The organism is Pseudarthrobacter xylosi (genome assembly GCF_055412765.1).
The window spans coordinates 1-56,347 of record NZ_JBVAYT010000003.1 but is presented as its reverse complement, the minus strand read 5'-3'; the positions used below and the strand labels follow the sequence as shown (position 1 = coordinate 56,347).

Below are 56,347 nucleotides of genomic sequence, written 5' to 3'. Positions count from 1 at the left end.
GGCTGCGGCGCATCCGGAAACCGGGTCCTTTTCCACGTACGCCGATAAGGCGCTGGGGCGCTGGGCGGGTTTCAGCATCGGCTGGCTTTATGCCTGGTTCTGGATCATCGTCCTCGGAATCGAGGCGACTGCCGGCGCTGCCATCATGCATCGCTGGGTGCCCGGCGTCGACCAATGGGTGTGGGCGCTGCTCCTCATGGTGCTTCTGACTCTGACCAACCTTGGCTCCGTGAAGTCCTACGGTGAGTTTGAGTTTTGGTTTGCGTCCATCAAAGTAGCAGCCATCGTGCTTTTCCTGCTGTTCGGTATCGCTGCCATCCTCGGGCTTGTCCCGGGTGTTCCTGCCCCGGGAGTCAGCAACCTGCTCGAGAACGGCGGGTTCTTCCCGAACGGTCCGGGCGCCGTGCTGGCCGGCATCCTGGTGGTGGTGTTCTCCTTCTTCGGCGCCGAGATCGCCACGATCGCCGCCGGCGAGTCTGAGAATCCCGTTGACGCGGTCAAGAAAGCCGTGAAGTCCACCGTATGGCGCATCCTGATCTTCTACATCGGCTCCATCGCCATCGTTGTAACGCTGCTGCCCTGGAACTCGGCCAACGTAGCCAAGAGCCCGTATGTGGCCGTCATTGAGCTGTTCGGAATCCCCGGCGCGGGAACCATCATGGACATCGTTGTGCTGACGTCGGTCCTGTCCTGCCTGAATTCCGGCCTGTACACGGCGAGCCGCATGCTGTTCTCCCTCTCGCAGCGAGGCGACGCCCCGAAGTCCTGGACCAAGATCTCCAAGCGCGGCGTTCCGGCTGCCGCCGTGTTGTCATCCACCGTGGTCGGCTTCGTCACGGTAGGACTGAACTATGTTGCCCCGGACTCGGTCTTCCTTTTCCTGGTCAACACCTCCGGCGCCATCGCACTCTTCGTGTGGCTGGTCATCGCCGCCTCCCAGCTGATCCTGCGCCGCCGCATGGGCGCAGCCGCCAAGGACCTCGCCATGAAGATGTGGCTCTTCCCGTACCTGACCTGGGTCGCAATCGCCAGCATCGTCGCCCTACTCATCGGCATGCTGATCCTGGACGCAACCCGCGAATCGCTGCTGCTCTCCATGGCACTCGCCGCCGTCGTCGTCGGCATTGGCGTGTGGCGATACCGGAAGAACCTCAGGCCGCACAACGCCAACCACGTCAGCGATCCCGACGACGCGTCCGTCCTCACCCGCGCCCAGTAGCCATGCAGGACGGCACCCCTGCGGTGCTGTCCCGCGGGTCGCACCGGCACACCGGAATTGCCGGACGACGGCGGCAGCCGCAACGTCAGGGATCTCGCCACTGCCATCGGCTGAGCCGCCGGAAAGAAACCGGAAAACCCGTGCCGCTACCAGCGCGGGTGGATGGCCTCGCGGAAGTAGTGGTCGTAGATCCAGCGCACGCCCTCGTCGAAACTACCGTCGAGGGAAACACCGGCTGCGGCAGCATTCGCGACGGACTGCTCCACGTTGCGTGCGCCGGGAATCACGGAGGTGACGCCATCCTGGGCGGCGATCCAGGCGATCGCCGCCTGCGCGGTGCCAACCCCGTCCGGGACCAGCTGCTCGAACTCCGCCACGGCTTTCAGCCCCACACCGTAGTCCACACCGGAGAAGGTCTCGCCGACGTCGAACGACCCGCCGGCGCGGTTGTAGTTGCGGTGGTCATTGTCCGCGAAGGTCGTGTCCTTGGTGTACTTGCCAGTGAGCAGGCCGGAAGCCAACGGAACGCGGGCAATGATGCCCACGCCTGCCGCCTTCGCCGCGGGCAGGACCTCATCCAGGGGCTTGAGCCGGAACGCATTGAGGATGATCTGGACGGACGCGGTGCCTTCGTGCCGGATTGCTTCGAGCGCTTCGTCCGTGCGTTCCACGCTGACGCCGTAGTTGCGGATGGCGCCGTCGGAGACCAAGGTGTCAAGCGCGTCATAGACCTCGGCGTTGCTGTAAACGGACGTGGGCGGGCAGTGCAGCTGGACGAGGTCCAGCCGGTCCGTGCCCAGGTTCTTGCGTGACCGGTCCACCCACTGGCGGAAGTTGGCCAGGGTGTAGTTCCCGGGCTGCTGGTCCATGCGGCGGCCCATTTTGGTGGCCACTGTGATATCCAGCCCGGGGTTGTCTTTGAGGAACGTGCCGATGGCCTGTTCGCTTTTGCCGTCGCCGTAAACATCTGCCGTATCAAAGAGCGTGACGCCGGCCTCCGCGGAGGCCGCCAGAATGCTTTGGGCCTGCGTCGGGTCCACGTGGCCCCAGTCGGCGCCGAGCTGCCAGGTGCCGAGCCCCACGATCGAGACGTTCCGTCCGGTCTTGCCTAATACGCGCTGTTCCATCCCCCGACTATATAAGGGCCGCACTCCAGAATCCGAGGCTGGCGACCGCCGGGCACATCTCGGAGCACCCGGCCGTGGCCCTTCTTGGCCGGGGCGGACCAACCGGCACTTTCGTGTTTCGCACCACATCCCCACCCATCTGCACCGGTGGCAGGTCCGAAGTACAGGTATCCCCGTTCCGGGGCACCAACATCACATGCGTGTGTATGAGGAGATCTTTTCAATGAATAAGACACTTCGCTTTATGGCAGTCCCCACCCTTGCTTTGGCCGCCCTTGCCCTCTCCGGTTCTCCCGCGATGGCCCATAACGGCACTGACCACTACCAGTCCACGCTTGGCCAGATCAACGGCAGCGCCGGCTCCGGCACCATCACTCTTGACGTCACGGGCAACGAGGCACATGTTGTCCTCAAGGTTTCGGGCATGCCCGCCACGTTTATGGACGCGCCGTACCCCCACGTCCAGCACATCCACGGCGGAGCCCAGGGCACCTGCCCGGCACCTTCGGCCGACAAGGACGGAGACGCGGTAATCTCCACCACCGAAGGCGCCCCGTCCTACGGCGCAATTGTCACCACGCTGTCCACCAGCGGCGATACCAGCCCGGCAGCAGGTCTTGACCTCAAGGTCGGCGGCCAGGGCGCCGCTTACACCGTTGACCGCACGTTCGAGCTGAACGCAGAGACCAAGGCCGCTCTGGCCGCCGGTACCGCTGTTGTTGTGGTTCACGGCCTCGACCCCACCACCCTCAGCGCCGCAGGCCAGGCCGCGAAGAGCGATCTTGCCCCCACCCTGCCGCTCGCGGCGACTTCCCCCGCACTGTGCGGGACGCTGGCGGCCGGCATGGACATGCCGGTGGGCGGCGCTGACACCGGCGTCACCCAGGAAACAGGTAACGACGCCGGAGCCCTCGCGCTGGGCGGTGGCCTGGTCCTCGTCGCCCTCGCCGGCGGAGCCTTTGCAGTCCGCCGCCGCAACGCCAACGCAGCGGCCTAAGCCCAGGCTGACCGGATCAATACTGTGACAACCAAGAACCCCGGCCGCCGCGGGGGCCTCACTGCCTCCGCGGCTGCCGGGGTTCTGCTCCTGCTGGCCCTGGCCGGCTGCGCCGCCGGAACATCGGGAACTCCCGATGCCGGCGCCATGCCTTCCGCCGCTGCCTCACCTTCGATGGCAGCCAGCCCGCCGTCGGCCCCGTCCCCACCCGCCGCGCCGTCACCAGCTGCCCCGGCGGCGGCCGCCCAACAGCTTCCGGTGTTGGGCGCTTCAGTTCCGGTCACCCTGAGCATTCCCGCGATCGGTGTCAGGACCGATCTGCTCCACCTGGGCCTGCGGGAGAACGGCTCCCTGGAGGTCCCGCAGGACACCGGCAGCGGCTCACCAGCCAGCTGGTACAACGGCTCTCCCACCCCCGGGGAACGCGGCCCCGCCGTGATGCTGGGCCACGTAAATGCACTCGGCGGCGCCAAGGGCGTCTTCGCGGATCTCCGTAAACTCACGCCCGGCACCGAGATCAGCGTGTCCCGGACCGACGGCAGTACAGCGGTATTCACCGTTGAACGCGGTGCCCTGTACAGCAAGAACGAGTTTCCCACCCTCGAGGTCTACGGCAACACCCCGGGAGCCGAGCTCCGGATCATCACCTGCGACGGCTACGACCCCGCCACCGGGCTCTTCGACGACAACTACGTCATCTACGCCAAATTCAAAGCCTGACCGCGGAACACCCGCTCCTCCGGGGAACAGGCAAGGACGGACAACATGACACACCGAAACCACGCTCTGGCCGCCTTGGCCATCGCCTCCCTGCTGCTCTCCGGCTGCGCCGCGGCGGCGGGATCGGTGGACGCGGCGTCCGCCCCGCCGTCGGACGTTTCCGCGCCGGCCTCGCCCGGCAGCACGCCGAGCGCAGGACCCTCCGGCGGCCATGCCAGCGGGCACCATGGCGGCGCGAAGGCATCGCCCGGTGCAACCCCGGCCGGACCCAGATACGCCGCCCTGATGGTGTGCGGGGACCAGCCGATGGACAGGCTCAGCTCGATTCTTGACCTGGAGTCGGATCCGCACACCGTCAACGGCTGGGTGGACAGCACCTTCACCTGCACCTACCACCTGCAGGAAGGAGCGCTGGAAATTTCTGTCCAGGAAGCCGCGGACCCCGCATCGGCGCGGAAATATTTTGACGCTATGCAGGCCCTCGCAAAGGACGCAACCCCCATCGAAGGCCTGGCGAACCTGGGCTTCCCGGCCTATGAGACCGCCGATGGCTCGGCCGTATTCCAGAAGGACAGCTTTGTCCTGCACGTCGATGCCTCGGATTTGCCGGACACTCTCGGCCCGGAGAGCATCAGCCGGAACGCCCTGGCCTACCAGCTCTCCACGACCATCCTGGCCTGCTGGGTGGAGCACCCCTGACACATCGAGTCTTTTGGCGGCCTTGCGGGCCGTAATGTCCGGGGCTCCACGAGAGCCACCTGGGTATCAACCGGTCCGTCCAATATCAGCTCCGTCACGTTGTCGGAACCCCACAAAATCTGGCCTCCACCTGGGAATTAGCGTTTGTTCCGAGGCAATATCCGCAGCTATGCCCCCCAAAAAGGACTATTGAAGACGATGCAGCCAGACCCCCAGGCCAACCCCGGCACTATCCTCGAAACGGCAAGGACACAGGTCCTGGAGCAGGGAATCGGACTCTCCGAAAGCCAACTCGTAGAAATCCTCAGGCTGCCGGACCGGGATCTGCCCGCCGCCCTGCAACTCGCCCACGAGGTGCGGCTGCGGCACTGCGGTGAGGACGTGGAGGTGGAAGGCATCATTTCCATCAAGACCGGCGGCTGCCCCGAAGACTGCCATTTCTGCAGCCAGTCCGGCCTGTTCGACTCCCCCGTCCGCGGCGTCTGGCTCGACATCCCCGAACTCGTCAAAGCCGCAAGGGAAACCGCGGCAACCGGGGCCACCGAATTCTGCATCGTCGCCGCCGTCCGCGGCCCGGACATCAAGCTTATGAACCAGATCAAGTTCGCCATCGACCGGATCAACGAAGCAGTGGACATCAACATCGCCTGCTCGCTGGGCATGCTGACCCAGCGCCAGGTGGACCAGCTCGCCGAATGGGGCGTCCACCGTTACAACCACAACCTCGAAACCGCGCGCAGCTACTTCCCCGAGGTCGTCACCACGCACAGCTACGAGGAGCGCCTGGACACCTGCAACATGGTCAAGGCCGCCGGTATGGAACTCTGCTGCGGTGCCCTGATCGGCATGGGCGAAAGCTTGGAACAACGCGCGGAACTCGCAGCCCAGCTCGCGGCCCTGGAACCTCACGAAGTCCCGCTGAACTTCCTCAACCCCCGCCCCGGAACCCCGCTGGAAAACCAAGGCATCATGGACGGCAAGGACGCCCTCCGCGCCATCGCCGCGTTCCGGCTGGCGATGCCCCGCACCGTGCTCCGCTACGCCGGCGGACGGGAGCTCACCCTCGGCGACCTCGGCACCCGCCAAGGCCTTATGGGCGGCATCAACGCCGTCATCGTCGGCAACTACTTAACCACACTCGGCCGACCCGCCGACGCCGACCTGAACCTCTTGGTCGAGCTGAACATGCCCATCAAGGAACTCCAGAAGACACTATGAACCGGGTTACGCTCCCCTGCCTCCCAACCACCGGCGATGCCGCAGGCCCAACCCCGGCTGAGTTCTGCGGGCACTGCGGTGAGCCGTCCGACGGCGGTGCGGCGCCGCCGTCGGACGTTCATCTCCGTTGCGGCGAACGGCTCGCAATGGAGCCGCCGCGGTACTGCGCCGCCTGCCGTCGGCGGATGAAAGTCCAGGTGACGCCGCTGGGCTGGACCGCCGAATGCTCCCGCCACGGAGTGCTCGCACCATGAGTGGCGCGGGAGCGACGCCGTCACCAACCGCCGCGCGTAGGCGTATGTCCCTTTCGGGCATCGTCGGGCATTGCCATTTCGGCCCGAAGACCCAGAAGCCGGATCGGACGGCCCGCTTCGATTCCGGCTGCGAGGTCCAAGGCCCGCGCGAGGATTTCGTTCCGATCGAATGTCTCGGGAATCTTCCTCGCGTGGGTCCTCGTGACGAACGGTGCGTACCGGACCTTCAGGGTCAGCCCCACGACGGGCCGCCCTTCGGCCACAACATCTTCAAGGACACGCGCTGTCAGCTCCTTCACGGCGTCGTCCACCTGGGCGGGTTCGGTCAGGTCCCGCTGGAAGGTGGTCTCCCGGCTATGCCCGCGGGCCACCCACGGAGTGTCGTCCACAACGCTGGCGCCGTCCCCGCGTCCGAGCTCGGCATACCAAGGACCCATCCTGGGGCCGAACTCCGGGACCAGGTCCTGGGGGTCGGACGCGGCGAGCTGGGCAACGCTGTTGATGCCGAGCTTGGCCAGCCGGCCCGCCACTTTGGTTCCGACGCCCCACAGCTCCTTGGTGGGCCGACCGCCCATAACCTCGAGCCAGTTCCCGGCAGTAAGACGGAAGACGCCGGCCGGCTTGCCGAAACCGGTGGCGACCTTGGCCCGTACCAACGTGTCCCCGATGCCCACGCTGCAATGCAGCCGCGTTCGCTCCAGGACAGCGGCCTGCACCTCCCGGGCGTAGGCCTCCGGATCCTCCGTCTCAATGCCTACAAAGGCTTCATCCCAACCCAGCACCTGCACCGTGGCGCCGGGCTGCGCGTGCAGGGTAGCCATCACCGTCTCGGACGCCGCGAGATAAGCCTCCTGATCGACAGGCAGGATCACAGCGTCGGGCACCTTCCGGGCGGCAACGCGTAAAGGCATTCCGGATCCCACACCGTACGCCCTGGCTTCGTAGGATGCGGTCGAGACCACAGCCCGTTCCGTGGGGTCGCCCCGACCGCCCACAATGATCGGCAGGCCCGCAAGCTCCGGCCGCCGGAGCACTTCGACGGCCGCGATGAACTGATCGAGATCGACGTGCAGCACCCATCGGATTCGGCTCACGCCACCAGTCTGCCCTAAACATCCCGGGCAAGCATCCGCTCTCCACCGGGCGCGGAGGTCAGCTGATCAGTACTCGCCCTTAATGACGAAGTAGGAACCGCGGATAACGCCGGCCAGCTTTGATTTCTGCCGGGCAAACTTGAAACGTGATGCCAGTTCCTCCGGAATCTCCATGCCTTCGGCCAGTTTGAATCCGACCGCTCGTTTCCCGCCGTCCTCGATGCTGTACATGACGTTAATCGACAGCCCCGACTCGTAGAACACGTAATCCATCCGCAACCCGTTGACGTCGAAGGTGGATGCTTCGAGCGGGCGGGAGCCGATCACAATGTCGCGCTCGTCCTTGAGAATGCGGCTCACGCGGTCGACCACCTCCGGAACCTCGCCTGCAGGACTGACAGTGAAGACGTGGTCGTACTTATTGCGGTAGTAGCGCCCTTCGTTGGCGCGTAACCCGGCGAGGGCATCGGCGACCGGAGACGATTCCAGTCCAACAATGGAAACGTTCTTGAAGTCCACAACGTACGGCATGCGCCCTCCTGATTAGATGTATGGGACCACGATAACGTGACGACACGCTCCGCCCACTGCCCGTCCTCCTCCCCTGGCCCGCAACAACCGGACGACAGATCCCTGGACGGCGTTCAAATACCGCCATCAGAAATCCGTTCGCATCGCTACGACCTCGCGCGGTCGGTAGAAGAGCGCTAGCCTGACGCACATGGCCAAGGCAGCTTCGCCCGCACGCGCGTGGATCGGGACGATCGTCTTCCTTTTCCTTGCGCCCGGCGTCGTCGCGGGCCTCATCCCGTGGCTGATCTCCGGCTGGCGGTGGTATGAGTGGGGCGGCACGGCTTGGGTCGTCGAGCCAATCGCCTGGACGGCCATCGCTCTTGGGGTGGCGTTCCTCCTGCACGCCTTCACGCTGTTCGCCCTGCACCGCGGAACGCCCGCTCCAATCGCTCCGACCCAGGCTCTCGTTGTGACGGGGGCCTACCGGTTCGTGCGCAATCCGATGTATCTCTCGGTGCTCACCATCATCCTCGGCCAAGCGCTGCTGTTCAGCAGCTGGTGGCTCGTGCTCTACGCCGCGATCACTCTCGCCGCGGTCCTCGCGTTCGTGAAGGGTTATGAGGAACCAACCCTTACCAGCACCTACGGCGAGCAGTACCTCAACTACCGGCGCAACGTCCCGGGGTGGTGGCCGCGCCTCACGCCGTGGCGTGGCCGCCGGCAGCGACAGGGCTGAACCGGCCGGGCGGCGAACCCGAGCTGGTATCTAAGTCAGCTGGTACTCGGGAATGCAGTTGCATAGGAAGTCCAATCAACTGCCGACGGCGTCCCCGGGCTATCTACTCCACGGACTCTTCAAGCAATTCGTGCCTATGGTGAAGCAAGAACTCATATCTTTGGTGCAGACCGATCCACGGTGATGCAGCCAGTTCGTCGATGTCGACGACGTGCCGCGGTGAAGGCGCTTCTTCTGGGCAGGAAGTCCGGTCCAGGGAGCTCGATCTGAAACCCCTCCGGGCGGCGTTATCGAAGGGAACTCGCCGTCTGCGCATGGTGCATTCCTCTCATTATGTTGGTCAGGGGCCGGGTGCGTGTCGATGTCGCTGATAGCAGGGTGGAGCATTACGGCCTAGCTAACGGGACCTGCAAGGAGGGGTCTCCTTCTAGAACGCTTTGAGGATGTCTTCTACGCGGGCTTTGGCGTCGCCGAAGAGCATTTGGGAGTTGTCGCGGTAGAAGAGGGGGTTTTGGACTCCGGCGTAGCCGGCGGCCATGGAGCGTTTGAACACGATGACGTTCTCGGCTTCCCAGACGCGAAGGACGGGCATGCCGGCGATGGGGCTTCCCGGGTCTTCGGCGGCGGAGGGGTTGACGGTGTCGTTGGCCCCGATGACGAGGACCACGGAGGTGTCGCCGAGGTCGTCGTTGATTTCGTCCATTTCAAGGACGATGTCGTACGGGACTTTGGCTTCGGCGAGGAGTACGTTCATGTGTCCTGGCAGGCGCCCTGCGACGGGGTGGATGCCGAACCGGACGTTCACGCCGCGTTCGCGCAGCTGGTGCGCGAGTTCCGCGACGGGGTATTGGGCCTGGGCCACAGCCATGCCGTAGCCAGGCGTGATGACCACGGACGAGGCGTTGGTCAGCATTTCGGCGGTGGCCTGGGCGGTGATTTCGCGGTGTTCGCCGTACTCGGCGTCCCCCTTGCTTGCTGGGGCGGCGATGCCGAAGCCGCCGGCGATCACGGAGATGAAGGACCGGTTCATGGCCTTGCACATGATGTAGGACAGGTACGCGCCCGAGGACCCGACGAGGGCGCCGGTGATGATGAGCAGGTCGTTGTTCAGCAGGAACCCGGCCGCGGCGGCGGCCCAGCCGGAGTAGCTGTTGAGCATGGACACGACGACGGGCATGTCGCCGCCGCCGATGGAGGCGACCAGGTGCCAGCCCAGGCCCAGGGCCAGGGCGGTGACGAGGATGAGGAGCCAGAGTTGGGAGTCGTTGACGTACCAGACGGTCAGCGCGACGAACGCGGCCAGGGCGCCGAGGTTGATCGCGTTTTTGCCTGGCAGCATCAAGGGCGTGGACTTCATCCGGGCCGAGAGCTTCAGGAACGCCACGATCGAACCGGTGAAAGTCACCGCGCCGATGAAAACCCCGATGAAGACCTCGGCATGGTGGATGGCTGTCAGATCCGGAGATAGGTCCGGGGCTTCGAGGTGGCCGTTCCAGCCCACGAGGACGGCGGCGAAGCCGACGAAGCTGTGCAGCAGCGCAATCAGCTCGGGCATCCCGGTCATTTCCACCACCCGGGCGCGCCAGAGCCCGATCGCCCCGCCGACCAGAACCGCCGCCACAAGCAGTCCCAGGCCCGTGAGGGCGTGGCCGGTGCCCCAGGCGCCCTGAATTGTCAGCCAGATCGTCGCGGCGAGGGCGATTATCATCCCGGTGATGCCGTAGATGACCCCGGACCGGGCCTTTTCGTGTTTGCTCAGCCCGGCGAGGCTGAGGATGAACAGCAGCGCCGCGACGATGTAGGCCGCCCCCGCGATGGACTCTGCGGTCAACGGACCGGAGACGGTGTCAGACACGGTAAGGCTCCTTGAGACGATTCGGGCTGTTGCTTCGGTAATGGCGCTCATGAACGTGCCTTCCCGGCCGAGAACATCGCGAGCATCCGACGGGTGACGGCGAAGCCGCCGAAGATGTTGATGCTGGCCAGCAGGACCGCGACGGCGGCGAGGACCTGCATCACGATGTTGTCGGAGGTGACCTGCAGCAGGGCACCGACGACGATGATTCCGGAGATCGCGTTGGTGACGGACATCAGCGGGGTGTGCAGGGCGTGGTGGACCTTGCCGATGACATAGAACCCGACCACGATCGAGAGCATCAGCACCGTGAAGTGCTGCGGCAACGGCGCCGGAGCCACCGCGTTGATCCCAAACAGCACAGCGATACCCGCGGCGAAGAGCCCGGCCTTACCGGCAGGGCTCAGGCCCTGCTTCTTCTTCGGCGCAGTGCTCTCGGCGGCCGTGGTTTGGGTCATGGCCGCGGGTGCGGCGGAGACCTGGACCGGGGGCGGCGGCCAGGTCTTCTCCCCGTCCCGCACCACCGTCACCGACCGCTGCACGACGTCATCGAAATCGATCCTGAGCTGTCCGTCCTTGTCTTTGGTGAGGAGCTTGAGGAGGTTCAGCATGTTCGTGCCGTACAGCTGGGACGCCTGCGCCGGCAACCGGGCCGGCAGATCCGTGTAACCCAGGATGACGACGCCGTTGTCGGTGACTATGCGTTCCCCGGCGACCGAGCCTTCGACATTCCCGCCCTGCCCGGCGGCCATGTCAACGATCACGCTGCCGGACTTCATGCCGGCCACGTCTTCGGCGGTGAGCAGCTTCGGTGCCGGACGCCCGGGGATCAGCGCGGTGGTGATGATGATGTCGACATCGGCTGCTTGCTCGGTGTAGATCTCGGCCGCGCGGGCGTTGTAGGCCTCACTCGTGGCTTTGGCGTACCCGTCGGAGGACTTCATCTCCTCGGCGACCTCGACTTTGAGGTAGGTCCCGCCGATGGACTTCACCTGGTCAGCGACCTCCGGCCGGGGATCCGTTGCACGCACGATTGCGCCGAGGCTGGACGCGGCACCGATCGCCGCCAACCCGGCGACGCCGGCGCCGGCGACCAGGACCTTCGCCGGCGGGACCTTGCCCGCAGCGGTCACCTGCCCCGTGAAAAACCGGCCGAACTCGTGCGCGGCCTCAATGACAGCCCGGTACCCGGCAATGTTCGCCATCGAACTGAGCACATCCATCGACTGCGCCCGCGAAATCCGCGGCACCGCATCCAACGCCAACGCCGTGATCGGCCGCGCCGCCAAAGCCTCCACCAAATCCGGGCGCAGGCCCGGGCTCAACGACCCGATCAGCGTTGCGCCGTCGGCCAAACGGCCGATCTCCTCCTCGGTGGGCGGATTGATCCGCAGCACCACCTCGGACCCCCACGCCTCATCGGCACCCACGATCAGAGCACCGGCCTCAGCGTAGTCTTCGTCCCTGAAGGAAGCAGACTCCCCCGCACCCTTCTCGACCACAACGTCGTAGCCCAAATCCAACAACTGTTTGACGGTGACAGGCGTCGCCGCCACCCTCGTCTCTCGGCCTAACTCGGCCACGATCCCAATACGCGTCATTTGTTGCTCTCTTTCATCATGAATATGCCCGGGACGGGGAATCCGCCGCCCGGGCGTAAGGACTGTGTTCTATCCCCAGGGAGCTGCAGACATCGACCGTCGAGCATCTCGGGCTACAGGGCCGCGGTCCCGGAGGTCCAGTCTCGCGGCCCTGCGATATCTGGCGCTGACACGAGTGCAGTAATTCTCAGCACCGAGACTCCGCATACGGCGCTACCTAACGGGACATCACCAGAACCACAGTCAGGCCACCACACGTTGCCGGTACTGCGTCGCTGCAGTTCCGGCCGACTGTCCCGATGCGGTAAATCTATCCTTGGTCACTACTTTTCAGTACTTCCAAGGGGCTTTCCAGAGAAAATCATGGAAAGAAGTTCATTTCTTCGCGTATTCTCAAGAAATTAGCAATTCGCCGTTCAGAAAAGACCGTGGTCTATCTGCCTACGCACTATCCCTTATCGGTGCGATAGGCGCCATCAAAGGAAAATGTCCTCAGGGCTTTACGGCATTACAGTGCTCAGTTCCCTGAAATCATTCTGGGATGGTTTCGAATCGAGAACCCGTTGTGAAGCGGTTGTCATTGTCCTAAGTAGTCACCACGACAGACTCCGGTGAGGCTGCCGGTGCGTGGGAGTACTCGTGCCCGCCATCAACTTCTACGCGCTGTCGATTATTCTGCTCACAGACCCTGTGCAGCGGGTCTATGATCGACGATCAGCTGCTGCGCGTCAGGCGCCAGCCGCGCAGTCATCGTAAGGCTGATCGGACCGGCCGGGAGGGCAACCATCCTGTTAGGAGTGCTGGCTACAACCGCTGGCCCCGCGAAGACCCGACGATACGGTCACCGGACTCCTCAGGCAATCACGTTGAGCGTGAGTTCCACGGCGCCGAGGAAGAGTGCCAGAACCGACGTGCCAAGCCCAGCCACCAGAAGCAGGCCGGGGTGGGCGAGACCCACCACAACTCGCCGGAGTTGGGGCGAATGCCGCAGGAATTTCTTGGGCAGCCGCGAATCTTGCGGGTTCTGGCGCCAGCCGCGGAGACGGCGCAGGAACCACGCACAGCGCACAATAAGCGCCATCCACAACACCGAGACGACCAGGGGGACCGCCGCCAGGAGCAGGTTGAACCCCAACGACGTCACGGCACGCTCCGAGTTCCCGGCCAGTGCCTGCACAGTTGTGGAAATCGAGGCACTGGCCACCACGGAGAGGCCCCACACCATAAACGCGGCCGTCAACGCGAGGAACCGGACAAAGAAGTGCGCGAGCACCGATTCCTTCTGGGGCTTGAGGTACCGGCGCGGGGTCGCATGGAGCACGGCCACAGTGCAGGCCAGTGTGGGCAGGGCAGCCATTCCCACGAGCACATACCAGGTCCAGCCGGCCAGGTCCACGAATTCGTCTGCGATGATCAGCAACGCCCAGAAACCCGTCCACGCCCAGCCTGCGTGCAGCGGATTCCGGATAAGCCAGGCGGGCAGGCGCTGAGGCAGCGGGATGGCCGGCGCGATAGAGGGCCGGGAAGCAGGATTCCGGACCGTCCTATTTGCTGGCGCAACACCATCCGGACCGACGCCGGCTGGGCCGTCCGGCAGGGAACCTGCCTTGGCGTCCGGCGGGTTTTGTTCACCGCTAGCCATGCTCATGGGCTCACTGTAGCAATGCGGGGGGCGGGGCCCGCCGTCGTCGGAGCGCTGAGCTAGGCTGAATGCGAAGATTCTCGTTGGTCCGCATCCGGGAGGGAAATGAGCTTCGACAGTGGAGGCTTGGGGCAGTGAGCTGTGCAATCGAACCGGGGCGTTCAGTAATCAGACGGGCCTTGCTGTGCATCGCCGGTGTCTTAAGCATTGTGCTCGGGTTGAGCATTCGCACGCTAAGTGATGCGGCGTGGACAGGCCCTGCCGGTGATGGCCTGTACGCAGTCCTGATCTATATTCTCGTGGCCATCCTGATTCCCTCGAAGTCCAAGACCCTTGTTGCCGCCGCAGCCGTTACAGTGTGCGCGATGATCGAACTGTTCCAGCTCACTGGACTGCCTGCGGAACTCGCAGAATCCTGGCCGCCCCTTCGGCTGGTCCTCGGAACCACGTTTGGCACCGCGGATTTGTTGGCCTACGCCGGCGGTGCTGCCCTGGCCTACGCGGTGGATCAGACCACGGGCACAGTCATGAACCGAACTCGCCATGACTAGGTGCGGCATACTACTCCTCGCCGGGGGCAACCACCCGACGAAGGTCCTGGCTGCCATCCGACGCCTGTACCCAGAGAATGATAACGAAGCGCAAGCGCCTGAAATCATGGCTATGGGCGCTAATGGAGAGCACGTGAGCCCACGCCGTGAGTTGTTGCTGTCGATCAGCAACCGGCTCTGGCTTCATTGCCAACTGCGGATAGGCTTCAACACCCATGACCAATGCTTTACTTTCACAGCTAACTGACAGGTGCCACGACGTCCTCAAGCATTGACCTGTCGAAAAAACGGACCTCGCCAGTTGCCTCGAAGAACACCGGAACCACAGATGTGCTCGGGTCCTTGGACGTTTCGTAGATGTCAGGTCCGCTTCCATGCTTCCGGGCGATTGTTCCAACCAGCCCGGTACCGCGAACGCGGACGGTTCGATATTTGTAGCTCATGTTGACCCCTTCGTCGACTAGGGCAACCCTACTCCTGAGACGCATTCGCAGGACACGTCCGAGCAATCGAAGCACAGGGTTCGCCAAATTCAGGGCCTGCCTCGTACCAAGGCTCGTGCTCGCGCTCATTGTTGGCGGACCTGAGCGCGTTCATTAGGTAGCGACGGGCTAAGGGCAACCACTCCCCCAGCACCGTCCCGGTGCGATGGCCCCAGACGTGCCTCACTATGAACGACTACGAAAACGACATCAGCCCACAGCAGGACCGGTCAAGGCCAGGCCCGCGGTGTCGGGCCAGATACACCGTTAATTCCGCAGTCCCGGCCGCAGGACGTCGCTTTCAGGCGTCCGCGGGCTGGCTTGCTTCGGCAACCTTTGCGGTGTCGACGAATTGTTCGAAGCGTACGATGAGTCCGCCTCGGACGATGAAATGGTGGGCCACCCGGACGTTAATCGGGTTCCCGGTTGCCCGGTGCCGGTCCCCGCGAGAGGGAACCCGGCCAATTCAGTCCACTCAACATCAGGTGCCATCGTGGCGCGCAGCGCGTCGAGATCACCGGCCGCTGATGCCAGATACTGCCGGCGGGCGACGTCGCGGGGTGCAGCTGAGGGGCAGGGGTCGGTTGTTTCGTTCAACCCCATGTCATTTCCCCCTTGGCGACCTTGGGTCCGATGTGCGCGGCGATCAGCATCCCGGAGTTGGGATAGCGCGGTGAGGGCGGCAGTGACGGCCGCGGCATCGGCTGAGCGGGCGAGTATCCGTTCGAATTCCTGGAGGTAGGACCGCGTGTAGTCGATGCCCGTGGAATCGTTGGGCATTCCGGGCAGCCGGTGTCCCGCGACCACCAGCTCTGGGCTCCGGGCCCGCATCTGGTCTAGGAGTTCAATCCATGCCGAGCGCTGTTCGGGGGTGGGGTGTCTGCGGTCCAGACGTGTTTTTCCTTGAAGACCAGGACTCCGCCGATGACTGCATTCTGATCCGCATTGAAGAGGTAGTGCCTGTCAGGCAGCAGGTCAGAGCCGCCGCAAAGCTCAAAGCGGTACCCATCGACTTCGATTGTGCCTGCCGTCAGTGGCGCGATTGCATCCAGGCGACTCGCTCACTCAGCCCAACAATAGCTGACTCGTCAGCTATTTCGAATGGTTCTGCCCAATTCGTTCACGGCATTATTGGCAGTTCCTGCGCGGCATTCTTGCTGATCCGTTTGACGGCCTCCGAGAACACCTCCGCTTCCGTGGGTGAGAGCAGGTCAAGCAGGTACCGTTCGATATTCTGCACGTGGCGGCTACTGGCCCTGAGGAGCACGCCTTCGCCATGCGCCGAGAGGCGGATGAGCTGGACACGGGCATCGGAAACGGAGTTCTCCCGTTCAATCAGGCCCAGTGCTGACGCGCGCTGCACCAACCGCGTGGCCCCGCCCGACGTCAACACCCGCGCCTGGGCGATGTCACGGACCGGGATTCCCTTGCCGCCCGCCCGCCCTGCCAGGAGAAGCAGCTCAAAGATCGAATGGCTAATGCCGAACTCTTGCTCCAGGTCGCGGCCAAGAAGAAATTCCAGCCGGTTCGCCGCGCCCAGAAGTCGCCCGAAGACCAGAACACGATGATCATTGGCAGCCTCTTGGCCGGAGCTGAATGCCTTCATACTGTTCACTGTCCAACAGTATCGGCCACACAAACAATCGGACGCCGCAACTCAACAGGAGTTGAGCCGCCCGCTTGGCCCTGGTCAATTCCCTGTTCGTGCGCGGGTTCTTTCAGGTGGCGGCGCAAGCTCTTTGAAGTCTTCGGCCAATTCCCTAGCCTAGGAGAAAGCTCCGGTAAGCACTCCACAACGAATTTGCACTCGCAAGTTCTATGCTTTGTACAACCGTTCACCGGATAAGCGGAGGCAAGACATTCTGGGCAGCGGCCGCGTTCCTGCGGCCCCCAGTCGCTTACCTGTTGCGATGAATAGATCCAGGAGCACTCGTGACCGACAACATTGGATACGCGGTTTTTCCCGGCGCATCCGTCATTTCACAGGAAGACATGACCGCGATCCGCGAACGCCACCGCCTAGTCTTCCCCGAATGAGCGTCCCAATGATCTCAAAAAACGATGCAGCCTATCGGCTCCGCATCGCCAGACCCAGTGACGCCCGAATCTGGAGAGCGTCCCAACGCCAATTCCAGGCCCCGGTCAGGTCCTGGTCAAAGTAACGGCTTCCAGTGTCTGCCGACAGGATGTAATGCATTGCTCCGGCATCGTGTGTCGCCCCAGCGTGGGAATTTTGGGGCACGAAATAGCCGGCACCATCGCGGCAATAGGCAATAGGCAATAGGCAATAGGCACTGGGTTTGCGGGAGGCGGATCCGCCGTCGTCCGTGCCCGCGGTTAGGTGCGCACCAAAACCGACGCGCCAGCGGACGTGGATGCCCGCGACGACGGTACATTCGGCTACTCCTTCAGCCGACTATGCCGGACGGCCGCCGAATCCGGGCCGCACGCCGTACGCGGTTTGAAGAGGTCATGCCGGGACCCCGGCCGAAAGGTTAAGCTTGCACGGCACGAAGGTTCGCCGCATAAAGGTTCCACAATTCGATGCATGATTAAAGAGGAAACAGCCATGAAAAGCATGACCTGCAAGCAACTCGGTGGCCCCTGCGAGCTCACGTTCCGGGGCAACTCAGCGGACGAGATCATCAACGCACAGGACAAGCACCTCAAGGAAGCCGTCCAGGCCGGTGATTCAGCTCATCTAGAGGCCCGTGACGCGATGAAGGGTCGCTGGAAGAATCCGATCAAGGGTATGGGTTGGTACCGCGACACGAAGAAGGCTTTCGCCGTTCTTCCCGAGGAATGAGCCGCCAATTCCAAGCCCAGTAGGTCCCGTCAGAACGCGGGGACAACGATGGGATTCTGGCCCACCGGGATCAGGCTCTCCAAAGTCGACTTTGAGAGCCCTGACCGCTCGGCCACCTTCGCACCTGACCAGTGCGTGGCGTTCTTCGGCGTCGATTCCAGCGTTACAACCACGACATCCTCAACCTGATCACTGGCGATGCTCGCAGGACGGCCGGGTCAGGAATCATCAACCAACCCGTCCAGCCGGCCCTCCAGAGAACGGCGCCGCCACTTAGCCACACTATGGGGTTCGACCCCGCCCCGGAAGCCCACGTCCACGTTACTCAGACCGTCGGGATTGCCCAGCACGATCTTCGAACGCGTGGCCAGCGCCTGGGCCGGCTTGGCCCTCCGCGCCCACCGTGCCCACCGGGACAGCGTTTCCCGCTCTTCATCCGACAACTTCCAACGGAGCCATCGGCCACCCAACACTCGCCATACCCCAAATCACACTTACGAACCGAATTTCAGGCGCAGGACACTAGGCCTCGAGGTCGTAACTTTGGGTGCCGCCCAGTAGCCTTGCCACTAGCTGGCTCCCGTACCCAGCTTCCGGTCGTTGCCTCGTGAATAGGATGCGGTACAAGATAGGCGCGGCAACATGGTCGAGAATTTCGTCAACCGCCGGGGTCGTCTCGCTCGAAAATCGAGCCAAGATCTGGACTACGGCGTCCGCGGCATACCTCGCGCAAACGCCAGTGTTGTCACCGCTGGCATCGCCCGCCAGTACGTCCGCCACATATGACCTGCCAGGGCCCGAACCCATCTCTTCGAGAAAATGTTCTGCCCACAGGGACAGATCTCCGGCCAAAGAACCGGTCTCAACCGGAGGATCCGTTTCGCGGAAGCGGTCGGCCGCGACATCGGACAGCAGGGCGGCGAGGTCGCCCCAGCGCCTGTAGACGGTGCTCGGGTTTACGCCCGCGTGAGCCGCTATGGCCGGAATGCTGAGGACATCCCGCTCTGTCCTCAGCAGCAGTTCTCTGGTGGAATCATGCACGGCTTGTTGGATGCGGGCACTACGACCGCCGGGGCGGGATCCATCGAGGGGTGTCATGGGAACAGTCTAAAGCAGAAATATTGCTTTAAGTCCGGCAGAGATCTACGCTGCTTAAAGCCAATTATTTGCTTTACAAGAGTAGGATCGATGTCCAACACCGTTTTAGCCCCACCAATGCGGGCCTCACGCCCGCCCCGGATGAGCGGCCGTGCCGCTTTTGCGTTGCAGGCGGCTATCTCCATCGCGTTCCTGGCTGCGTCCAGCGCGCCCACTCCCCTCTATGCGATTTACCAGTCATCCCTGCATCTCTCCGCGCTGTTAATAACGGTCATCTTCGCTGCTTACTCGATCGCATTGCTCCTGGCCCTCCTGGTAGTCGGCGCTCTTTCCGATCACGTAGGCCGACGCACTGTGATCATTGGTGCCCTGGCCGTTCAATTCGCAGCGATGATCCTGTTCATTTTTGCGGATAACGCTGCTGAGCTGATTTCGGCGCGAGCCATCCAGGGGCTGGCCACGGGTGCCGCCACGGCCGCATTGGCCGCGGGGCTGACGGACCTGGCCCCTGCAAAGGCTCCGCTCATCAATAGCGTGTCCCCGATCATCGGTATGGCGGTGGGTGCATTGGGATCGGCGGCTCTCACGACGGTCGTAGCTTTTCCCACGGTTGAAGTCTTCATCATTCTTGCGGCACTCTTCGCGGTGTTGCTCGTAGTGGCTTCTTGGCTCCCCGAGACCGCCCGCAGAAGCCCGGGGGCATGGAAGTCGCTTGCTGTACGGATGACGGTCCCCGGCGCGGCCCGTGGTCCATTGCTTGCCGCCGCGCCAATGCTCGTGGCGATATGGGCTATTGGCGGTTTCGTCCTGTCCTTGGGACCGACCCTGGTGCGGGCTGAAACGGGATCCAATTCCCCCATGGTCGGTGGCTGGTTCGTGTTCGCCCTGACCATTTCCGGAGCCGTTGCCGTCATGCTGCTCCGTTCGTCCGCGCCCCTGAAGCTATTCACCCTCGGTGCCGGCGCGCTTGCCGCTGGCGTCGGAGTTCTCCTGGTCGGCGTTCTCAGCCACCAAGCCGCTTTATTGTTCGTCGGAGCGGCAATTGCTGGAGTGGGTTTCGGTGGCGGGTTCCAAGGAGCCTTGCGCACCATCATGCCCGCAGCCGCCCCCAATGAGCGCGCTGCTCTTCTCGCCACCGTCTACGTCATCAGTTACCTCGCCACGAGCGTTCCGGCCATTGCCGCCGGCGTTCTGTCTTCGTTCTGGGGCATCAATACGACGGCTATCGCTATAGGCAGCGCCGTGATCGTTCTGGCTCTCATCGCCTTGGCGTCAGTGCTCTCCACGTCCCGGACTGCGACGACCCCGCCACCGTCCACCGCCTCCCACGGACCTCTCTGAAACAGAAGGCCCCGGTCCCCTCACACCTCTTGCTGTTACACGCCCGTCCGGGATAAAGGACATCACTCCCCGTCCCACACACCATTCGATCCGACGCAGTTCTGGGAGTCGGTCGGCCGTGCCCCCGCGGGCTGCATGCCCGGCCTTGGCCAGCCAGCATCCGACCCCGCACTGACAGATGTGGCGATCCGACAGCCCCATAGTTCGTGCGTTCACCGCCGGGCTTCGGGAACATCCCGTCACGCGGTCATGTCGGAACCGCGGACGGATGGCATGGAGAGGTGACAGCGCGAGGTCGCGGAGCACAATCCGAAAGGAGCAAGGCAGCTATGAACTCCCAGCCACTGGCGCGCTCGCCACTCCAGCCAGCGCTACTGCCCTCGACGGCACCCTCGCCGCCGCCTCGACAGGCTTCCGCGCCCAGTCTCCCCCGCAGGTCATGTCAGAATCGTCGACGCAGAACATAGATGAGTGTCATCAGAAGCGGACGAACGGCGGAAATGCAGGGTGAACCACCGCGCGTGGGCATCGTGTGGACGATGTCCAAACGCATTTGGCCAGACAATCGGCCACATTTCCAAGATGGAGCGAAAATAGCGAAAGGATCTCAAGAAATCTCGTCCAGGTCATGTCATCAGCGCAACCGCGAGACATGAATGAGTGACAGACCAACTACAGCCGCCACATCAACCGGAAAAGGAGACACAATGCCCCAACATCCCGGCGAAGAGAGTGCCCACTCGCCAGGGTTCTGAACCCGCCACCCACAGAAGTTCATGGGCGCGCGGCCCCAAACACACTCCGCGGCCGGTCTCAGAGGTGCCTGGAAACCCGTACCGGTCAACGACCTGCACGTGTCCTCAATCTCAAGTAACTCCGTCACCCATCCTCAAGGCGCGTCAACAGCTCAGTATCATGGCTCGCCACGAAATCCAGACCCACGCCGCGCTTCGTCCCTGCTCCTGGTTTCAGCCGTCGAATCCCGGCATCCACAGTTGCGGCATCGACGCGACCAGCTGACTCCAGATGTTGCAGGTGGTCAGTTCACATGTCCACCAAGGAGCGCCATGTCCTCGTCGTGATGGTCTCTTATGAGTGATCGGGCATGAGGCGTTGCGTGTCGGCCACGTCGCAGTCGGGCCACGAGGGTGGCTGCGAGTAGCGCCGTGGTCAATTCCAGTCCGATGACGGCGAGCAGGCTCCAAGCCTGGTCCTCCGCGATGCCGGTGACGGCAGGGCCCGGCCCGTGTGCGTGGCCACCGGCTCCGCCGCCTACCAGCAGCATCCCATGCACAAAAACCATGAACAACGCGCAGGCCATGATCCGATGAAGCGCGCCCACAGGGCTGTTCCGCCAGACGTGTCGGACGCACGGCAGGCAGACGCCAGCGAGGACCACCATGAAAGCACTCAACCACGCGCCGTGTTGGTTTTGGACAGCGAGCCACAGATGCACGGCGCTAGAGGCCGCGACCACTCCCGCGCATAGCCGGGGATGGAGCACCGGCCTGCCGGGGCGGACGCGTCCGAGGGCAAGGGGCATGGCACTTGCCTAGCCGTGGCAGTGGCTGCCGGAGCCGCCGTCGTCGTGGCAAGAGCTAGCGGATTCTGCAGCAGAAGGGATATCCAGGACCGGGCTGCGGTCAAAGAAGCCTTCGGGGCGGAGTTTGAAGCCCACCGTATCTACGGGCATGATCGGCCAGTCCTCCACGCGCGGGAAGTGCGTGAGCCCGAAGGTGTGCCAGAGGACGATGTCCTGTCCGTCGATGTTGCGGTCCTGCGCCACGTAGGCGGGCAGGCCGGCACCGCCGGAGTGCTGGTTGACGAAGTCGCCGGTCGGGTAAAGCTCATCCTCCGCGTACCGGGTGACCCACAAGTCCTTGGTGGCAAAGGCGGCGCGGCGGGCTATGGACGATGCAGGGTCCGCCAGCAGTGTGGGCTGGTTTTCGGAGTGGAGCTTGTAGCCTACTGGCTCGCCGAGCCGGTTGCGGGATTCGGGGTTGGAGATGATCCAGGTTCTTCCGCTGCGGGCGTCGGCCTCACGGACGCCATCGGACTCCTTTGTGAGCACGGTGCGTTTGCGGGAGAAGGCGTTGCCGCGTTCGTTGCCCTCGCCCATGGGCTGGCGGACCACGTCCTCTTCTTCGACCCTGTTGGTGAAACCGTCGACGGCCATGTCCAGCCGTGCGCTGAAGAGGTGCTGGTGGAAGGGGGCGCCAAGGCCGGGGGCGATTTGGGATATGTTGTCGGAGCCGCCTTCCGGGAAGGCGCTGGTGAAGACGACTCCGGTGGCCTTGGCTTCGAATTCGATGGTGCCGTCCAGGTAGAGGTACCAGTAGAAGCCGTAGTCGTAGTTGCCGATGGTGGTGAAGAAGGAGATCACCAGGCGGCGGTTCCGGCGGGTGTAGTTGATGCCTGTCCAGAGGTCGCTGTGCTTGGCCAGGATCCCCCAGTCCTCCTCATGCATGCAGATACCGTTTCGGATCTCGCGGGGGTTCCCGAACGCGTCGGAAATAACGGGGCTCAGGTAGGTGATGTCGCCCAGGCAATCGCAGCCGAGTTCCAGGGAGTTGGCGTACTGCCCCACCAAGTATTCGCCGGTGTCGAAGTAGTTCTGCCAGGACCGGATCGGGGACGGGTCGCCGTACGGAACCACCATTTCGGCGATGGAGGCCCGGTTGATGATGGGCCGCTTGCGGTCACCGTCCTGGAAGGCGAGGTTGTGCAGCACCACGCCTTCGCGGACGTCGAACCCGACGTCCACGCTCCACTTTTCCCATTCCACATGGTTCCCGCCGGTAACGGTGAAACTTGGACCCTCTGGCTGGGTGATACTGATCGGCTTCTGCGTGGTGCGCAAGGGCCCGGTGAGCTCAGGATCGGTGTAGTTGCCATGCTCAGTCGGGATGGGCATGACTCCGAGATCAATGACCTGGGTGACTTCCTTGTTGACCACGTCAACGTAGGCAACGAGACCGTCCACCGGGTGCGCCCAGGCACTGTCCTCCGGAAAATCCTGGACGAACGCCAGGCCGCGCAGGATCCGGCGTCCCTTTTCCTCGTCATATTCAAAGACACCCGCGGACAGCGGCGCCACCCGTACTTTACTGACCTCCAGGTTCCTTGCCTTCAGGGCGGCCAGCCAGCGTTCGTCGGTGGCCAAAAGCGCTTCAACCAGTTCGAACTCCTCTTCCAGCACGGGAAGTTCGCCGGTCACGGAAGTGTCCAGTTCGACGGCCGAAACCACCTCACCCCGGTCAACGGCGACCACCACGTCCACCGGCACACCACCGGAAATGTCATGGATGAAGGCCCGGAAGCGGCGGTCGGCCCCCACCGGCTGGACTGCAGACGCCGCTTTGCCCTGCGCGGTGCGGGGCGGGTCTACCTGGCCAAGGTAGGCGATGCGTTTGCCAGCACCGAGCAGGCCGGCAGAACGAAGGATGGCCTGGAGCTCGGTGATCTCGGAGCCCGTGGCCAAACGGAAGGGGTTAGTTGTATCGAGCGATGCAAGCGTCATGGGGAGCCTCTGTCCGGGACCGGTGCCGGTCGATGGGGTTTATTTTCTATAGATGTAGAATAAACCGAACGTAAGATGGATCACAAGAGTTCGTTGAAATATTTCCCGGGGAGCGGCATCGTGCCAAAGATTGTTGACCATGATGAGCGGCGCCTGGAACTGGTGGATGCAACCTGGCGCATTATCGCCCGGCACGGCATGGAAGGTGCCACCATGAGGGAGATCGCCAGCGAAGCCGGCTTTGCCAACGGCGCACTTAAGCCCTACTTCCCTACCAAGGAAACCCTTCTGGAATTCGCGTTTGGGCATGTGTTCAACCGGACCAACCGGCGCGTGGCCGTTGGGGTGGCGAACAAATCAGGCCTCGCCGCCCTGCGCGCGTTCTGCCTGGAGGTGCTCCCCCTCGATGAGGAGCGGGTGAACGAGGCACGGATCGTGATCCCCTTCTGGCAGAAGGCGCTCGGTGATCCGCAGAAAGCCGGCATCCACCAGCGGTCCATGGACCAATGGCTTGCTGTCATCAGGCAATACCTCGCAGAGGCGCGGGACGCCGGAGAAATCACCACCGCCGTCGGCGACGCAATTCTGGCGAGCCAGCTCCTGAACATGCTGCTCGGCGCCCAGATCCTGGCGGCACTTTCCGCGGACGGCAAGACCGATCCAGGCCTTACAGACCAGCTCGAGGGATTTTTGGCCTTGCTGACCATCTAGCCCCCTAAGCGGTCAGAGGCCAGCGCGCTTACCGAGGCGTGCGGATGTTTTTCGCCACGTGTTGAAAAAAGGCTTTCATCGGAGCTAACCTGGTTGGAGTGTGTTTCAGGACACAGTCGCTTTCCAAAAGCAGCGTATTCGGGGGAACCAACGTCTCGTGGCCATCCGGCATTAGGGAACATTTATGCGATCAGCTACAGCCGGTCCCGCCAGCCAGGACCTCACCTCGAGCGTGGCCATGACCTTCGACCACTGGAAACACCTCGTGGCCGAGTCATTTGTGCCGCTGGCAGCCCAGACAGTGGACGTGGACGGCTTCCGCGGACAGATGCGATCGCGCGTCCTGGACCGCATGTCCATCGTCGAAGTCACCGCCACCTCCCACGAGGTCCACCGCACCCCTGCCCTGATTGCCCAACCCGGCGAACGCTACTTCAAACTCAACCTCCAGCTGGAGGGCACCGGGCTCCTGGTCCAGGACAACCGCGAGGCCCTCCTTCAGCCAGGAGACCTCGCCATCTATGACACAAACCGGCCCTACACCCTGGCTTTCGAGGCGAACACACGTGTGATGGTGGTGATGTTCCCTTGCGATGCCCTCTCGCTGCCCACAGACTACGTGGGCCAGCTCTCGGCGGTGCGGATGGCAGGCAGCACCGGCCTCAGCGGTATCGTGGGACAGTTTATCGGCCAGCTCGCCGATAACCTTGAGGTCCTCAGCGGTCCGAGCGGCTCACGCCTGGCCGCAAACGCACTGGATCTGGTGTCGACCATGCTGCACGCCGAAATGGCCATCGCCCCGGACCGGATGAAACCGCAGGCACTTCTTGCTGTGGCAGTGCGCGAGTACATTGAGGCAAACCTCGCCGATCCGCTGCTGTCCCCTGCGACCATCGCCGCTGCGCACTTCATCTCCACACGCCACCTACACAACATCTTCCACGAGTCGGGCTCCACTGTTGCGAGCTGGATCAGGAGCCAAAGACTCGAGGGCGCCCGCCGGGAGCTCCGCGACCCGCTCCACGCCGGTCAATCCGTGGGAGCCGTGGCCGCACGCTGGGGCTTCCTCGACGCTGCCCATTTCAGCCGGACCTTCCGGGATGCGTTCGGCCAGTCACCCAGCGACTGGCGGCGCGGCGCCTGACTTGGCAGCGGCCGTGCATCCATATACCGGTGTCCACCGGTCTGGTCAACGATCATGGCCGGCGGATGATCCTGACGCTTGGCACCCTGTCACCGACAGGGAACACAACTAACCCGGCGCAGAGTTCATCCACGCCGGGCTAGTTGCCAGTTCTTTTATCAGTCGCAGCCAGCAGGCTGCACGCTAGGGGTTATGCCCCAGGCTGGCCACTCGCTGCCGCCGTTCAATCCGCAATTCCACCAGCACGCCGGCCGCGAACATGACCGGGACTGCCGCCATCAACGCTCCCGCCGTCTCGGCACTGCCGCCGATCAGCGACGTGAAGTTGCTCGCCACCAGGTACAGCACCCAGGCCAGCAGCAGTGCTGCCAGTGCGGGCGCAAGAAGCGTCTGCCAGAGCTGGCCTTCCACTCGTTCCCGACGGAAGAATCCGATGACGGCCACAGAGCAGAGGATGTACAGCACCAGAAGGGCCGCAACAGCGAGCCCGCTGAACCATGAAAACAGTGTCAGGACAGGATCGAGGGCCAACAGGGCAAAGGGGACCACCAATACGACGGCGGTGGCGCTCTGGATCCAGGCGGCGACCGCCGGTGCCCGGTGGCGGTTGGTCCGGGCCACGATGGCGGGCAGGGAACCCTGCAGCGCCAGGGAGTGCAGGTACCGGTTGATGCCGTTATGGAACGCGATGATGCCGGCCAGCAGGGAGGTCACCAGCAGGATTCCGGTGGTGATCCCTGCCCAGGGACCGAAGAGTTCCTCGATGGGTCCCAGGACGAAAGTGGTGGCATCCCCTGACTCAAGGGCTGCGCCGGCCGCGCCCATGACCTGGGTGGGGCCGTAGTAGCTGACCAGCATCCAGGAGATAAATGAGAAGAAGATGGCGATGACGCCCACAGACAGGTAGGTGGCCCGAGCCACGGTCCGGTGGGCGTCCTTGGCCTCAGCTGAATAGATTGCGGTGGATTCGAAGCCGAACATGGAGGCCACAGCGAACATGATAGCCACGCCGGGGGCGCCGCTGGCGATGGCTTCCGGGGAGAAGGACGCTGCGATGCTCAGGCCCTCCGGCCCGCCGCCGCGGAACAATACCGTGAACCCGAACAGCAGCAGAATCGCCACTTCGAACCCAACCAGAAGGGCCAGGACCCGGGCGCCGAGCTCAATGTTCAGCGAACCGAGCACCTGCACGCCTGCCATGGTGACCAGAGCCAGCAGCCACCACGGGATGCTGACTCCGGCGGAGGCCAGCAGGCCGGAGAAGGCGGCACCGTACAGTCCATACATCGCGGCTTGGACGGTGCTATAGGCCAGCAGCGCCAACCACGCTGCGCCCGCACCGGTCTTTCTTCCAAAAGCCGCTGTGACGTAGGCGTAAAAGGCGCCGTTCGCTTGGATCTTCCGGCTCATGGCCACAAATCCCACGGCGAAGATCACAATGACCACCCCGACAACGAGGTAGGCACCCGGGGCGCCGGCACCGTTGCCGAGTGCGGCCGCCAAGGGGGAAGCACCAGCGATTCCCGTCAGTGGCGCCTGGGCGGAAAGAACAAAGAAAAGGATTCCCATCACGCCGATGCTGCCGGCGCGTAGGGCAGTTGAATGCTCGTTCGGGGGCTTGGTTTCAGTGGCCTGAGATGCAGAATTCGAAATACTCATTGGATCCTTCTTAACGGTCATGAGCGCTGGGAATGGGTGCGCGTCGTCGGTGGGGCACCCTGGGGAGCTATGGTTTCCAGCATGGCAGTGAGTTGCTGTTGCCCTTTGTCCTGCAGCGATCAGTTATTGTGCCTGAGCGCAGGCGTATTTCAGAACGGGTGCTTATCAGCGCTGATCCATTAGCAGGGTCACGGCGTTGCCTGCGGCTTCCATTCCGCTCTCAATAGCCCCGTCAATGAATCCGCCCCAGCCGTTTGCTATATCCGAGCTGGCAAACAGGATGCGCCCGTGCGCCGCCTGCATCGCAGGTAGATGGCTCGACAAAAAGCCGGTCCGGTGCATGGGCCAGGTTTCCCCGGAAAGAGGGTCATCGACCCAGTTATGGCTGGCTACCGCGAGCACTTCCACCCCGGGCACCAAGCGCCTGAGTTGCGTCTGGACCGCGGCCGGATCCTCTACGTCGATCATTGACACGTCCGGTCCAAAACCGACGGCGATGGTGTCGCCGTCGAGCGTGTATTCGACCTGGAAGAAGTTCAGGGGCCAGTCAGCTCCACCCAGTGCCACAAAGGGTACGTGTTCCCCGCGCAGCCTGAACCAAACCTTTGCCCCTCGCGCGATCTGCCCCTGGCGGGCTCCTTCGGCCTTGGCCGAAGGGAGCTCTGGCGTGAAAGTCACGGCTTCCATGGCATGCAGCGGAACAGTCACAACGACGGCCCTGGAACGGACAGTCCGCCCGTCGACGCTAAGGACTTCGACGGAGGCTGTGGTGTCCGAGATCGCTGCCACCTTGAAGCCGTGCTCGACACTGGCCTTGCAGTCAGCAAGCATTGCGGCCGCAAGGGCCGCGGTGCCGCCGACGATCTTGTAGGTAGCGCAGGCTTCGAAGTTGACTGCCCAGTCGCCGTTAGTGAGGGCAACCCAGCGAAGCGCCTGTGTGAATGCGGCGTTTTCCAGGGAGCCATTGAAGTTCAGCGTCCAGAAGGATTCGAGGATGTCCCGGGGTGCGCCGGCGGGAAACTGTTCCCGGATCCGGTCCCGGACGGATACGTCATCGATGGCCTTGAAATCGTCGTGGGCCAGGGGCTTGAAGGGTTCTGGAAAGTACTTGCGTGAATCCTGGACGAACTCGCGGTTGGTCTGGCCGATCAGGGAGAGCAACTCGTCCGGGCCGCCTTCATGACGGCTGCCGTCCGCCCACCAGAACGCCTGTTCCGGCTCCGGGCTGGGGGTAGTGTCCAGGCCGTAGCGCTTCAGCTCGGCCCACACGTAGGGCTGGGTCCAATGAACCCAGGTACCGCCGATCTCCAGGTCCCGCCCCAGCCGGTGGTCCAGCCACGTGCGCCCGCCGATCCGGTCCCTGGCTTCCACGATATGGACGGCGAGTCCCTGCCGGCTAAGTTCCCGGGCTGCGGTGATCCCGGCAAAACCGGCCCCCACCACTACGACGTCGTACGGTTCGTTTTCCAGTTTCTGCTCCATTGCACATCCCTCCGTTATGAGTACACGAAGAATTCGACCGTGGGCGCCAGAACCGCCCATCTGGTGCGGGCGCCCCTATTGAGGGAAGCGGCTCCGCCGGGCGTCAGATCGTAGACGTCTCCACCCTCCACTTCGATTTGAAGGTGCCCTTCAACGATTGCGATGGTCTCATCGGCGTGAATTACCAGGTCAAACGGCTCGGGTGCTTCCTCCGGTGTGACGTGCCAGTACCCGCAGGCCAGCGCCGGACGGTCGCCCTCCCCCAGCCTGCGGACCCACTGGACCTGGCCCAGTTCGAACGGTTCGTTCTTGAAAGGGTCCAGGGCTGATGAGGTGGTGAAGGAAGCGGCTTCTGACATGTTGACTCCAGAGGTAAGGCCTTCGGCTGGGCCGGGCAGATTGGGCGGGTGGGTTAGTGCCGCGGCCTTTGGGGTCCTGAACGGTGACCTGCATCACTAACTGGCTCAAATCTAAGCAGTTGCTTAGTTTAAGTCAATACCTCGCCGCGTTTCAGTGAGCGCAGTCGTTAGACTCGGCGTATGACGTCTCCACGAGCTCTTGCCCCACCGTCGAAATACGGGACGGGAAAGGAAGCCCTGCTCCGCGCCGTCGTCGCCGTGGTGGCAGCAAAAGGATTACGTGGCCTCACATACCGTTCGGTGGCGGAAGCCGCGGGGGTGAACAACACGTTGGTGGCCCATCACTTCGGCTCCCGGGACGCGTTGGTCGCGGCGGCCATGGACTGGGCTGCTGAGCAATCCATTAGTGCATCCAAGCTCCGTGAGGCTGCGGGGCTGGGCGAGTCCTTCACGGAGTCACTTCTGGAGTTGCTGCTGGCGGAGCCGGAGCTGCAGGTCTTTCAGTACGAAATGATTCTCGAAGCGCGCCGCCGGCCGGAGCTCGCAGCAGCTGTCTCTACCCTCTATGAGAACTATGTGAGCGCCCTGGCTGAGGGTCTCCGCGCCTCCGGCCTGACCCGGAACGTGGACGTGGTGGCGCGGACGCTGTTCGCTTCTCTTGACGGGCTGGTTCTCCAGTATTTGGCCGGGGTGGAGCGAGCCGTCATTGCGGCGTCACTGAAGGAGGTTCACGAGGTACTGCTGCTCCGAACCGGCGCCCAGACCTAAACAAAGACGGGGACAATTGTTCGCCTCACCCTTAGTTTGCCCGTTAAAGAGAACTGCCGGCCTGGGCCGAATGCCCAGGCCGGCAGTTACCGGGTTTGGCGGTCCGCGCTACGCGAACGTTGCCTCCCCCTATGGGACGCTGGGAGTTTTTCCGGAATTGTCGGCCCCCAAGGGAACGCCCTTCGTCTCCTTCACGAGGCTGACCCCAATGAACGAGATGGCGCAAAGAGCCAGGATGTAGATTCCGATCGAGCCCGACCATCCCGTCTCCTTGAACAGTGCCTCGGCGATGAGGGGTGCGAAGGCTCCGCCCAGGATGGAACCCAGGGCATAGCCGATGCCAATTCCGGAGTGGCGCACACTCGCGGGGAACATTTCCGCGTACATGGCGGGACATGGGCCCGTAGGAAAGTCCAAGCCCGATGGTCAGGACGAAAATGCCGACTCCGTACGCCCAGAAAAGTACGGGTGTCCATGAGGAGGAACATGGGAATCATCCAGGCGAAAATAAGGATGTAGCCAATTTGGAACGTCCGACCCGGCCGATCCTGTCGGATAGGGCTCCACCAAAGAGCGTGAAGATCAGCCATCCGAAGGAGGCCAGAAGGGTGCCAACAACACCGGCGGCATCCATCTTGAGCGTCGTCTGCGCGTAGGACGACCGGAACGCAATGACGAAGTATCCGGCATTGTTGTTGCCGTGAAGATCACGGCCGCCAGAAGGACCCGCTTCTTGTTGGTCCGGAGCAGCTGTGTCAGCTGGGTGGCCGATTCCTGTTTGCCCTCCACCATTTCCTTGAAGACAGAGCTCTCGGCGACTGCGGCCCGGATGAAATAGCCCACCACGATCAGGGCGACTGACAGCAGGAAGACATCGAGAGCCGCAGCAGGGACAGCACCAGCGTCGCAATGATCATGCCCTCAACGTCGTCTCCGCCAGCGCCGCCGGCATTTCCGGGCCACTACTCGCCAACCCGCGGCTCCGCAAACTCTCCTTCACCGGTTCCACTTCGGTGGGCAAGCGACTGATGGCGGACGCGGCGCAGAACGTGTCCGTGGCGCAGGAGTTCTCCCGCAAGTTTGCCGCCGCGATGGGCGCCCTCAATATCGGCCGCGGCACCGAATCGGGCGGCAGCTAAGACCCCTGATCGACGCCAGCACCCGCGACGACGTCCACGCACTCGTCAGCGCCGCCGTCGACGCTGGAGCCACCGCCGTGACCGGAGGCTCACCGGTTGAAGGCGCAGGCTCCTTCTACCAGCCCACCGTGCTGGGCGGCGTGCCCAACTGCCGCGATCCTCCGCCAGGAGATCTTTGGACCCCGTCGCCCCCGTGACCACTTTCACAACCGAGGAAGACGCTATCCGGCTGGCCAACGCCAGCGAATACGGCCTCGCCTCCTACCTCTACAGCCAAGACTTCAACAAACTCCTGCGCGTAGCTGAACAGATCGAATTCGATCATGGTCGGCTTCAACACCGGCCTCATCTCCAACGCAGCCGCTCCCTTTCGGCGGCGTCAAACAGTCCGGGCTCGGCCGCTAAGGCATCGCCGAATACACCACCACCCAAGACATCGACATCGCCGACCCCAACGCCCGCTGACAACACCACAGTTCGAGTGTCAGGACCCTTGCCGTTCTCCGTACGACAAGGGTCCTGCACGAAAAGACAAGATAGCCGGCCGAAATTAACCCAGACTTGGAAGTAATCCGACGGTCCCCCCGGCTGCACGCACCGCCTACTCGAAGTGGAGTACCCCCATGGAATCTTATGACGCGCTTCTGTCGTCCATCACCGCCACGTCCGGCCCGAGCCGGAGCATCCTTGATCCTGCTACGGGTGAGGCGGTGGGCGAGGCCCCCGTACACACGCTCGAATACCTCGAGCAGGTTGTCGCCGCCGCTGTGGCGGCCCAGCCGGCATGGGCCGCGCTTGGCCACGACGCCCGGTCAGCTGCGCTGATGAAGGCAGCCGACGCCGTCGAACGCTCCGCAGAAGAACTCGCCCACCTGCTCTCCCGCGAACAAGGCAAGCCCCTGAACGGGCCCAATGCCCGCTTCGAAGTCGGCGCCTGCGCCGCATGGCTTCGCGCCGCGGCCACCATCCCGCTGGAACCTGAAACCATTGTCGACGACGGGGAAACCCGCGCCGAACTGCACTACAAGCCCATCGGCGTCGTCGCCGCGATCGGTCCCTGGAACTGGCCCATGATGATCGCGGTCTGGCAATTCGCCCCCGCCCTGCGGATGGGCAACGCCGCAGTGGTCAAGCCCTCCGGAAACACCCCGCTAAGCGTCCTTGCCCTGATCAAGGTCATCAACGAAGAACTCCCCGAGGGCATCCTTTCCGCCGTGTCCTGCGGCAGGGAGGTCGGCGCCCGGCTGACCGAGCACCCCGCCATCGGCAAAATCATGTTCACCGGCTCCACTGCCGCCGGCAAGGCCATCATCAAGTCCTCCGCAGACACCGTCAAGCGCCTCACCTTGGAACTCGGCGGTAACGACGCCGGCATCGTCCTGCCCGACGCCGACCCCAAGGCCATCGCCGAGGACCTCTTCTGGGGCGCCTTCATCAACACCGGCCAGACCTGCGCGGCCCTCAAACGCCTCTACGTCCACGAAGAAATCTACGACGCTGTCTGCGAAGAACTCACCAAAGTCGCCGCCACGATGCCCATGGGCAACGGACTGGACGAAAACAACGTCCTGGGACCGCTGCAGAACAAATCCCAGTACGACATCGTGACCACCCTCGTGAACGCGGCCAAGGAATCCGGTGCACGAGTGCTCCTCGGCGGAAACCCCGACACCAGCCAACCCGGCTACTTCTACCCCACCACCCTCGTCGCGGACATCGATAACGACAACCCGCTCGTGGCCGAGGAACAATTCGGTCCCGCCCTGCCCATCATCCGCTACACCACCGTGGACGAAGCAGTCGAGATGGCCAACGGCCTGGACGTCGGACTCGGCGCCTCCGTCTGGTCCTCCAACCTCCCCGCCGCCCGCGAAGTAGCCGCACGCATCCAAGCCGGCACCGTCTGGATCAACAAGCACGGCGTCGTAGACCCCCGCATCCCCTTCGGCGGAGCCAAACAATCCGGCTACGGCCTCGAATTCGGCGTCGAAGGCCTCAAAGCCCTCGGCCTCCCCCAAATCATCAACGGCTAACACCAACATTTGCAGAGGGAGACTGACCCGGGTATGCGTAGGGGGGGGAACACCCCCTACGCATCCCCGGGGCTTTTTCTGCCCAAACAAAAGGGATCAACGCAGTGGCGGCTGACAGAAGGGAACGCGAGGCACGGATCTCGGCGTTCCAAGGCAAGCCTCCGCATGTGTAGATGTGGCTATCACGGGGTCTGCCGGGCGTTACTCCGGCAGACCCCGTGGCTAAGCCTCGTTGCTGACGAGGGTTGAATGCGCTGGCGGAACGCCTGCGAACCCAGCAGACGGAACCTGAGGACGCGCGCTCAGGAGGGGCGCGAAGAACTCTCCCAGCTCAGCTGTCGCGGTCAGCGGCAGGACATTCGCCACGTACTGGTCCGGGCGGACCAGCACCAGCACTCCACTGCGGTCCAGGCCGCGGAGTTCGAAGATGTTGGCCGCAGGATCAGTGGCGTAGACCTTCTCGTAGTCGGTCAGCTTGAACGGGCCCACCTGCGGCTTGAACACGGCCGGAACGGCATTGATGTCCACCTCGGCATGAGGCTGCTGGTAGATCACCTTCACGTCAAACCACGCGTCACGATCGGCGCCCGACGGCGTGGAAGCGAGGGGCGATTCCGGCGAGTTGGCGACCCATTCGGCGAGCCGATCCGCGGCAGACCCTGTTCCAGGCAGCGCCTGATCTGCGAAGACGTAGACGCGCCAGCGGCCATCCGCCGTGGCATGATGGCCGAGCTGTACCGGGTTGGTGTCGCCGACCCGAACCACGGGTGCCGATTTGAACCGCTTGCCAACCGGAAAACCGGTAGCCAGTTCCTGATGATCCGCGTCAGCAACAAGCACCGACGGCGCGTACTGGGTCATGAATCCTGCTGGGAACTCGGCGGTGCTGACGTAGAAGTCCTCCAGCTCCGAAGGATCCTCGAACTCCTCAGGCCTCTTCGCCATCAGAGTGGACCACTCTTTATCGAAGTCAATGAGGTTCTTGGCAATGACCTGGCGCTCCTCCGAGTAGGTGGACAACAGACTTTCCGGGCTGCGGCCCTCAAGCACGTGTCCCAGCTTCCACGCGATGTTGAAGCCGTCCTGCATGGAGACGTTCATGCCTTGCCCGGCCTTGGCGCTGTGCGTGTGGCAGGCGTCGCCAGTGATGAACACCCGTGGCGTGCGCGTGCCGCGCTGGTCGTGCAGGACATCGTCGAACCGGTCGGTAAGCCGGTGACCCACCTCATAGACGCTGTGCCACGCAACGTCGCGCACGTCCAGGGTGTAAGGGTGGAGGATGTCGTTGGCCTTCTGGATAATTTCCTCGATGGTGGTGTTGCGCACAGCGCCCTTGTCGTTAGGATCCACTTCGCCGAGGTCAACATACATGCGGAAGAGATGGCCCCCTTCGCGCGGGATCAGCAGGATGCTGCCACCCGAGCCGGACTGGATAGCGCACTTGGTGCGGATATCCGGGAAATCGGTGACGGCGAGAGCGTCCATGACGCCCCAGGCATGATTGGCGGCGTCACCGGCGAGGGTGCAGCCGATTGCCTGCCGTACTTTGCTGCGGGCCCCGTCCGCGCCGACGACGTACTTTGCCCGGACGATGCGTTCCTGGCCTTCGTTGGGTCCGGACGTATGCAGCAACGTCACCGTGACGGGGTACTCCTCTCCATCCGTGACGCTGAGGGAAAGGAACTCGTAGCCGTAGTCGGGCGACATGCTGGTGGGCGCGTTGGCCATGTATTCGGCGAAGTAGTCGAGCACGCGGGCCTGGTTGACGATGAGGTGCGGGAACTCGCTGATGCCCGCCGGGTCATCCGGGGTACGGGCGGTCCGGATGATGCGTGAGGGGTCCGAGACGTCGGGCTTCCAGAATGCCATTTCGGTGATCGCGTAGGCCTCCGCGATGATCCGCTCGGCGAAGCCAAAGGCCTGGAATGTCTCAACGCTCCGGGCCTGGATGCCATCGGCCTGGCCGATGGCGAGCCTCCCTGGGCGGCGCTCCACGATCCTCGTGGTGACGTTCGGGAACTGGGACAGCTGTGCGGCCGCAATCATGCCGGCAGGTCCCGTGCCAACTATGAGCACGTCTATTTCGTCGGGAAGCTCTGCGGGCCGGTTGATGCCAACACCGGCGGCGGGTGCTACCCGCGGATCACCGGATACATATCCGTGGTGGTGGAACTGCACGGGCTTTCCTCACTTCACTGTGGGTATCGATCACCAAGATTGGTGTTCTATATTCGAATACACGGTTCTATATTAGAATCGGTAGGGGTTGATCCAAGACTGTACGGCAATGTGATCCGAACAACAAGGGGCCCAAACCGCGTTGAACAAAGGGCTTGACGAAGCTTCCTTGATGGGTCATGGTTATCGTATACGATTTCGTACTTTATGAGGAGACAGCTTTGGAGCAGGTCAATGAGGACACCTTGGCCGCGGCCCGCAAGGTCATCGCGGTGCACATTAACTACCCCAGCCGGGCAGCCCAGCGTGGCCGCACGCCGGAGCAGCCCTCCTACTTCCTGAAGCCACCATCCTCATTGGTGCATGGTGCGGCAGAGGCCCCTTCCGTCGTGGAGCGTCCGGCAGGCTGCGCACTCCTCGGCTTTGAGGGCGAGATTGCCCTGATCATCGGCAAGCCAGCCCGACGCGTGGGTATGGAGGACGCCTGGAGCCACGTCGAGTGGGTCACGGCCAGCAACGACCTGGGCGTGTACGACCTCCGCTACGCCGACAAGGGCTCCAACCTCCGGTCCAAGGGCGGCGACGGCTTCACCCCGATCGGCCCTGGCTTGATCCCCGCAGACGCAGTGGACCCCGCCAACCTGCGCATCCGCACCTGGCACAACGGTGACCTGGTCCAGGACGACACCACCGAAGACCTGCTCTTCCCGTTCGCCCGCCTTGTCGCCGACCTGTCCCAGCTGCTGACCCTTGAGGAGGGCGACATCATCCTGACCGGCACCCCGGCGGGCGCCTCCGTCGCCAAGCCCGGCGACGTGCTGGAGGTCGAAGTTGGCACCGTTGACGGAAACCTGTCCACTGGCCGCCTCACCACCACCGTGGAGGAAGGCACGACGCCGTTCGCTGACTTTGGTGCCCGCCCCAAGACCGATGACCTCCAGCGGGAAGAGGCCTACGGTTCCCGCGAAGCCGCCGGGCTTAGCGCGGCGGAAAGCACCGCCGTCGGGCAGGTCCTGACCGTTGAGCTGAAGGCGAAACTGGAAAGCGTCAGCACCGCCACGCTCTCCTCCCAGCTGCGCAAGCGCGGCCTGAACAACGTCAGCATCGACGGCCTCACGTCCACCCGTCCCGAGAAGCGGATCGTGGGCCTGGCCCGGACGCTGCGGTATGTGCCCAACCGGGAGGACCTGTTCAAGACCCATGGCGGCGGTTTCAACGCCCAGAAGAAGGCCATCGATTCCGTGAACGAGGGCGAGATCCTGGTCATGGAAGCCCGCGGCGAAAAGGGCACCGGCACCATCGGGGACATCCTTGCCCTGCGCGCCCAGGTCCGGGGAGCCGCAGCGATCATCACCGACGGCGGCGTCCGGGACTTCACCGCGGTGGCCGCGATGGACATGCCCACCTACTATGCCAACCCGCACCCCGCCGTCCTGGGCCGCCGGCACATCCCGTGGGACACAGACATCACCATCGCCTGCGGCGGCACTACCGTGCAGCCCGGCGACATTATCGTGGCGGACTCGGACGGCATCCTGGTGATTCCGCCGGCGATCGCCGAGGAGCTGGTGAATGACTGCATCCAGCAGGAACAGGAAGAAGTCTTCATCTTTGAGATGGTCAAGCAGGGCAACAGCGTTGATGGCCTTTACCCGATGAATGCCGGGTGGCAGGCCCGGTATGAAGAATGGAAAGCAGGCAAGGCAGATGACTGACACAGCCGTTACCGAGATCTCCGCCGGGACCACTGCCGGCAGCAAGTCCGAACAGGCCTACCAGTCCATCAAAGAACGGATCATACGAGGCGCCTACTCCCCCGGCTACCGGCTGGTCCTGGCCGCCATCGCCAAGGATCTTGGCGTCAGCGTGGTCCCCGTCCGTGAAGCGATCCGCCGCCTCGAGGCCGAAGGACTGGTGACGTTCGAGCGGAACGTCGGCGCCACGGTCTCCGGGATCGATCCCACCGAGTACCTCTACACCATGCAGACCCTGAGCATCGTCGAGGGCGCCGCCACCGCGTTGTCCGCGCCGCTGATCGACTCCGTGGCGATCGCCCGCGCCCGGGCCGTGAACGAGGACATGCGCGAATGCCTCCAGCACTTCGACCCCGTCCGCTTCACGCACCTGAACCAGGACTTTCACAGCATCCTCTTCGAGCACTGCCCCAACCCGCACATCCTGGACCTCGTGCACCGGGGCTGGAACCGGCTCGCCTCGCTGCGGTCCTCGACGTTCCGCTTCGTTCCAGGCCGTGCCCACGAATCGGTGGACGAGCACGAAGCGCTGCTGCGGCTCATCGAAGCCGGCGCCGACGCCGACACCCTCGAAAGAGCCGCCCGGCTCCACCGCTCCGCCACCCTGGACGCCTACCTCGCCCAGGCCAAAAACCTCTGACAACACCAACACGGGGTCACTTAGCGCCCATAAACCCGCCTCGCATGGGCCGTAAGTGACCCCGCGTTGCATAAGTAGTAAGGAAACAGCAATGACGTTCACATCCGTAGAAGCCGGCACTCATTACGTTCCGCAGGACCTCCCCACCCACATCCAGCACTACATCAACGGCCGGTTCGTTGACTCCGTGGGCGGCAAGACGTTCGACGTCCTGGACCCTGTCTCCAACCAGAACTACGCCACCGCCGCCGCCGGCCAGAAAGAGGACATCGACCTCGCCGTCGCCGCCGCCCGCGAAGCCTTCACTAACGGCCCGTGGCCGAAGATGAAGCCGCGCGAACGCGCCCGCGTCCTGAACAGGATTGCCGACGCCGTCGAAGCCCAGGAGGCACGGCTCGCCGAACTCGAAACCTTCGACACCGGCCTGCCCATCACCCAGGCCAAGGGCCAAGCCCTCCGGGCGGCGGAGAACTTCCGCTTCTTCGCGGACCTGATTGTGGCCCAGTTCGACGACGCCATGAAGGTCCCCGGCGCCCAGATCAACTACGTGAACCGCAAGCCGATCGGCGTCGCCGGCCTCATCACCCCGTGGAACACCCCCTTCATGCTGGAGTCCTGGAAGCTCGCCCCCGCGTTGGCCACCGGCAACACCGTGGTCCTCAAGCCGGCCGAGTTCACCCCGCTCTCCGCCTCGCTCTGGGCCCAGATCTTCAAGGACGCCGGCCTCCCCGACGGTGTCTTCAACCTGGTCAACGGCCTCGGCGAGGAAGCCGGCGACGCCTTGGTCAAGCACCCGGACGTACCGCTGATCTCCTTCACCGGCGAGACCACCACCGGGCAGACGATCTTCCGCAACGCCGCGGCCAACCTCAAGGGCCTCTCCATGGAGCTTGGCGGCAAGTCCCCGTGCGTGGTGTTCGCCGATGCAGACCTGGACGCCGCGATCGACTCCGCACTGTTCGGGGTCTTCTCCCTCAACGGCGAACGATGCACCGCCGGCTCCCGCATCCTCGTCGAACGCGCCATCTACGACGAATTCTGCGAAAAGTATGCCGCCCGGGCCAAGAACATCGTGGTGGGGGACCCGCACGACCCCAAGACCGAAGTGGGCGCCCTGGTCCACCCCGAGCACTACGCGAAAGTGGCCTCCTATGTGGAGATCGGCAAGTCCGAAGGCAGGCTCCTCGCCGGCGGCGGCCGCCCCAGCCACCTCCCCGAAGGCAACTACATCGCCCCCACCGTGTTCGCCGACGTCGCACCCGACGCGCGGATCTTCCAGGAGGAGATTTTCGGCCCCGTCGTCGCCATCACCCCCTTCGAGAACGACGACGAGGCCCTCGCCTTGGCGAACAACACCCGCTACGGGCTCGCGGCCTACATCTGGACCCAGAACCTGACCCGCGCCCACAACTTCTCCCAGAACGTCGAAGCCGGCATGGTCTGGCTCAACAGCCACAACGTCCGCGACCTCCGCACCCCGTTCGGCGGCGTCAAAGCCTCCGGCCTCGGCCACGAAGGCGGCTACCGCTCCATCGATTTCTACACCGACCAGCAAGCCGTGCACATCACCCTCGGCACCGTCCACACCCCCAAATTCGGCGCGTAGGCGACGCCGGCACCCAGCCCGGCCTGCCGCCGTCGTACTTCAACCAGACCCCTTTCAAAGAAGAGAGAACACCATGACCAACTTCGTCCCCACCCCCACCGTCCCGGCCCCGGACATCGTCCGCTGCGCCTACATGGAGATCGTGGTCACCGACCTCGCCAAGTCCCGTGAGTTCTACGTGGACCTCCTGGGCCTGCACGTGACCGAGGAAGACGAGAACAACATCTACCTGCGCTCCCTCGAGGAGTTCATCCACCACAACCTGGTACTCCGTAAGGGACCCATCGCCGCCGTCGCCGCCTTCGCCTACCGGGTGAAGTCCCCCGCCGAAGTGGACGCCGCCGAGGCCTACTACAAGGAACTGGGCTGCCGCACCGAACGCCGCACGGAAGGCTTCACCAAAGGCATCGGCGATTCCGTCCGCGTCGAGGACCCGCTGGGCTTCCCCTACGAGTTCTTCTACGACGTAGAGCACGTGGAACGCCTCACCCAGCGCTACGACCTCTACTCCGCCGGCGAGCTGGTCCGTCTGGACCACTTCAACCAGGTCACCCCGGACGTCCCCCGCGGCCGCAAGTACCTCGAGGACCTCGGCTTCCGCGTCTCCGAAGACATCCAGGACTCCGACGGCGTCACGTACGCTGCGTGGATGCACCGCAAACAGACCGTCCACGACACCGCCCTGACCGGCGGCAACGGCCCGCGCATGCACCACGTCGCGTTCGCCACCCACGAGAAGCACAACATCATCCAGATCTGCGACAAGATGGGCGCCCTGCGCATCAGCGACCGGATCGAACGCGGCCCCGGACGGCACGGCGTCTCCAACGCCTTCTACCTCTACATCCTGGACCCCGACGACCACCGCATCGAGATTTACACCCAGGATTACTACACCGGCGACCCCGACAACCCCACCATCACCTGGGACGTCCACGACAACCAGCGCCGCGACTGGTGGGGCAACCCCGTCGTCCCGTCCTGGTACACCGAAGCCTCCCTGGTCCTGGACCTCGACGGAAACCCCCAGCCCGTCATCGAACGCACCGACGCCTCCGAAATGGCCGTCACCGTCGGTGCCGACGGCTTCTCCTACACCCGCAAAGACGCCGACAGCGCAGCGGAAGGCTTCAAACTCGGAGCACAGCTCTAAGCTCCAACCGCAGGGCCGGTCCCACCAAGAGGTAGGACCGGCCCTACCCACCCACCGCAGAGGAACGGAACACGACGAATGCTTGAGCCCGCGACGATTGAGGCCATCGCCGATGAACTCCTGGAGGCCGCCCGGACCCGTACCCCAGTCCCCCGCCTCACGGCCCGCTACCCGGAGATGACGGTGGAGGACTCGTATGCGGTGCAGCAGCTGTGGCGGCGGCGCAACGAGGACGCCGGCCGGAAGCTGGTGGGCCGCAAGATCGGCCTCACCTCCAAGGCCATGCAGGCCGCCACTGGTATCACCGAACCGGACTACGGCGCCATCTTCGATGACATGGTCCTCGAAACCGGCTGCTCGGTGGAGTGGGACCGGTACACCCATCCGCGGGTGGAGGTGGAGCTGGCATTCGTGCTGAAGAAGGACCTGGCCGGACCCGGTTGCACCATCTTCGACGTCCTGAACGCCACGGACTACGTGGTGCCGGCCCTGGAGATCCTGGACTCCCGGATCGAAATGGAGGGCCGGACCATCGTGGACACCATCGCAGATAACGCCGCGATGGGCGCCATGGTGATCGGTGGAAACCCCGTAAAGCCCGACGCCGTGGACCTCCGCTGGGTCTCCGCCATCCTCTACAAGAACCAGACCGTGGAGGAAACCGGTGTGGCCGCCGGCGTCCTGGACCACCCCGCCAACGGCGTGCACTGGCTCGCCAACAAAATCGCCGCCCACGGCGACGGGATGAAGTCCGGGGACATCATCCTTGCCGGCTCCTTCACCCGCCCATTGTGGGTGTACAAAGGCGACACCGTCCACGCCGACTACGGACCCTTGGGAGCCATCACATGCCGCTTCGAGTAGAACCCGGAAATCCTGACTATGCGGACACGTTCCGCGACGCTCTCGCCGCGGCGAGCCGCCCCCTGGCGGGAATGTGGGTCTGCTCCGGCAGCCCGCTGATCGCCGAGCTCTGCGCCGGATCCGGCCTGGACTGGCTCCTCATCGACGCCGAACACAGCCCCAACGGCCTCGAATCCATCCTCGCCCAGCTCCAGGCGGTCAACGGCTACCCGGTCCAGGTCCTGGTCCGGCCGCCGGTCAACGACACCGTGCTGATCAAGCAGTACCTGGACCTCGGCGTTCAAAACCTGCTGATTCCCATGGTGAACTCTGTTGCCGAAGCTGAGGCCGCCGTCGCCGCCACCCGCTACCCGCCCCAGGGTATCCGCGGCGTCGGATCCGCCCTCGCCCGCGCCGCCCGCTGGAACCGCATCCCAGATTACTTGGCCCGGGCGTCGGAGACCATCAGCGTCACGGTGCAGATCGAATCGACGGCGGCCGTAGACGCCGTCGTGGACATCCTGGCCGTGGACGGTGTGGACGCCATCTTCCTCGGGCCCTCCGACCTCGCCGCTTCCATGGGCCTGCTGGGACAGCAGGAACACCCCAAGGTGCGCGCCGCCGTCGAACACTGCCTTGCAGCAGCCCAGGCGGCCGGAAAACCGGCCGGTGTGAACGCCTTCAACCCAGCCACCGCCCACCGCTACCTGGATGGTGGCGTCAACTTCATCCTGGTGGGCGCCGACGTCGCCATCCTCGCCCGCGGCTCCGAAGCCCTCGCCGCCCGGTACATCCAGTCTGCCGACGGCGACGCCCCCACCAGCTACTGACCACTGTTACTAAGGACTCCTCCCATGACAGCTTCATCAGCACTGCCCTCTGTCGGATCATCCGACACCATTTCCCCTGAGCGCGAAGCCGCGCTCCTCGCCTCCGTGCCCACCGGCCTGCTCATTGGCGGTCAGTGGGTGGACGCGTCCGACGGCGGGACGTTCGTCGTTCATGATCCCGCCACTGGGGAGGTGCTCGCCACCCTTGCCTCCGCCACCAGTGAGGATGCCGTTGCCGCCCTCGACGCGGCAGACGAAGTCCAGGCTTCCTGGGCACGAACCGCCCCAAGGGAAAGGGCCGAGATCCTGCGTCGGGCTTTTGACCTGATCACTGAACGCGCCGAGGACTTCGCGCTGCTGATGACCCTGGAAATGGGCAAACCCCTGGCCGAAGCCCGCGGCGAAGTCACCTACGGGGCGGAGTTCCTCCGCTGGTTCTCCGAAGAAACAGTCCGGGACTACGGCCGCTACCTCACCACCCCAGAGGGCAAAAACAAGATCCTCGTCCAGCACAAACCGGTGGGCCCGTGCCTTCTAATCACGCCCTGGAACTTCCCGCTGGCCATGGCCACGCGCAAAGTCGCACCCGCAATCGCCGCGGGCTGCACTATGGTCCTCAAACCCGCTAAACTCACCCCGCTGACCGCCCAGCTGTTCGCGCAGACCATGATGGAAGCCGGCCTGCCCGCCGGTGTCCTGAACGTCGTCTCCTCGTCCAGCGCCTCCGGCATCTCCGGGCCCCTGCTTGCCGATCCCCGGCTCCGCAAAGTCTCCTTCACCGGTTCCACTCCGGTGGGCAAGCGTCTGATCGCCGACGCGGCGCAGAACGTGCTCCGCACCTCGATGGAACTTGGCGGCAACGCGCCGTTCATCGTGTTCGAGGACGCGGACCTGGACAAAGCCGTCGAAGGCGCCATGGCCGCCAAGATGAGGAACATGGGAGAGGCCTGCACCGCCGCCAACCGCTTCCTGGTCCAGGAATCCGTAGCACAGGAGTTCACGAGGAAGTTCGCCACCGCCATGGGCGCCCTGGCCACCGGCCGCGGCACCGAACCCGCCACCCAGGTAGGACCATTGATCGACGCCAGCGCCCGCGACGACGTCCACGCGTTGGTGACCGCCGCCCTCAACGCTGGAGCCACCGCCCTCACCGGAGGCGCCCCCGTCGACGGGCCCGGCTACTTCTACCAGCCCACGGTGCTGGGTGGCGTGCCGAACGACGCCGCGATCCTTGGTCAGGAAATTTTCGGCCCCGTCGCCCCGGTCACCACGTTCACAACCGAGGAAGACGCTATCCGGCTGGCCAACAACAGCGAATACGGCCTCGCCTCCTACGTTTACAGCCGCGACTTCAACCGGCTTCTGCGGGTAGCCGAACAAATCGAATTCGGCATGGTCGGCTTCAACGCCGGCGTCATCTCCAACGCCGCCGCACCCTTCGGCGGAGTCAAGCAGTCCGGCCTCGGCCGCGAAGGCGGCTCCGAAGGCATCGCCGAATACACCACAACCCAATACATCGGCATCGCCGACCCCTACGCACGCTGACCCAGTCAGCCACGTGCCTGGGCATCTGCTTCGAACTGACCGGAGCTTCGGTACGTTATGCCCAAGAACCTTGGGGTTTGTTGGGAATTTGGAAAAGGCAAAGACCCTATCTTGGCGCTGTGGCAGACTAGCTACTCGCCAGCATTAACCGCCATGCTCAGACGGTCGACGCCATGCATAGCATCGGCCGCTCGAACGAGAGCAAGATGGGAAAAGGCCTGAGGGTACTTGCCGGCCATCCGCATTTCTTTGCGTCGTACTCTTCGCTCAGCAGGCCGAGCTCGTTGGTGAACCCTGTGAGTTTGTCCATCAGGGCGGTGGCATCGGCCCGGCGACCTGTACGTGCGTACTGCTCGACCAGCCCGAACGAGCACGCAAGGAATGCGTGCTCGCCCGGATCCAGTCCGTCGACTCCGCTCTCTGTCCGATAGCGCAGCAACAGGTCGCCGTCGGCGAGGAGCTCCTCCTCCAGACGGGAGACTGTCCCAGCATGTGTTCATCGTCGTAGGCGATGGAGCCAACCTGGGGCAGTGCCAATAGGGCAGCGTCAGTCTGCCCGCCACCGTATGTCTGCGTGAATGAGTTAGTTTTCCGGTCGAAGCCCTTATCCATGATCTCTGACCGCAGCTGGTCACGCAGACGCTCCCACGGCTCAACATCTCCGCGTAACCCGTGCTGGCTCACCGCCCGTATGCCGCAGTCGAAGGCCGCCCACATCATGACGCGGGAGTGCGTGAAGTAAGTATTTTGCCTCGCCGCGCATCTCCCAGAGCCGCGCCGGGAAGTGTGCCCTTGTCACCATTCGGTGACATACTGGGAAACGGCAAGGAGGACCCATAACATCTGAATCCAGCATCGACACACCCGCGGCGGCCGGTGCGATCATCCGTGCGCGGCGCCGGGAACGCGGTCTTTCACAACAATCGCTCGCAGAGGCGAGTGGTGTTTCACGGAAGTTCCTGGTTGACCTCGAGGCAGGCCACGCACGGGCCGAACTCGGCAAGACCATGGCCGTCTTCCACACCCTCGGGCTGTCGCTGATCGCCTCCGATCCTATGCCCCAAGGCAGCGACTACGATCCGGCACGGCGGGACTACGCCAAAACGTTCACGCAGCTGATCGGTTCACAGGACTTCGAGTTCGCCATCAAGATGCTCGCCGACTACGCCACTGCCTCCCTCAACGCCGGGAAACCGCTGCTCCAACGCAGCCCCCGGCTCAATGATCCGCACTGGTCTGCGGCTCTGGCCGGGATCACCAACTACATCGCGCACCGGCTCGGGCAACCCGCACCGTCCTGGACCAAACGCGTCAAGCCCCTCAACGAGGCGTGGATGCCGGCCGAGTCCTACCGGACCGTCAGGGAAACCATGAAGAAACTAACCATGTCACAAACACCCGCCGAACTCGCCGCCCTCAACGTCTTCATCCGCGAACGCAGCCTGGCCACCACATGAGCGGCGGAGAACTCACCGCCGTTCAAATCCGCGCACTCCTCCACGAACTCGGCAGGCGCCTGCAGGCCCAAGGCGTCCATAGCGACATCAAACTCGTCGGCGGCGCCGCGCTCATCCTGCAAGGAATCGGCAACCGCCCCACCGCCGACATCGACGCCAGCTACGCCGACCCAACCAACGTCAACACGATCGTCACGGAAATGGCTGCGGAATACGACCTTGCGCCTGATTGGCTCAACTCCAACGCCTCAGCCTTCGTCCCGGACAACGCCACCTGGGTGACCCTGGAACAAACCGACGGACTCACGATCCAGGCCGCGGATACCCAAACGCTCCTTGCGATGAAAATCGCCGCCGAGCGCGACAAGGACACCCTTGACATCGCCCGGCTCCTTCGGCGGCTCAACATCACCAACGCCGACGACGCCGTCAACCTCGCCGCGGGTAGGGACAACTACCTCATCGTCGTCGACGACGCCCTCCACGCAGCCACAACCCTCGAATCCGAATCCGGCGAATAGACTAACCGGACAACGTATCTCCTAGGTGATCGGCGCAGCTAACTGGATCAACCGCCGTTCGCGAACAGGAAATCCTAACGGCAGAATGCCAAAGCGCATGAGGCAATTTCGTTGTACAGCACCAGGGAGTGACGCAACGGTTGAACACGCCTCATGGCCTGCCACGCGGAGGACGTGGACAGCCGATGGATCTGCCCCTCGCACCCATCGTTCCCCCGGTTCCCCGAAACTGGTGCGATCATCTGATCAACCACGCAGTACGCATTCATCGAAGAGTCAAGCCTCGATGTAAGGCTACGCTTTCATCAGACGGGACTACGTCCACTGAGCGTAGTGCCGATCCGTTCGATCTCGCGTCCTACCGAGATTTCATGGTGCAAGGAAGGGTTCTCGATGACTGACGGAGCGCGTGTCAATGATGAGTCATTGAAAGAGGACCAGGGCATCCGGCCAAAGCGACGCGACGGTCTTCGACATGATCCGAACACACTGCCGGGTCTTGTTGAGACTCTCGGCCATCTGGAACGGTTGCTGTCATTCAATTTGAAGTCGATGGCCACATGCATGCCGATGCTCAATTTCTCTACAAGCTTTCACGATCTCCGACGAATGCACGAGGAAGTTACTGCCCTCCGAGCGGCCATCTCGCGTGCCTCAACAATCATTGCTACTGATACTCCGCTCGCAGTGCAGTTCCCAGATGAGGAACAGACTTGGCTTCTGGAAAGTATGCCTCTTTCGCCGAAGCAGTTGACCTTCTTGGCCACGCTTGCTGCCGATACCCCCGCGGTAGAGACGGTGGCTTACTCGTCAGTGGTCTCGGAACTTGTCTTGGATCCGCCGCACGTTGGTTACCTCAAGGAAAAGGCGCGAATCGAGGACAGCTTTCGGGCGGCGCTGCGTAGTTCGTGCCCACACTGTCGGGCAAAAGCCGGCGAGATGTGCGTCTCCAAGAATGGAAAGTCCACAAGCACGCACCAGGGACGCTACAACCGTTAGCGCACGATCTGGATCGGTGTATCGGCTTCGTCCAGGTCCGTCGAGAACCGGTACCAGAGTTACACAACACGGGCACGCCGGAGTTCCGGCGAACCTGTGGTCACGCAACGATGAAGACTTCGTTTCCCTGTGACTGACTGACACCTAAATGAAGTGATGACGGACAAGAACCAAGTCCAGCATCCCAACCCGCATAAAAACAGATTTAAGTGAGGGCAATGTCCACACCCCCCCCCGTTGGCCGGGCAAACTTCGACGTGCATCACGGAGCGGCCAGGTCGGGCGCAACAGGGGTCGGGCCCGGATCGGGCCCACAATCTCCACTTTTCCACGAAGCCGGTTGTCGTGATTAACAAATACGGCGGTGAAATTTGTCGGAACGAGAGCTGAATGCGCCGCTGGGGCGGCGGATGATGGATCAAACCCATTCTCTAGGAGGCCCCCCTGGCTGATTCACTGCTCGACGCACTGTCCCAACTCCAGCATCGGATGGTCGAGGATCTGGAGCTGCTTGTATCCGCGGAGTCGCCCTCGGCGCACCCAGTGGAGCTCGGTTCGGCGGCAGATGTTGTCGCACATGTGGGTAAGGGTCTGCTCGGGTGTGAGCCGGTCTATCTACCAGGAGAAGGTTGCGATCATCTGCTTTGGACCATGGGCGATCGGCCAAAGGTCCTGGTCGTTGGACACTACGACACTGTTTGGCCGATGGGGACTACTGCCCGATGGCCGTTTTCTGTGGAGGGAGACAAAGCTACGGGACCCGGTTCCTTCGACATGAAGGCGGGCCTGGTGCAGGCGTTCTATGCAGTACAGGTGCTCGGATGTCCGGATGGAGTCCAGATTCTTATTACCGGGGATGAAGAAATCGGGTCACCGTCATCCCGAGGCTGGATTGAGAAGCTTGCAGCCGGCGCAGAAGCTGTCTTGGTCCTTGAGGCAAGTCTGGACGGTGCGCTGAAAACGAGTCGCAAGGGCGCAAGCACCTATCGCCTACATGCTCTGGGGCGTGCCTCGCACGCGGGTCTTGAACCGGAAGCCGGGGTCAACGCCACCCTTGAGATTGCGATGCAGATCTCATCGGTAGAGAAACTGGCGGATGTTCGGGCGGGCACGTCGGTTACGCCGACCACGCTGCGGTCAGGTGACGCTTCCAATCAGGTTCCGGCTTCTTCCTGGCTGGACATCGATGTTCGCGCGGCGTCAATGGAGGAGCTGGAACGGGTTGACCGCGCGCTACGCAGCCTGCGGCCCCAGCTTGACGGCGCGAGTCTCGAGATCGAGGGAGAGATCGACAGGGGCCCGCTTGAGCGGGCCCGGGCCTCAGCTCTGTTTGACCGCGCAAACGAGGTAGCGCATTTCCTGGGTCTGCCTCCGCTGCGGCAGGCGATGGCTGGGGGAACCTCCGATGGAAATCTCACCGCGGCTTTGGGAATTCCAACACTGGACGGTCTAGGCGCCGTAGGGGCCGGGGCCCATAGCGAGGGAGAATGGGTTCAGGCCAGCGCAATGCCCGAGCGGGCAGCGTTGCTGGCCGGGCTCATCGATTCGCTGCTAAAGAGCCCTGTCGAGAGCCCGTCGATCCTCTAGGAGCCTGGGTATGGAGAACGACCCGAATCCCGAGTCAGGTACTTCCCTGAGCATTTTGCTGACAACTTTGGGGCCATTGTTGCTGTGGCCTCACGGACAGGCCGATGGTTCTCCTACCGGGGACCCCGAGGTTCGGGCCTCAGTCGTATGGGACCCAATGGAGAGGGTGCCTTCCATACCGGGAGGAATTCTCCTTATGACCGGAGCTTCGATGGTTGCGGGAATTGCGTCGGCAGCTATTGAACAGGCCGCAGCCTGCGGATATGCCGCTATTGTCATCAAACCCCGTGATCTGGCCGCGGGGGCAGTGGACGTCTCACTTGCCGGGGACGTTCAGGTGCTGTGTGCTCCCGATGACGCCTCTTGGAACTCTCTTCATGCACTAATAAGTGCGGCTGTATCCAACCCCGGGGACATCCAGTCCGCCTCCATCGCCGGTATCACGCCCGGCGACTTGTTCAGTCTGGCCAATGCGATAGCCGCAATGGCAGGAACTGCCGTCACCATTGAGAACGTCAACCGCGAAGTGGTGGCCTATTCAAATATTGCCGATCAGGAAACCGATGGCAGCCGCCGTGACGCGATTCTGGGCCGTGTCGTGCCCGACTTGCCCTGGTATCTCGCCCGCTATCGGGCAGTGGCCATGGCAACCGAACCTGTTTTCTTCGGGCAGGAGCACGGAGCCTTGGACCGGGTGGCCATGCCGATACGCGTGGGATCACGCTTGATTGGCTCTCTGTGGGCTTTTGATGATGGTGGCAGTCGAAGTCAGGAAATTGCCAGAGTCCTCGCTGACGCGGCGCCTATCGCGTCCCTACACCTGATGCACGCCGCCAGTGCCTACAGCTTGCAGCGTCACCGCCGCGGTGAACTGCTGACCGCGGCCCTCGGTGGCGAACAGATCGATCCTGGCGTTGCTCTCACGCTGGCCAAGCAAATGCCTGTCGTCCTCATCGGTTTCGCCCACTCCGATGAACCTGAAACTGAGGTCGATCTCGGGCGGGTTGCCGATATCATCGCGCTGAACGCTGAAGCTGTCCGCAGGACCGCCTCATGCACTATCCTTCGAAGTCGCGTTTTTGTGCTCCTTCCCGGGGCTGATCAGCTCAGCAGCCAGCGAATCCAGCAATTCCTGACAGCTTCACAGCGGGCCGTATCAAGCGCTGCAGGTGCCGATCTCAGATGTGCCTACTCCGGAGAGTTGCATAGCGCTGCTGATTTGGACACAGCGCACAGGGACATAGAGACAGCCTTCCGCTTTCAGAGCACGGAGGCCCTGGATACTTCGATATGCACCGAGGATGAGCGCCACCGGATCCTGTTGCAGGAGTTGTTTGAAGGAAAGGTTGCCGCCCCTGACCGGTTACTGCCCTCTGTACAACGCATCCTTGACCACGATTCGCAGAACAGCACGGAGTACGCCGCAACCCTGTTGGCATACCTGGACACTTTTGGTGATAACCGAAGGGCTGCCGAAATCACGATGGTCCACGAAAATTCGCAGCGGTATCGAATGCGCCAGCTAACGAAGAGATTTGGAATTGATCTGGATGACCCGGCTCTTCGCCTGATCATATGGCTGCAGCTCTACCTGCACAGACGCGACAGGCGTTAGACGCCTCCCGCGGTGTTCCGGGGCCCCGCCTCGGTCCTCAATCGAAGGATTGAACACCGAGGCGTGGCCGGCGTGGCAGGCCTGGCAGCGGCAGACTGAGAGCCTATTTTCCTCATCGAGTGCGGAAGCAGCTGTCCCTCAGTTGACCCATTCGCGATCCACCGTGACGGATTCCAGATATTCCAGGTCCAGCACTGCTGCGGTTCCAGGGCCCTCCGGAACCGTGATGGTCCCGGACTCGATATCAAACGCCTGTCCGATGTCGCTGTTGTAGTAGCGTTTAGTGGCCGAGATGTCGGACGGAAGGGTAAATCCGGGCAGCGAGGCGAGCTGCAGGTTCGCTGCCCGGCCGATCGCGGTCTCCAGCACACCGCCGCACCAGACCGGGATTCCCTGGGCCAGGCAGAGGTCGTGGATTGCGCGCGCTTCAAGGTAGCCGCCGACACGTGCAGGCTTGATATTAATGATCTCCGCCGCGCCCATCTGGATCGCTGTCGCTGCTGAGGCACAGGAGGTAATGGACTCATCCAGGCATATGGGAGTCTGCAGGTACTCCGCGATACGGGCATGACCGAGCAAATCCTCAGCGGCGAGCGGCTGTTCCAGCAAGGTGAGGTCGAACGGGTCGAGCCGGCGAAGTGTCCTCATATCAGCCACGGTGTATGCCTGGTTCGCGTCCACCTGAAGAAGCAACTCGTCGCCGAACTCGCGTCTGACGGCACGCACTGGTTCGACATCCCAGCCCGGCGCGATTTTCAGTTTTACCCGTGGATATCCCTCGGCCACATAGCCTTCGACTTCGCGGAGCAGGGTGTTCACCGAATCCGAAATGCCGACCGAAACGCCGACGCTGATCTTGTCCCGCGAGCCGCCGAGGTAGCTTTTCATGGACATGCCGTGCGCGCGGAGTTCCGCGTCCAGGATGGCGCTTTCCAAGGCTGCCTTGGCCAACGGATTCCCGGGGATGCGTTTCATGGCAACGTGGGCCCCGGCGGCGGTCACCGCGTCGGCCTCTGCGACCAGTGGAACGAGTACGTCCTTGATGAGGCGGCGCGCAGACTCGAGCCGCTCCGGGAAATAGACCGGGGCCGGATCCGCAGCGCATTCGGCCCATCCCTCTGCGTCGTCCGTAATCCATCGGACGAGAAGCATCTCACGGACTGACTCGCGTCCCCGCGACGTCCTAAACTCCCCGGCAAGCGGCATGCGCAACGTGCGCAATTCCACACGAAATGGCATGATCACAGCGCACCCACCTCGTCCAACACGTAGTATCCGGAGCTGGAGACGGATACAGGGACCAGCCCGTGGGTCTCGGCGTCCTGAAGCACTTCTGCCATGGCCAGGCGCCACTCCATGGCCAGGCCGCTGTCCTCGACTCGCATCCCCTCTATATCGCGGGGGATCCATACCCGCATGCGGCGTTGCGGGTGGATGCCGCTGCCCCTCGGGCGGCCGTCGTCTTCGGCCTGAAGGGCTACGGCCCCGTCGTCCGCTGCAGGCGCTGACGGACCTGCGGACGTGAGGTCCCAGCTGACACAAAGGCGGTCCGTGCGGTCCATTCGGTTTAAAGCGTCGTGCATCGGCGGGTAGAACTCCGGAATGTAGTCCACTACTTGCGCGCCCAAGCGCACGAGGTTGAAATGCGCGTTTCGCCTGATCAACGGATCGTAGGTCCACAGCATCCGCCTGGCACCTCGTTCCAGTGCCCACACCCGCTGAGCGTACTTCAGCGCGATGCCCACACCGCGTCCGGCAAATTCCGTGCTGACACCCGCGATCAGGGAATACATGTTTTCGGATGCCGGCGGACCGGAAATTGCGACGGCAACGCCGACGATGTCCCCGCCGGCGATCGCACCGGTGACGCAGGCATCGGCATGGCTCAGGCTTCGGAGAAGATCCGAGGAGAGCGGCGACGAGTCAGCACTCGTGCCCCAAATACGTGCCAGAAGGGTCGATGCAGCCGCGAACTCTTCGTTGGAGGACAACGGGCGCACTTCGAGGGCCGCCCGTCTAGCCAGTTCTATTGCCTTATCACGAGCGGACGTGATGGGTTCCGAATCAATTCTCATGCCTTACATAGTGGCGGGAGGCCGCGGCGCCCCGTTTGTCGCAAGCGACAATTCCGGATTTTTTTTTGGTCAATGCGACCATGTCGGCCTCACGGTACGATGCCAAGCTCGATGGACATCAGTTGCTCGCGTGGCCCACGTCACGCCGCACCCACCAGACGTGAACAATCACATCATCCAGCGGATTCCTCTGCCCTTGTGGTTCTAACGATCTGTTTCCGAATCGAGCCTCGGCTCAATCCATGAAAGGCAAAATTACGATGCGATTCACCAATAGAGCGGTAGTGCTCCTGACGGCAAGCCTTGCTGTGGCGGCGACAAGTGGCTGCACATCTGCGTCCGTGGGAGATGCCAACGGAAACAGCTCGGCAGCCGGCCCTTCGGTGGCCTCCAGTACGTCTGTAGCGGTCAATGAGGAAGCCCGTGCCCTGCTGCCTCAGTCAATACGGGACAAAGGGACGCTGGTCGTTGCGACGGACCCCACATATCCGCCGTTTGAGTACTTCGATACAGACAACAAGACAGTGATCGGCTGGGACGCCGACACCGGAAACGCCCTGGCCGACGCACTCGGACTCAGAGCACAGTACGTCCCCGCCACTTTCGACACGATTCTGCCGGGATTGACTTCCAAGAAGTACGACGTCGGCATGTCCGCCTTCAACATCACGGACGAGCGCCAGAAAGTGGTCGACTTCGTGCCCTACATCTCCGGAGGTTCAGGCATAGCTGTCCTGCCCGGCAATCCCGCCAAGCTATCAATGACCGCTTCGGCTCTCTGCGGGAAGAAAGTAGCTGCGCAGAAGGGTACACACGAATCCCTCGAAATCCTGCCGGCCATGTCGCAGGAATGCACTGACGGAGGCGCGTCCCCCATCGAGCAAGCGGTGTTCGCCGCCCAAACCGACGCGAATCTCGCCCTGCTGTCCGGCCGGGTTGACGGCGTCATGGCAGACAGCATCCCCTTGGCGTACCAAGGAAAACTTGCCGGCAACAAATTCGAACTGGCCGCCGGGGGCGACTACCAGCCAAGACTTTCCGGCATAGCCCTGAACAAAGACTCCGGTCTGCGCGCTGCCATCACCACGGCCATGAAGGCAATCGTCCAGAGCAAAACCTACGCCGAAATCAACGAACGTTGGGGAATTCCCTCCACCTCCAGCATCTCCGCTGACCAGGTCTCCGGCTAGCAGCAAGACCGGACAGAGAGGTATTCGATGAGAACCACAGCAATCCCGGTGGAAACGCCGCGCAGATCTCCCGACGACTACATTACGGTCAAGGCAAAATACCTCGGCCGGTGGGTGTCAGCGACCGTGATCCTGGCGCTGGCAGCCTGCGCGCTGCAGTCCGTGGTCACCAACCCCCGCTTCGGCTGGGAAACGGTAGGTAAATACATCCGTGATGCCTCAATCGTGAACGGCATCGGGGTCACACTTATGCTGACTGCGGTCTGCATGGTGATCGGCATAATTCTCGGGGTGGTCCTGGCCGTCATGCGGCTCTCCCTCAACCCAGTGGTCCGTGCAGCAGCATCCACCTACGTGAACTTCTTCCGCGGCACACCGGTCCTGGTCCAGCTGCTTTTCTGGTACAACCTCGCAGCTCTCTACCCGGTGATCAGCTTCGGCATTCCTGGCGTGCAGCTTGACGCCAACCAGATCATCACTCCGATAGCGGCGGCGATACTGGGTCTCGGGTTGAACCAGGGGGCCTATATGTCCGAGATTGTGCGTGCTGGAATTCTCTCCGTCGACCACGGCCAGTCTGAGGCTGCCGGTGCCCTTGGAATCAACCGGATCCGCACGATGCAGCGAATCATCCTGCCGCAGGCCATGAAAGTGATCATCCCGCCCACCGGCAATGAAACCATCGGCATGCTCAAAACCACGGCACTGGTATCGGTGATCTCGGTCCCGGAACTCCTCTACTCTTCCCAGATCATCTACGCCAGGACATTCGAGACCATTCCGCTGCTGATTGTTGCGAGCATCTGGTACATCATCATCACGTCCATCCTGAGCGTTGGCCAGTACTACTTGGAACGCCGCTACGCCAAGGGCAACCAGCGTAACCTCCCACTCACGCCCTGGCAGAGACTCGTTCTATTCTTCAACACCCACGACCGGATGGCCCGGAAAGGCGGCACCCGATGACCTACACCACGACTGACCCGGCTGGAGCCGGCACAGGAACACGAACAATGGTCAAAGCGGACTCCGTGTATAAGAGCTATGGGACACTCGATGTTCTCAAAGGAATCGACCTCGAAATCGAAGCAGGCGAAGTCGTATGTCTCATTGGGCCCTCGGGGTCGGGCAAGAGCACCCTCCTGCGCTGCATCAACCACCTTGAGCGTGTCGATGGCGGCCGCATGTGGGTGGACGGCAAAGTCGTAGGCTACGAAATCAAAGGAAACAAACTCCACGAACAAAAAGACAGCGATATCTGCCGTAGCCGCGCAGACATCGGCATGGTGTTCCAGCACTTCAATCTCTTCCCGCACATGACCGTGCTCGAGAACCTCACAGAAGCACCCCAACAGGTTCTAAGGCAGAAGAAGGTGGACGTTACGCCTCGCGCCCTGCAACTGCTTGAACGCGTCGGTCTGGCAGACAAAGCCGGCGCATATCCCCGCCAACTCTCCGGAGGCCAGCAGCAACGCGTCGCCATCGCAAGAGCCCTTTGCATGGAACCCAAACTGATGCTCTTCGACGAGCCCACATCCGCGTTGGACCCCGAACTGGTCGGCGAGGTCCTGAAAGTCATGAAAGACCTCGCCCAATCCGGAATGACAATGGTCGTCGTCACACACGAGATGAACTTCGCCCGTGACGTCGCCGACCGTGTCGTGTTCATGGCAGACGGCGCAATCGTAGAACACGGCCCGGCACTAGACGTAATCACAAACCCACAAAACGAGAGAACCAAAACCTTCCTCAACTCCGTGCTCTAACCCCCAACAAGAACACTGCAACGGGGGAACTTGCGTGAGGGGCACCAGCAATGCTTAGTGCCGCAGCAATCCGCTCCGAACCGACCCGCAGCCGCAGCTATGACACCCCGAGATGGCAATACCAATTCGAGGCTCACGTTCCAGGAAGGGTGCCAGCACATGTATGAGACCGTCGGCACCCTTCCTGGGAGCACCGTTCGCACCGGCCCAGTCCGGGCTGGCTCCGTAGCAGCAAGTCCATGTCGACCAGGAATGAGCCTTCTCGGCAGCTTCAAAGGGACGCGCGGGCCAAGAACCGAGGACCTACGCGCAGACCGAGGGGACTCAACCCTGTATAAAACGGTACTCAACGTACTCACCGCTCGCTTTCCCACAGCTCCCCCGGGGTCCTCCTTCCTGCGGGAGCCAGCACCCGGAAGATGTACCACCGCAGCGACGAAGAAAAATTTTGGAGCTTCCGCCAAGCCGGGACAAGCTCATCCGCCGTCCGCGCCAAGCCTTTCGTTCTCTGACCAAGCGCAGGCGTCCGGCAGCAACGCATGAGCCAAGAGACAGGTGTCTGCCGCTTTTGACCCGCCTGGGCATAAGAACGAACCCCGCAACACAAGGGCTGGTTCATCGCCACCTCGCTCTGGGTGGGCGTGCTACTTCTCCTGGTGGCGGCAGGCTATGGAGTGCCCGCCTCGCGGGACGGCACCGACGCCGGCCACGTATGGGGCCTTTTGGGCATGGCGATTCTGTATGGCTTCGGAGTTTCTCTGGTGGTCGCGGCGCCACTGGCCTGGGTGTTGGCCTATCTTTTGCGGCCGGTCCAAAATCAATGGATCCACATCGGAGCCTTTTTCGCGGTGGCCACCCTCGTGTTCTGATTGCTGGGAAGCGCCCTGGGCCTCGGCTGGCAGCCCTGGCTACTGATCCCATGGCCACCGTTGGCGCAGGGGCAGCCATCGGCCGTTGGGCAATCCGCAAAGACGTCCTTGCCTCGAATTCTGCAGCTCACCCGGCCTGACCGCCCGCTACAAGTTCCCCCTTCCGGACATGTAGTGGCCGTGCAGACGACTTTGGACATTTCGTGCAGACGACTTCGAAAACTGACACCTCCCATCCGGCTCTCTGGAATTCCGCGAAACATCGCTGTCCCTTATTTAGTCATAAAAGTCCCGCAACAAACCCCTGTTGCGGCGTCAACTTTCGGTACGGTTTCTGACATGGACGTCGGATAAGCGAGAGTCTCAGCGACGAAAATAGGACCTCGTCCGTCAACCAGGGCGTGTCTCCTAAAGCTGCTAGTCGGATGCTGGATGGCTCGGAGAACTGCTCGCCGCGGTAGGTGAGTGCGAGTTCGTCGTACCGCATTGCCAAGACACGCCATCGCTTGAAGATAATGAAGCTTCACCCGGCGAACTTCGGAACAGCCGCGGACTGGGTGTGTCCGGTGGGTACGCAAAGGGCGGCTCTGCTGTTCCACCGCCCTTACCCCCACGCTCACCTTTCGCTGGTTATCGATTCAGAAACTAGAGATCTAGCTTGTTTGCTCGAGCTCCGGAAGCTACCTTGCCACAGTGCTCGATGAAGGCGCCGCGTCCGGGATGCCTTGATTCACAACGGAGCAGCAGCACCATTCCGCCCGGCGCTGCCGTAGTTGACAATTATTTCGATGTCTACCTTCTCCCGCTATTGGGCCGACGGCGGGCAAGCCTCCCTGCCTAACTTAGATTCCAAGCCTGTTGCCTCATGTCAATAGGTCCGGGAGCGGTGAGTCGTTGCCTCATGTGAAAAGGTCCGGTTCAGGGACGGGTTGAACCAGGTGTTGACCTTGT

General features: G+C 63.0%; 51 protein-coding genes and 3 pseudogenes (1 of these 54 cut by a window edge). 33 read left to right on the top strand and 21 right to left on the bottom strand.

Translation table 11 applies throughout. The features are described 5' to 3' along the window. Nucleotides 1-1,219: the 3' portion of an amino acid permease gene (locus ACZY1F_RS07850; protein ID WP_463941202.1), read on the top strand. 194 nt of this gene lie to the left of the window's left edge; only the last 1,219 of its 1,413 coding nucleotides appear in the window; the start codon falls outside the window, past its left edge; its stop codon occupies nucleotides 1,217-1,219. Between the two features lie 146 nt (nucleotides 1,220-1,365). On the opposite strand, the gene ACZY1F_RS07845 is transcribed toward ACZY1F_RS07850, so the two are convergent. Beyond that, nucleotides 1,366-2,346, bottom strand: a complete 981-nt coding sequence (locus ACZY1F_RS07845; RefSeq protein WP_463941201.1) for an aldo/keto reductase — start codon at nucleotides 2,344-2,346, stop codon at nucleotides 1,366-1,368. 223 nt (nucleotides 2,347-2,569) lie between these two features. On the opposite strand from ACZY1F_RS07845, the gene ACZY1F_RS07840 reads away from it, so the two are divergent. The 5 genes from ACZY1F_RS07840 to bsaP all read left to right on the top strand — a co-directional run bounded on the left by ACZY1F_RS07840 (nucleotide 2,570) and on the right by bsaP (nucleotide 6,234). Then, entirely contained in the window at nucleotides 2,570-3,343 is a 774-nt protein-coding gene (locus ACZY1F_RS07840) for a hypothetical protein (protein WP_463941200.1), read from the top strand. Nucleotides 3,344-3,367: 24 nt separating this feature from the next. Beyond that, entirely contained in the window at nucleotides 3,368-4,063 is a 696-nt protein-coding gene (locus ACZY1F_RS07835; protein WP_463941199.1) for a sortase domain-containing protein, read from the top strand. Nucleotides 4,064-4,108: 45 nt separating this feature from the next. Further along, nucleotides 4,109-4,762 (top strand): hypothetical protein, encoded by a 654-nt coding sequence (locus ACZY1F_RS07830; protein WP_463941198.1) that lies wholly within the window; start codon nucleotides 4,109-4,111, stop codon nucleotides 4,760-4,762. Between the two features lie 198 nt (nucleotides 4,763-4,960). After that, complete coding sequence (gene bioB, locus ACZY1F_RS07825) at nucleotides 4,961-5,980, top strand: biotin synthase BioB (RefSeq protein ID WP_463941197.1); 1,020 nt, start codon at nucleotides 4,961-4,963, stop codon at nucleotides 5,978-5,980. Then, nucleotides 5,977-6,234: a biotin synthase auxiliary protein BsaP gene (bsaP, locus tag ACZY1F_RS07820; protein WP_463941196.1), complete on the top strand. Its 258-nt coding sequence runs from the start codon at nucleotides 5,977-5,979 to the stop codon at nucleotides 6,232-6,234. The genes bioB and bsaP overlap by 4 nt, the downstream gene beginning before the upstream one ends. A gap of 20 nt (nucleotides 6,235-6,254) precedes the next feature. On the opposite strand, the gene ACZY1F_RS07815 is transcribed toward bsaP, so the two are convergent. Further along, complete coding sequence (locus ACZY1F_RS07815; protein ID WP_463941195.1) at nucleotides 6,255-7,328, bottom strand: DNA polymerase IV; 1,074 nt, start codon at nucleotides 7,326-7,328, stop codon at nucleotides 6,255-6,257. 66 nt (nucleotides 7,329-7,394) lie between these two features. Then, nucleotides 7,395-7,859, bottom strand: coding sequence for a DUF8821 family protein (locus ACZY1F_RS07810; RefSeq protein ID WP_463941194.1), 465 nt, complete (start codon nucleotides 7,857-7,859; stop codon nucleotides 7,395-7,397). A 190-nt stretch (nucleotides 7,860-8,049) separates the two neighbouring features. Between ACZY1F_RS07810 and ACZY1F_RS07805 the strand changes: the two genes are divergently transcribed. After that, nucleotides 8,050-8,577, top strand: coding sequence for a methyltransferase family protein (locus ACZY1F_RS07805; protein ID WP_463941193.1), 528 nt, complete (start codon nucleotides 8,050-8,052; stop codon nucleotides 8,575-8,577). 427 nt (nucleotides 8,578-9,004) lie between these two features. On the opposite strand, the gene pntB is transcribed toward ACZY1F_RS07805, so the two are convergent. The 3 genes from pntB to ACZY1F_RS07790 all read right to left on the bottom strand — a co-directional run bounded on the left by pntB (nucleotide 9,005) and on the right by ACZY1F_RS07790 (nucleotide 13,681). Further along, nucleotides 9,005-10,483 carry a Re/Si-specific NAD(P)(+) transhydrogenase subunit beta gene (pntB, locus tag ACZY1F_RS07800; protein ID WP_463941192.1) on the bottom strand — a complete coding sequence of 493 codons (1,479 nt, stop codon included), beginning with the start codon at nucleotides 10,481-10,483 and terminating at the stop codon, nucleotides 9,005-9,007. Then, complete coding sequence (locus tag ACZY1F_RS07795; RefSeq protein ID WP_463941191.1) at nucleotides 10,480-12,033, bottom strand: Re/Si-specific NAD(P)(+) transhydrogenase subunit alpha; 1,554 nt, start codon at nucleotides 12,031-12,033, stop codon at nucleotides 10,480-10,482. Before ACZY1F_RS07795 ends, pntB begins: the two co-directional genes overlap by 4 nt. A gap of 853 nt (nucleotides 12,034-12,886) precedes the next feature. Continuing rightward, nucleotides 12,887-13,681 (bottom strand): hypothetical protein, encoded by a 795-nt coding sequence (locus ACZY1F_RS07790; protein ID WP_463941190.1) that lies wholly within the window; start codon nucleotides 13,679-13,681, stop codon nucleotides 12,887-12,889. A 212-nt stretch (nucleotides 13,682-13,893) separates the two neighbouring features. On the opposite strand from ACZY1F_RS07790, the gene ACZY1F_RS07785 reads away from it, so the two are divergent. Beyond that, nucleotides 13,894-14,226, top strand: coding sequence for a ribosomal maturation YjgA family protein (locus ACZY1F_RS07785; RefSeq protein ID WP_463941189.1), 333 nt, complete (start codon nucleotides 13,894-13,896; stop codon nucleotides 14,224-14,226). A gap of 10 nt (nucleotides 14,227-14,236) precedes the next feature. On the opposite strand, the gene ACZY1F_RS07780 is transcribed toward ACZY1F_RS07785, so the two are convergent. The 3 genes from ACZY1F_RS07780 to ACZY1F_RS07770 form a co-directional block, all read right to left on the bottom strand. Continuing rightward, nucleotides 14,237-14,443, bottom strand: a complete 207-nt coding sequence (locus tag ACZY1F_RS07780) for a hypothetical protein (protein WP_463941188.1) — start codon at nucleotides 14,441-14,443, stop codon at nucleotides 14,237-14,239. Between the two features lie 22 nt (nucleotides 14,444-14,465). Continuing rightward, a complete protein-coding gene (locus ACZY1F_RS07775) occupies nucleotides 14,466-14,669 on the bottom strand; it encodes a hypothetical protein (protein WP_463941187.1) in 204 nt (67 codons plus the stop codon). A gap of 1,159 nt (nucleotides 14,670-15,828) precedes the next feature. Further along, entirely contained in the window at nucleotides 15,829-16,314 is a 486-nt protein-coding gene (locus ACZY1F_RS07770; protein WP_463941186.1) for a MarR family winged helix-turn-helix transcriptional regulator, read from the bottom strand. 501 nt (nucleotides 16,315-16,815) lie between these two features. Between ACZY1F_RS07770 and ACZY1F_RS07765 the strand changes: the two genes are divergently transcribed. Together ACZY1F_RS07765 and ACZY1F_RS07760 are read left to right on the top strand one after the other, a co-directional pair. Next, nucleotides 16,816-16,992, top strand: a complete 177-nt coding sequence (locus tag ACZY1F_RS07765; protein WP_463941554.1) for an alcohol dehydrogenase catalytic domain-containing protein — start codon at nucleotides 16,816-16,818, stop codon at nucleotides 16,990-16,992. 285 nt (nucleotides 16,993-17,277) lie between these two features. Further along, nucleotides 17,278-17,514: a DUF1059 domain-containing protein gene (locus ACZY1F_RS07760; RefSeq protein WP_463941185.1), complete on the top strand. Its 237-nt coding sequence runs from the start codon at nucleotides 17,278-17,280 to the stop codon at nucleotides 17,512-17,514. 29 nt (nucleotides 17,515-17,543) lie between these two features. Here the strand turns inward: ACZY1F_RS07760 and ACZY1F_RS07755 are convergent, their stop codons facing one another. Both ACZY1F_RS07755 and ACZY1F_RS07750 read right to left on the bottom strand, forming a co-directional pair. Beyond that, on the bottom strand, nucleotides 17,544-17,687 hold the full coding sequence (locus tag ACZY1F_RS07755; RefSeq protein ID WP_463941184.1) for a hypothetical protein: 144 nt from the start codon (nucleotides 17,685-17,687) through the stop codon (nucleotides 17,544-17,546). Nucleotides 17,688-18,036: 349 nt separating this feature from the next. Then, entirely contained in the window at nucleotides 18,037-18,612 is a 576-nt protein-coding gene (locus ACZY1F_RS07750; RefSeq protein WP_463941183.1) for a TetR/AcrR family transcriptional regulator, read from the bottom strand. A gap of 90 nt (nucleotides 18,613-18,702) precedes the next feature. On the opposite strand from ACZY1F_RS07750, the gene ACZY1F_RS07745 reads away from it, so the two are divergent. Then, nucleotides 18,703-19,953: an MFS transporter gene (locus tag ACZY1F_RS07745; RefSeq protein ID WP_463941182.1), complete on the top strand. Its 1,251-nt coding sequence runs from the start codon at nucleotides 18,703-18,705 to the stop codon at nucleotides 19,951-19,953. 1,039 nt (nucleotides 19,954-20,992) lie between these two features. Here ACZY1F_RS07745 and ACZY1F_RS07740 read toward each other — a convergent pair. Then, complete coding sequence (locus tag ACZY1F_RS07740) at nucleotides 20,993-21,355, bottom strand: hypothetical protein (protein ID WP_463941181.1); 363 nt, start codon at nucleotides 21,353-21,355, stop codon at nucleotides 20,993-20,995. Nucleotides 21,356-21,505: 150 nt separating this feature from the next. Further along, the gene (locus ACZY1F_RS07735; protein ID WP_463941180.1) at nucleotides 21,506-23,473 is read right to left on the bottom strand and encodes a primary-amine oxidase; all 1,968 of its coding nucleotides are present in this window, start codon (nucleotides 23,471-23,473) and stop codon (nucleotides 21,506-21,508) included. A 75-nt stretch (nucleotides 23,474-23,548) separates the two neighbouring features. Here ACZY1F_RS07735 and ACZY1F_RS07730 point away from each other — a divergent pair, with 75 nt between their 5' ends. After that, nucleotides 23,549-24,184, top strand: coding sequence for a TetR/AcrR family transcriptional regulator (locus tag ACZY1F_RS07730; protein WP_463941179.1), 636 nt, complete (start codon nucleotides 23,549-23,551; stop codon nucleotides 24,182-24,184). 184 nt (nucleotides 24,185-24,368) lie between these two features. Beyond that, nucleotides 24,369-25,328: an AraC-like ligand-binding domain-containing protein gene (locus ACZY1F_RS07725; RefSeq protein ID WP_463941178.1), complete on the top strand. Its 960-nt coding sequence runs from the start codon at nucleotides 24,369-24,371 to the stop codon at nucleotides 25,326-25,328. A 183-nt stretch (nucleotides 25,329-25,511) separates the two neighbouring features. Here the strand turns inward: ACZY1F_RS07725 and ACZY1F_RS07720 are convergent, their stop codons facing one another. The 3 genes from ACZY1F_RS07720 to ACZY1F_RS07710 all read right to left on the bottom strand — a co-directional run bounded on the left by ACZY1F_RS07720 (nucleotide 25,512) and on the right by ACZY1F_RS07710 (nucleotide 28,828). Continuing rightward, nucleotides 25,512-26,987: an APC family permease gene (locus ACZY1F_RS07720; RefSeq protein ID WP_463941177.1), complete on the bottom strand. Its 1,476-nt coding sequence runs from the start codon at nucleotides 26,985-26,987 to the stop codon at nucleotides 25,512-25,514. A gap of 165 nt (nucleotides 26,988-27,152) precedes the next feature. Next, nucleotides 27,153-28,469, bottom strand: a complete 1,317-nt coding sequence (locus ACZY1F_RS07715; protein WP_463941176.1) for a flavin monoamine oxidase family protein — start codon at nucleotides 28,467-28,469, stop codon at nucleotides 27,153-27,155. Nucleotides 28,470-28,483: 14 nt separating this feature from the next. Beyond that, nucleotides 28,484-28,828: a cupin domain-containing protein gene (locus ACZY1F_RS07710; protein ID WP_463941175.1), complete on the bottom strand. Its 345-nt coding sequence runs from the start codon at nucleotides 28,826-28,828 to the stop codon at nucleotides 28,484-28,486. A 180-nt stretch (nucleotides 28,829-29,008) separates the two neighbouring features. On the opposite strand from ACZY1F_RS07710, the gene ACZY1F_RS07705 reads away from it, so the two are divergent. Next, nucleotides 29,009-29,596 (top strand): TetR/AcrR family transcriptional regulator, encoded by a 588-nt coding sequence (locus ACZY1F_RS07705; protein WP_463941174.1) that lies wholly within the window; start codon nucleotides 29,009-29,011, stop codon nucleotides 29,594-29,596. Nucleotides 29,597-29,725: 129 nt separating this feature from the next. On the opposite strand, the gene ACZY1F_RS07700 is transcribed toward ACZY1F_RS07705, so the two are convergent. Continuing rightward, nucleotides 29,726-30,013, bottom strand: coding sequence for an MFS transporter (locus ACZY1F_RS07700; RefSeq protein ID WP_463941173.1), 288 nt, complete (start codon nucleotides 30,011-30,013; stop codon nucleotides 29,726-29,728). Nucleotides 30,014-30,516: 503 nt separating this feature from the next. Here ACZY1F_RS07700 and ACZY1F_RS07695 point away from each other — a divergent pair. Together ACZY1F_RS07695 and ACZY1F_RS07690 are read left to right on the top strand one after the other, a co-directional pair. Next, a pseudogene (locus ACZY1F_RS07695) lies at nucleotides 30,517-31,137 on the top strand (aldehyde dehydrogenase family protein); the annotation flags it as partial. Nucleotides 31,138-31,358: 221 nt separating this feature from the next. Beyond that, on the top strand, nucleotides 31,359-32,768 hold the full coding sequence (locus ACZY1F_RS07690; protein WP_463941172.1) for an aldehyde dehydrogenase family protein: 1,410 nt from the start codon (nucleotides 31,359-31,361) through the stop codon (nucleotides 32,766-32,768). A 222-nt stretch (nucleotides 32,769-32,990) separates the two neighbouring features. On the opposite strand, the gene ACZY1F_RS07685 is transcribed toward ACZY1F_RS07690, so the two are convergent. Continuing rightward, nucleotides 32,991-34,946, bottom strand: a complete 1,956-nt coding sequence (locus ACZY1F_RS07685; protein WP_463941171.1) for an FAD-binding monooxygenase — start codon at nucleotides 34,944-34,946, stop codon at nucleotides 32,991-32,993. A 179-nt stretch (nucleotides 34,947-35,125) separates the two neighbouring features. On the opposite strand from ACZY1F_RS07685, the gene ACZY1F_RS07680 reads away from it, so the two are divergent. The 7 genes from ACZY1F_RS07680 to ACZY1F_RS07650 all read left to right on the top strand — a co-directional run bounded on the left by ACZY1F_RS07680 (nucleotide 35,126) and on the right by ACZY1F_RS07650 (nucleotide 43,317). Then, on the top strand, nucleotides 35,126-36,661 hold the full coding sequence (locus ACZY1F_RS07680) for a fumarylacetoacetate hydrolase family protein (protein ID WP_463941170.1): 1,536 nt from the start codon (nucleotides 35,126-35,128) through the stop codon (nucleotides 36,659-36,661). Continuing rightward, a complete protein-coding gene (locus ACZY1F_RS07675) occupies nucleotides 36,654-37,340 on the top strand; it encodes a GntR family transcriptional regulator (RefSeq protein ID WP_463941169.1) in 687 nt (228 codons plus the stop codon). Before ACZY1F_RS07680 ends, ACZY1F_RS07675 begins: the two co-directional genes overlap by 8 nt. Before the next feature lie 91 nt (nucleotides 37,341-37,431). After that, nucleotides 37,432-38,946 carry a 5-carboxymethyl-2-hydroxymuconate semialdehyde dehydrogenase gene (hpaE, locus tag ACZY1F_RS07670; protein WP_463941168.1) on the top strand — a complete coding sequence of 505 codons (1,515 nt, stop codon included), beginning with the start codon at nucleotides 37,432-37,434 and terminating at the stop codon, nucleotides 38,944-38,946. A 73-nt stretch (nucleotides 38,947-39,019) separates the two neighbouring features. Beyond that, nucleotides 39,020-40,099 carry a 3,4-dihydroxyphenylacetate 2,3-dioxygenase gene (gene hpaD / locus ACZY1F_RS07665; RefSeq protein WP_463941167.1) on the top strand — a complete coding sequence of 360 codons (1,080 nt, stop codon included), beginning with the start codon at nucleotides 39,020-39,022 and terminating at the stop codon, nucleotides 40,097-40,099. Nucleotides 40,100-40,177: 78 nt separating this feature from the next. Beyond that, the gene (hpaH, locus tag ACZY1F_RS07660) at nucleotides 40,178-40,963 is read left to right on the top strand and encodes a 2-oxo-hept-4-ene-1,7-dioate hydratase (protein WP_463941166.1); all 786 of its coding nucleotides are present in this window, start codon (nucleotides 40,178-40,180) and stop codon (nucleotides 40,961-40,963) included. Beyond that, the gene (locus tag ACZY1F_RS07655) at nucleotides 40,948-41,772 is read left to right on the top strand and encodes an HpcH/HpaI aldolase family protein (RefSeq protein ID WP_463941165.1); all 825 of its coding nucleotides are present in this window, start codon (nucleotides 40,948-40,950) and stop codon (nucleotides 41,770-41,772) included. Before hpaH ends, ACZY1F_RS07655 begins: the two co-directional genes overlap by 16 nt. A 24-nt stretch (nucleotides 41,773-41,796) precedes the next feature. Next, nucleotides 41,797-43,317, top strand: a complete 1,521-nt coding sequence (locus ACZY1F_RS07650; protein WP_463941164.1) for an NAD-dependent succinate-semialdehyde dehydrogenase — start codon at nucleotides 41,797-41,799, stop codon at nucleotides 43,315-43,317. A 131-nt stretch (nucleotides 43,318-43,448) separates the two neighbouring features. On the opposite strand, the pseudogene ACZY1F_RS07645 reads toward ACZY1F_RS07650, so the two are convergent. Next, nucleotides 43,449-44,089 (bottom strand): annotated as a pseudogene (locus ACZY1F_RS07645) (glycoside hydrolase family 15 protein); the annotation flags it as partial. A 64-nt stretch (nucleotides 44,090-44,153) separates the two neighbouring features. On the opposite strand from ACZY1F_RS07645, the pseudogene ACZY1F_RS07640 reads away from it, so the two are divergent. The 6 genes and pseudogenes from ACZY1F_RS07640 to ACZY1F_RS07615 all read left to right on the top strand — a co-directional run. Then, nucleotides 44,154-44,309 (top strand): annotated as a pseudogene (locus ACZY1F_RS07640) (helix-turn-helix domain-containing protein); the annotation flags it as partial. A gap of 15 nt (nucleotides 44,310-44,324) precedes the next feature. After that, a complete protein-coding gene (locus ACZY1F_RS07635) occupies nucleotides 44,325-44,774 on the top strand; it encodes a hypothetical protein (protein ID WP_463941163.1) in 450 nt (149 codons plus the stop codon). Next, the gene (locus ACZY1F_RS07630) at nucleotides 44,771-45,295 is read left to right on the top strand and encodes a DUF6036 family nucleotidyltransferase (protein ID WP_463941162.1); all 525 of its coding nucleotides are present in this window, start codon (nucleotides 44,771-44,773) and stop codon (nucleotides 45,293-45,295) included. The genes ACZY1F_RS07635 and ACZY1F_RS07630 overlap by 4 nt, the downstream gene beginning before the upstream one ends. Before the next feature lie 393 nt (nucleotides 45,296-45,688). Continuing rightward, nucleotides 45,689-46,294, top strand: a complete 606-nt coding sequence (locus tag ACZY1F_RS07625; RefSeq protein ID WP_463941161.1) for a zinc finger domain-containing protein — start codon at nucleotides 45,689-45,691, stop codon at nucleotides 46,292-46,294. A 489-nt stretch (nucleotides 46,295-46,783) separates the two neighbouring features. Then, a complete protein-coding gene (locus ACZY1F_RS07620) occupies nucleotides 46,784-47,881 on the top strand; it encodes a M20 family metallopeptidase (protein WP_463941160.1) in 1,098 nt (365 codons plus the stop codon). A gap of 196 nt (nucleotides 47,882-48,077) precedes the next feature. After that, nucleotides 48,078-49,496, top strand: coding sequence for a PucR family transcriptional regulator (locus ACZY1F_RS07615; RefSeq protein WP_463941159.1), 1,419 nt, complete (start codon nucleotides 48,078-48,080; stop codon nucleotides 49,494-49,496). A gap of 138 nt (nucleotides 49,497-49,634) precedes the next feature. On the opposite strand, the gene menC is transcribed toward ACZY1F_RS07615, so the two are convergent. Next, nucleotides 49,635-50,702 (bottom strand): o-succinylbenzoate synthase, encoded by a 1,068-nt coding sequence (gene menC, locus ACZY1F_RS07610; RefSeq protein ID WP_463941553.1) that lies wholly within the window; start codon nucleotides 50,700-50,702, stop codon nucleotides 49,635-49,637. A gap of 35 nt (nucleotides 50,703-50,737) precedes the next feature. Next, complete coding sequence (locus ACZY1F_RS07605) at nucleotides 50,738-51,571, bottom strand: hypothetical protein (RefSeq protein WP_463941158.1); 834 nt, start codon at nucleotides 51,569-51,571, stop codon at nucleotides 50,738-50,740. A gap of 260 nt (nucleotides 51,572-51,831) precedes the next feature. On the opposite strand from ACZY1F_RS07605, the gene ACZY1F_RS07600 reads away from it, so the two are divergent. The 4 genes from ACZY1F_RS07600 to ACZY1F_RS07585 all read left to right on the top strand — a co-directional run bounded on the left by ACZY1F_RS07600 (nucleotide 51,832) and on the right by ACZY1F_RS07585 (nucleotide 55,396). Further along, nucleotides 51,832-52,761, top strand: coding sequence for an ABC transporter substrate-binding protein (locus tag ACZY1F_RS07600; protein WP_463941157.1), 930 nt, complete (start codon nucleotides 51,832-51,834; stop codon nucleotides 52,759-52,761). 27 nt (nucleotides 52,762-52,788) lie between these two features. Next, the gene (locus ACZY1F_RS07595; RefSeq protein WP_463941156.1) at nucleotides 52,789-53,727 is read left to right on the top strand and encodes an amino acid ABC transporter permease; all 939 of its coding nucleotides are present in this window, start codon (nucleotides 52,789-52,791) and stop codon (nucleotides 53,725-53,727) included. Continuing rightward, the gene (locus ACZY1F_RS07590; RefSeq protein WP_463941155.1) at nucleotides 53,724-54,527 is read left to right on the top strand and encodes an amino acid ABC transporter ATP-binding protein; all 804 of its coding nucleotides are present in this window, start codon (nucleotides 53,724-53,726) and stop codon (nucleotides 54,525-54,527) included. The genes ACZY1F_RS07595 and ACZY1F_RS07590 overlap by 4 nt, the downstream gene beginning before the upstream one ends. Nucleotides 54,528-55,162: 635 nt before the next feature. Further along, nucleotides 55,163-55,396 (top strand): hypothetical protein, encoded by a 234-nt coding sequence (locus ACZY1F_RS07585; protein ID WP_463941154.1) that lies wholly within the window; start codon nucleotides 55,163-55,165, stop codon nucleotides 55,394-55,396. The last annotated feature ends 951 nt before the right edge of the window (nucleotides 55,397-56,347 follow it).

Bases quoted from the DNA above. Each gene is read 5' to 3' on its own strand.
- ACZY1F_RS07595 (WP_463941156.1), top strand. From the start codon at position 52,789: ATGAGAACCACAGCAATCCCGGTGGAAACGCCGCGCAGATCTCCCGAC.
- ACZY1F_RS07690 (WP_463941172.1), top strand. From the start codon at position 31,359: ATGGAATCTTATGACGCGCTTCTGTCGTCCATCACCGCCACGTCCGGC.
- hpaH (WP_463941166.1), top strand. From the start codon at position 40,178: ATGCTTGAGCCCGCGACGATTGAGGCCATCGCCGATGAACTCCTGGAG.
- ACZY1F_RS07775 (WP_463941187.1), bottom strand. From the start codon at position 14,669: ATGAGCTACAAATATCGAACCGTCCGCGTTCGCGGTACCGGGCTGGTT.
- ACZY1F_RS07725 (WP_463941178.1), top strand. From the start codon at position 24,369: ATGCGATCAGCTACAGCCGGTCCCGCCAGCCAGGACCTCACCTCGAGC.
- ACZY1F_RS07760 (WP_463941185.1), top strand. From the start codon at position 17,278: ATGAAAAGCATGACCTGCAAGCAACTCGGTGGCCCCTGCGAGCTCACG.
- ACZY1F_RS07630 (WP_463941162.1), top strand. From the start codon at position 44,771: ATGAGCGGCGGAGAACTCACCGCCGTTCAAATCCGCGCACTCCTCCAC.
- ACZY1F_RS07675 (WP_463941169.1), top strand. From the start codon at position 36,654: ATGACTGACACAGCCGTTACCGAGATCTCCGCCGGGACCACTGCCGGC.
- hpaD (WP_463941167.1), top strand. From the start codon at position 39,020: ATGACCAACTTCGTCCCCACCCCCACCGTCCCGGCCCCGGACATCGTC.
- ACZY1F_RS07845 (WP_463941201.1), bottom strand. From the start codon at position 2,346: ATGGAACAGCGCGTATTAGGCAAGACCGGACGGAACGTCTCGATCGTG.
- ACZY1F_RS07615 (WP_463941159.1), top strand. From the start codon at position 48,078: ATGACCGGAGCTTCGATGGTTGCGGGAATTGCGTCGGCAGCTATTGAA.
- ACZY1F_RS07625 (WP_463941161.1), top strand. From the start codon at position 45,689: ATGACTGACGGAGCGCGTGTCAATGATGAGTCATTGAAAGAGGACCAG.
- ACZY1F_RS07655 (WP_463941165.1), top strand. From the start codon at position 40,948: ATGCCGCTTCGAGTAGAACCCGGAAATCCTGACTATGCGGACACGTTC.
- ACZY1F_RS07730 (WP_463941179.1), top strand. From the start codon at position 23,549: ATGGATCACAAGAGTTCGTTGAAATATTTCCCGGGGAGCGGCATCGTG.
- ACZY1F_RS07735 (WP_463941180.1), bottom strand. From the start codon at position 23,473: ATGACGCTTGCATCGCTCGATACAACTAACCCCTTCCGTTTGGCCACG.
- ACZY1F_RS07720 (WP_463941177.1), bottom strand. From the start codon at position 26,987: ATGAGTATTTCGAATTCTGCATCTCAGGCCACTGAAACCAAGCCCCCG.
- ACZY1F_RS07830 (WP_463941198.1), top strand. From the start codon at position 4,109: ATGACACACCGAAACCACGCTCTGGCCGCCTTGGCCATCGCCTCCCTG.
- hpaE (WP_463941168.1), top strand. From the start codon at position 37,432: ATGACGTTCACATCCGTAGAAGCCGGCACTCATTACGTTCCGCAGGAC.
- ACZY1F_RS07790 (WP_463941190.1), bottom strand. From the start codon at position 13,681: ATGAGCATGGCTAGCGGTGAACAAAACCCGCCGGACGCCAAGGCAGGT.
- ACZY1F_RS07805 (WP_463941193.1), top strand. From the start codon at position 8,050: ATGGCCAAGGCAGCTTCGCCCGCACGCGCGTGGATCGGGACGATCGTC.
- ACZY1F_RS07635 (WP_463941163.1), top strand. From the start codon at position 44,325: ATGGCCGTCTTCCACACCCTCGGGCTGTCGCTGATCGCCTCCGATCCT.
- ACZY1F_RS07600 (WP_463941157.1), top strand. From the start codon at position 51,832: ATGCGATTCACCAATAGAGCGGTAGTGCTCCTGACGGCAAGCCTTGCT.
- ACZY1F_RS07710 (WP_463941175.1), bottom strand. From the start codon at position 28,828: ATGTCAGAAGCCGCTTCCTTCACCACCTCATCAGCCCTGGACCCTTTC.
- ACZY1F_RS07740 (WP_463941181.1), bottom strand. From the start codon at position 21,355: ATGGTGGTCCTCGCTGGCGTCTGCCTGCCGTGCGTCCGACACGTCTGG.
- ACZY1F_RS07780 (WP_463941188.1), bottom strand. From the start codon at position 14,443: ATGGGTGTTGAAGCCTATCCGCAGTTGGCAATGAAGCCAGAGCCGGTT.
- ACZY1F_RS07590 (WP_463941155.1), top strand. From the start codon at position 53,724: ATGACCTACACCACGACTGACCCGGCTGGAGCCGGCACAGGAACACGA.
- ACZY1F_RS07650 (WP_463941164.1), top strand. From the start codon at position 41,797: ATGACAGCTTCATCAGCACTGCCCTCTGTCGGATCATCCGACACCATT.
- ACZY1F_RS07745 (WP_463941182.1), top strand. From the start codon at position 18,703: ATGTCCAACACCGTTTTAGCCCCACCAATGCGGGCCTCACGCCCGCCC.
- ACZY1F_RS07680 (WP_463941170.1), top strand. From the start codon at position 35,126: ATGGTTATCGTATACGATTTCGTACTTTATGAGGAGACAGCTTTGGAG.
- ACZY1F_RS07770 (WP_463941186.1), bottom strand. From the start codon at position 16,314: ATGAAGGCATTCAGCTCCGGCCAAGAGGCTGCCAATGATCATCGTGTT.
- bsaP (WP_463941196.1), top strand. From the start codon at position 5,977: ATGAACCGGGTTACGCTCCCCTGCCTCCCAACCACCGGCGATGCCGCA.
- ACZY1F_RS07605 (WP_463941158.1), bottom strand. From the start codon at position 51,571: ATGAGAATTGATTCGGAACCCATCACGTCCGCTCGTGATAAGGCAATA.
- ACZY1F_RS07810 (WP_463941194.1), bottom strand. From the start codon at position 7,859: ATGCCGTACGTTGTGGACTTCAAGAACGTTTCCATTGTTGGACTGGAA.
- ACZY1F_RS07705 (WP_463941174.1), top strand. From the start codon at position 29,009: ATGACGTCTCCACGAGCTCTTGCCCCACCGTCGAAATACGGGACGGGA.
- bioB (WP_463941197.1), top strand. From the start codon at position 4,961: ATGCAGCCAGACCCCCAGGCCAACCCCGGCACTATCCTCGAAACGGCA.
- menC (WP_463941553.1), bottom strand. From the start codon at position 50,702: ATGCCGCTTGCCGGGGAGTTTAGGACGTCGCGGGGACGCGAGTCAGTC.
- ACZY1F_RS07715 (WP_463941176.1), bottom strand. From the start codon at position 28,469: ATGGAGCAGAAACTGGAAAACGAACCGTACGACGTCGTAGTGGTGGGG.
- ACZY1F_RS07795 (WP_463941191.1), bottom strand. From the start codon at position 12,033: ATGACGCGTATTGGGATCGTGGCCGAGTTAGGCCGAGAGACGAGGGTG.
- ACZY1F_RS07620 (WP_463941160.1), top strand. From the start codon at position 46,784: ATGGTCGAGGATCTGGAGCTGCTTGTATCCGCGGAGTCGCCCTCGGCG.
- pntB (WP_463941192.1), bottom strand. From the start codon at position 10,483: ATGAGCGCCATTACCGAAGCAACAGCCCGAATCGTCTCAAGGAGCCTT.
- ACZY1F_RS07750 (WP_463941183.1), bottom strand. From the start codon at position 18,612: ATGACACCCCTCGATGGATCCCGCCCCGGCGGTCGTAGTGCCCGCATC.
- ACZY1F_RS07840 (WP_463941200.1), top strand. From the start codon at position 2,570: ATGAATAAGACACTTCGCTTTATGGCAGTCCCCACCCTTGCTTTGGCC.